The 46,745-nt window shown below is 73.0% G+C and carries 39 protein-coding genes; 22 read left to right on the top strand and 17 right to left on the bottom strand.

The features are described from left to right. Window positions 1–45 precede the first annotated feature (45 nt). The gene (locus ACWGH0_RS27285) at window positions 46–402 is read right to left on the bottom strand and encodes an iron-sulfur cluster assembly accessory protein (RefSeq protein WP_028811387.1); all 357 of its coding nucleotides are present in this window, start codon (window positions 400–402) and stop codon (window positions 46–48) included. A gap of 243 nt (window positions 403–645) precedes the next feature. Between ACWGH0_RS27285 and nadA the strand changes: the two genes are divergently transcribed. Further along, a complete protein-coding gene (gene nadA / locus ACWGH0_RS27290) occupies window positions 646–1,833 on the top strand; it encodes a quinolinate synthase NadA (protein WP_453406891.1) in 1,188 nt (395 codons plus the stop codon). A 119-nt stretch (window positions 1,834–1,952) separates the two neighbouring features. After that, the gene (locus ACWGH0_RS27295; RefSeq protein WP_453406892.1) at window positions 1,953–2,345 is read left to right on the top strand and encodes a YciI family protein; all 393 of its coding nucleotides are present in this window, start codon (window positions 1,953–1,955) and stop codon (window positions 2,343–2,345) included. Window positions 2,346–2,410: 65 nt separating this feature from the next. On the opposite strand, the gene ACWGH0_RS27300 is transcribed toward ACWGH0_RS27295, so the two are convergent. From ACWGH0_RS27300 to ACWGH0_RS27320, 5 genes are all read right to left on the bottom strand, one after another. Further along, a complete protein-coding gene (locus ACWGH0_RS27300) occupies window positions 2,411–5,563 on the bottom strand; it encodes an efflux RND transporter permease subunit (RefSeq protein WP_453406893.1) in 3,153 nt (1,050 codons plus the stop codon). Window positions 5,564–5,710: 147 nt separating this feature from the next. Then, complete coding sequence (locus ACWGH0_RS27305; protein ID WP_453406894.1) at window positions 5,711–6,412, bottom strand: response regulator; 702 nt, start codon at window positions 6,410–6,412, stop codon at window positions 5,711–5,713. Then, a complete protein-coding gene (locus ACWGH0_RS27310; RefSeq protein WP_453406895.1) occupies window positions 6,409–7,683 on the bottom strand; it encodes a sensor histidine kinase in 1,275 nt (424 codons plus the stop codon). Before ACWGH0_RS27310 ends, ACWGH0_RS27305 begins: the two co-directional genes overlap by 4 nt. Window positions 7,684–7,795: 112 nt before the next feature. Next, complete coding sequence (pspAA, locus tag ACWGH0_RS27315; protein ID WP_453406896.1) at window positions 7,796–8,080, bottom strand: PspA-associated protein PspAA; 285 nt, start codon at window positions 8,078–8,080, stop codon at window positions 7,796–7,798. Window positions 8,081–8,149: 69 nt separating this feature from the next. Continuing rightward, the gene (locus tag ACWGH0_RS27320) at window positions 8,150–8,929 is read right to left on the bottom strand and encodes a PspA/IM30 family protein (RefSeq protein ID WP_453406897.1); all 780 of its coding nucleotides are present in this window, start codon (window positions 8,927–8,929) and stop codon (window positions 8,150–8,152) included. 251 nt (window positions 8,930–9,180) lie between these two features. Between ACWGH0_RS27320 and ACWGH0_RS27325 the strand changes: the two genes are divergently transcribed. The 3 genes from ACWGH0_RS27325 to ACWGH0_RS27335 all read left to right on the top strand — a co-directional run bounded on the left by ACWGH0_RS27325 (window position 9,181) and on the right by ACWGH0_RS27335 (window position 12,116). After that, on the top strand, window positions 9,181–9,780 hold the full coding sequence (locus ACWGH0_RS27325) for a DUF3043 domain-containing protein (protein ID WP_453406898.1): 600 nt from the start codon (window positions 9,181–9,183) through the stop codon (window positions 9,778–9,780). Between the two features lie 71 nt (window positions 9,781–9,851). Then, window positions 9,852–10,595, top strand: coding sequence for a class I SAM-dependent methyltransferase (locus ACWGH0_RS27330; RefSeq protein WP_453406925.1), 744 nt, complete (start codon window positions 9,852–9,854; stop codon window positions 10,593–10,595). A 447-nt stretch (window positions 10,596–11,042) separates the two neighbouring features. Next, window positions 11,043–12,116, top strand: a complete 1,074-nt coding sequence (locus ACWGH0_RS27335; protein ID WP_453406899.1) for a S1C family serine protease — start codon at window positions 11,043–11,045, stop codon at window positions 12,114–12,116. A gap of 285 nt (window positions 12,117–12,401) precedes the next feature. Here ACWGH0_RS27335 and ACWGH0_RS27340 read toward each other — a convergent pair whose 3' ends face one another. Beyond that, window positions 12,402–12,611, bottom strand: coding sequence for a hypothetical protein (locus ACWGH0_RS27340; RefSeq protein WP_214977534.1), 210 nt, complete (start codon window positions 12,609–12,611; stop codon window positions 12,402–12,404). Between the two features lie 99 nt (window positions 12,612–12,710). On the opposite strand from ACWGH0_RS27340, the gene ACWGH0_RS27345 reads away from it, so the two are divergent. The 3 genes from ACWGH0_RS27345 to ACWGH0_RS27355 all read left to right on the top strand — a co-directional run bounded on the left by ACWGH0_RS27345 (window position 12,711) and on the right by ACWGH0_RS27355 (window position 17,411). Further along, window positions 12,711–13,910: a bifunctional adenosylcobinamide kinase/adenosylcobinamide-phosphate guanylyltransferase gene (locus tag ACWGH0_RS27345; RefSeq protein ID WP_453406900.1), complete on the top strand. Its 1,200-nt coding sequence runs from the start codon at window positions 12,711–12,713 to the stop codon at window positions 13,908–13,910. Window positions 13,911–14,326: 416 nt separating this feature from the next. After that, window positions 14,327–15,532 (top strand): nicotinate-nucleotide--dimethylbenzimidazole phosphoribosyltransferase, encoded by a 1,206-nt coding sequence (cobT, locus tag ACWGH0_RS27350; protein ID WP_453406901.1) that lies wholly within the window; start codon window positions 14,327–14,329, stop codon window positions 15,530–15,532. A 73-nt stretch (window positions 15,533–15,605) separates the two neighbouring features. After that, a complete protein-coding gene (locus ACWGH0_RS27355; protein WP_453406902.1) occupies window positions 15,606–17,411 on the top strand; it encodes a phosphatidylglycerol lysyltransferase domain-containing protein in 1,806 nt (601 codons plus the stop codon). A gap of 9 nt (window positions 17,412–17,420) precedes the next feature. On the opposite strand, the gene ACWGH0_RS27360 is transcribed toward ACWGH0_RS27355, so the two are convergent. Beyond that, window positions 17,421–18,230 (bottom strand): hypothetical protein, encoded by an 810-nt coding sequence (locus ACWGH0_RS27360; RefSeq protein WP_453406903.1) that lies wholly within the window; start codon window positions 18,228–18,230, stop codon window positions 17,421–17,423. A gap of 77 nt (window positions 18,231–18,307) precedes the next feature. On the opposite strand from ACWGH0_RS27360, the gene ACWGH0_RS27365 reads away from it, so the two are divergent. Beyond that, window positions 18,308–19,108 carry an adenosylcobinamide-GDP ribazoletransferase gene (locus ACWGH0_RS27365; protein WP_453406904.1) on the top strand — a complete coding sequence of 267 codons (801 nt, stop codon included), beginning with the start codon at window positions 18,308–18,310 and terminating at the stop codon, window positions 19,106–19,108. Window positions 19,109–19,180: 72 nt separating this feature from the next. Here the strand turns inward: ACWGH0_RS27365 and ACWGH0_RS27370 are convergent, their stop codons facing one another. From ACWGH0_RS27370 to ACWGH0_RS27390, 5 genes are all read right to left on the bottom strand, one after another. Next, on the bottom strand, window positions 19,181–19,981 hold the full coding sequence (locus ACWGH0_RS27370; RefSeq protein ID WP_453406905.1) for an endo alpha-1,4 polygalactosaminidase: 801 nt from the start codon (window positions 19,979–19,981) through the stop codon (window positions 19,181–19,183). After that, window positions 19,978–20,613 carry a spherulation-specific family 4 protein gene (locus ACWGH0_RS27375; RefSeq protein WP_453406906.1) on the bottom strand — a complete coding sequence of 212 codons (636 nt, stop codon included), beginning with the start codon at window positions 20,611–20,613 and terminating at the stop codon, window positions 19,978–19,980. The genes ACWGH0_RS27370 and ACWGH0_RS27375 overlap by 4 nt, the downstream gene beginning before the upstream one ends. A 10-nt stretch (window positions 20,614–20,623) precedes the next feature. After that, complete coding sequence (locus ACWGH0_RS27380; RefSeq protein ID WP_453406907.1) at window positions 20,624–22,123, bottom strand: hypothetical protein; 1,500 nt, start codon at window positions 22,121–22,123, stop codon at window positions 20,624–20,626. Next, entirely contained in the window at window positions 22,120–23,715 is a 1,596-nt protein-coding gene (pelF, locus tag ACWGH0_RS27385; protein WP_453406908.1) for a GT4 family glycosyltransferase PelF, read from the bottom strand. Before pelF ends, ACWGH0_RS27380 begins: the two co-directional genes overlap by 4 nt. A 146-nt stretch (window positions 23,716–23,861) precedes the next feature. After that, window positions 23,862–25,877, bottom strand: a complete 2,016-nt coding sequence (locus ACWGH0_RS27390; protein WP_453406909.1) for a hypothetical protein — start codon at window positions 25,875–25,877, stop codon at window positions 23,862–23,864. 340 nt (window positions 25,878–26,217) lie between these two features. Here ACWGH0_RS27390 and ACWGH0_RS27395 point away from each other — a divergent pair, with 340 nt between their 5' ends. From ACWGH0_RS27395 to ACWGH0_RS27420, 6 genes are all read left to right on the top strand, one after another. Continuing rightward, complete coding sequence (locus ACWGH0_RS27395; RefSeq protein ID WP_453406910.1) at window positions 26,218–27,771, top strand: leucyl aminopeptidase; 1,554 nt, start codon at window positions 26,218–26,220, stop codon at window positions 27,769–27,771. A gap of 323 nt (window positions 27,772–28,094) precedes the next feature. Then, entirely contained in the window at window positions 28,095–29,483 is a 1,389-nt protein-coding gene (gene lpdA, locus ACWGH0_RS27400; RefSeq protein WP_167519076.1) for a dihydrolipoyl dehydrogenase, read from the top strand. A 53-nt stretch (window positions 29,484–29,536) separates the two neighbouring features. Beyond that, complete coding sequence (gene sucB / locus ACWGH0_RS27405) at window positions 29,537–31,339, top strand: 2-oxoglutarate dehydrogenase, E2 component, dihydrolipoamide succinyltransferase (RefSeq protein WP_453406911.1); 1,803 nt, start codon at window positions 29,537–29,539, stop codon at window positions 31,337–31,339. A 98-nt stretch (window positions 31,340–31,437) separates the two neighbouring features. Continuing rightward, entirely contained in the window at window positions 31,438–32,061 is a 624-nt protein-coding gene (locus tag ACWGH0_RS27410; protein ID WP_453406912.1) for a GntR family transcriptional regulator, read from the top strand. Window positions 32,062–32,312: 251 nt separating this feature from the next. Then, window positions 32,313–34,982 carry a pyruvate dehydrogenase (acetyl-transferring), homodimeric type gene (gene aceE / locus ACWGH0_RS27415; RefSeq protein ID WP_453406913.1) on the top strand — a complete coding sequence of 890 codons (2,670 nt, stop codon included), beginning with the start codon at window positions 32,313–32,315 and terminating at the stop codon, window positions 34,980–34,982. A gap of 98 nt (window positions 34,983–35,080) precedes the next feature. After that, a complete protein-coding gene (locus ACWGH0_RS27420; RefSeq protein WP_453406914.1) occupies window positions 35,081–36,085 on the top strand; it encodes a helix-turn-helix transcriptional regulator in 1,005 nt (334 codons plus the stop codon). Here ACWGH0_RS27420 and ACWGH0_RS27425 read toward each other — a convergent pair. Beyond that, complete coding sequence (locus ACWGH0_RS27425) at window positions 36,082–37,008, bottom strand: SDR family oxidoreductase (RefSeq protein WP_453406915.1); 927 nt, start codon at window positions 37,006–37,008, stop codon at window positions 36,082–36,084. The genes ACWGH0_RS27420 and ACWGH0_RS27425 overlap by 4 nt on opposite strands. 187 nt (window positions 37,009–37,195) lie before the next feature. On the opposite strand from ACWGH0_RS27425, the gene ACWGH0_RS27430 reads away from it, so the two are divergent. After that, window positions 37,196–37,714: a DUF4240 domain-containing protein gene (locus ACWGH0_RS27430; protein WP_453406926.1), complete on the top strand. Its 519-nt coding sequence runs from the start codon at window positions 37,196–37,198 to the stop codon at window positions 37,712–37,714. Window positions 37,715–37,724: 10 nt separating this feature from the next. Here ACWGH0_RS27430 and ACWGH0_RS27435 read toward each other — a convergent pair whose 3' ends face one another. Together ACWGH0_RS27435 and ACWGH0_RS27440 are read right to left on the bottom strand one after the other, a co-directional pair. Beyond that, window positions 37,725–38,837 carry a PP2C family protein-serine/threonine phosphatase gene (locus tag ACWGH0_RS27435; protein ID WP_453406916.1) on the bottom strand — a complete coding sequence of 371 codons (1,113 nt, stop codon included), beginning with the start codon at window positions 38,835–38,837 and terminating at the stop codon, window positions 37,725–37,727. 75 nt (window positions 38,838–38,912) lie between these two features. Beyond that, on the bottom strand, window positions 38,913–39,440 hold the full coding sequence (locus ACWGH0_RS27440; protein ID WP_453406917.1) for an N-acetyltransferase family protein: 528 nt from the start codon (window positions 39,438–39,440) through the stop codon (window positions 38,913–38,915). 49 nt (window positions 39,441–39,489) lie between these two features. On the opposite strand from ACWGH0_RS27440, the gene ACWGH0_RS27445 reads away from it, so the two are divergent. Both ACWGH0_RS27445 and ACWGH0_RS27450 read left to right on the top strand, forming a co-directional pair. Continuing rightward, window positions 39,490–40,389, top strand: a complete 900-nt coding sequence (locus ACWGH0_RS27445) for a TIGR01777 family oxidoreductase (RefSeq protein WP_453406918.1) — start codon at window positions 39,490–39,492, stop codon at window positions 40,387–40,389. 223 nt (window positions 40,390–40,612) lie between these two features. Then, window positions 40,613–41,917, top strand: coding sequence for an NAD(P)/FAD-dependent oxidoreductase (locus ACWGH0_RS27450; RefSeq protein WP_453406919.1), 1,305 nt, complete (start codon window positions 40,613–40,615; stop codon window positions 41,915–41,917). A 79-nt stretch (window positions 41,918–41,996) separates the two neighbouring features. Here the strand turns inward: ACWGH0_RS27450 and ACWGH0_RS27455 are convergent, their stop codons facing one another. Further along, window positions 41,997–43,442 (bottom strand): regulator, encoded by a 1,446-nt coding sequence (locus ACWGH0_RS27455; RefSeq protein WP_453406920.1) that lies wholly within the window; start codon window positions 43,440–43,442, stop codon window positions 41,997–41,999. 234 nt (window positions 43,443–43,676) lie between these two features. Here ACWGH0_RS27455 and lipB point away from each other — a divergent pair, with 234 nt between their 5' ends. From lipB to ACWGH0_RS27475, 4 genes are all read left to right on the top strand, one after another. Beyond that, a complete protein-coding gene (gene lipB / locus ACWGH0_RS27460) occupies window positions 43,677–44,474 on the top strand; it encodes a lipoyl(octanoyl) transferase LipB (RefSeq protein WP_453406921.1) in 798 nt (265 codons plus the stop codon). A 109-nt stretch (window positions 44,475–44,583) separates the two neighbouring features. Continuing rightward, window positions 44,584–45,549 carry a lipoyl synthase gene (gene lipA / locus ACWGH0_RS27465; protein ID WP_453406922.1) on the top strand — a complete coding sequence of 322 codons (966 nt, stop codon included), beginning with the start codon at window positions 44,584–44,586 and terminating at the stop codon, window positions 45,547–45,549. 240 nt (window positions 45,550–45,789) lie between these two features. Then, window positions 45,790–46,002 (top strand): SCO2195 family GlnR-regulated protein, encoded by a 213-nt coding sequence (locus tag ACWGH0_RS27470; RefSeq protein ID WP_453406923.1) that lies wholly within the window; start codon window positions 45,790–45,792, stop codon window positions 46,000–46,002. Window positions 46,003–46,012: 10 nt separating this feature from the next. Beyond that, a complete protein-coding gene (locus tag ACWGH0_RS27475) occupies window positions 46,013–46,714 on the top strand; it encodes a DUF4191 domain-containing protein (RefSeq protein WP_453406924.1) in 702 nt (233 codons plus the stop codon). Window positions 46,715–46,745 lie beyond the last annotated feature (31 nt).

Below are 46,745 nucleotides of genomic sequence, written 5' to 3' on the forward strand. Positions count from 1 at the left end.
GCCGCCCCCAGTGGGGGCGGCCGCCTTCCGCGTACGGGCTGCGACTTAGCTGAACGAGTCGCCGCAGGCGCAGGAGCCCGTGGCGTTCGGGTTGTCGATCGTGAAGCCCTGCTTCTCGATGGTGTCGACGAAGTCGATGGAGGCACCGCCCAGGTACGGGGCGCTCATGCGGTCGGTGACGACCTTGACGCCGTCGAAGTCCTTCACGACGTCGCCGTCGAGCGAGCGCTCGTCGAAGAAGAGCTGGTACCGCAGGCCGGAGCAGCCACCGGGCTGGACGGCGACGCGCAGCGCGAGGTCCTCCCGGCCTTCCTGGTCGAGCAGGGCCTTGACCTTGGCCGCGGCGGCGTCGGACAGGAGAATGCCGTCGCTCACGGTGGTCTTGTCGTCCTGAACGGACATCTACATCTCTCCCGGGTTGTACGGACTGCTTGCCGACGTATGCAACCGGCGCGGCCGCGGATTCATTCCGGGCCTGAGCGCTTGTCTTCCCATTCATGCTCGCACACCCCGCGCGAGAGGGGCACGGGGCGGGCGCGGGCGGCAATTCGTCACATCGACGACATCGGCATCGTCAAAGTGACGTGAAGCGGTTATGATAGATAACGTCAAATCGACGAAAAGCATGTTCGCAGACAAGAAAGGGTGCGTGTCGTGACCACCGCCCAGCCACTGGACGTCCAGCCGTCGCCGCTCGCTCTGCTGCTGCTCGGCCGCGAGGCCGACGCCAAGAGCGAGCGGGGTGTGGACTGCCCCGGCGACCTGCCTTCGCCCTCCGACCCGGACCTGGTGGAGCGCGCCCGCGCCGCCAAGGAGAAGCTCGGGGACAAGGTCTTCATCCTCGGTCACCACTACCAGCGTGACGAGGTCATCCAGTTCGCCGACGTCACCGGGGACTCCTTCAAGCTGGCCAAGGACGCGGCCGCCCGCCCGGAGGCCGAGTACATCGTCTTCTGCGGTGTCCACTTCATGGCCGAGTCCGCGGACATCCTGACGTCCGACGACCAGAAGGTGGTCCTGCCCGACCTGGCGGCCGGCTGCTCGATGGCCGACATGGCCACCGCCGAGCAGGTCGCCGAGTGCTGGGACGTGCTGACCGAGGCCGGGGTGGCCGAGCAGGTCGTGCCCGTCTCGTACATGAACTCCTCGGCCGACATCAAGGCGTTCACCGGCAAGCACGGCGGCACGATCTGCACCTCGTCGAACGCCAAGCGGGCGCTGGACTGGGCCTTCGAGCAGGGCGAGAAGGTGCTCTTCCTGCCGGACCAGCACCTCGGGCGCAACACCGCCGTGCGGGACATGGGCATGTCGCTGGACGACTGCGTCCTCTACAACCCGCACAAGCCGAACGGCGGCCTGACCGCCGAGGAGCTGCGGAACGCGAAGATGATCCTGTGGCGCGGGCACTGCTCGGTGCACGGGCGCTTCTCGGTCGAGTCCGTCAACGACGTGCGCGAGCGCATCCCGGGCGTCAACGTCCTGGTGCACCCCGAGTGCAAGCACGAGGTCGTGGCGGCGGCGGACTACGTCGGCTCGACGGAGTACATCATCAACATGCTGGAGGCGGCCCCGGCCGGCTCCAAGTGGGCCATCGGCACCGAGCTGAACCTGGTGCAGCGGCTCGCCAACCGGTTCGCGGCGCAGGACAAGGAGGTCGTCTTCCTCGACAAGACGGTCTGCTTCTGCTCGACGATGAACCGCATCGACCTGCCCCACCTGGTGTGGGCGCTGGAGTCGCTGGCCGAGGGCAACCTGGTCAACCGCATCGAGGTAGAGCGCGAGACCGAGCAGTTCGCCAAGCTGGCGCTGGAGCGGATGCTCGCCCTGCCGTAACGGCGCGCACGCACCCGCCGCACCCCGCCGCACCCCCTGACGCCCCGCCGCGTCAGGGGGTGCGGCCGTACTCCCGTCCTGCGACGGTGGAACGAGGAAGGGTGAGGACTATGGAGTACATGATCCAGATGAACGTGCCCGCCGACGAGTGGGACGGCCTGATGTCGTCGTTCTCCAAGGACGACATGCTGGCGATGTTCGCGCACATGGACGCGCTCAACCAGGAGATCGGCGCGGCGGGCGAGCTGGTGGAGGCCCGCGGCCTCGGCGGGCCCGGCATGGTCAAGACGGTACGGGCGACCGACGACGGACGGGCGAGGGTGACCGACGGGCCGGCCGCGCCGGGGCGGATCCTGGCCGGTTACTGGGTCGTCGACGTCAAGAACGAGGAACGGGCCCTGGAGATCGCCGCGCGGGCCTCGGCCTGTCCAGGACCCGGCGGCAGGCCGGGGAACGATCCGGTCGAGGTGCACGCGATCCCCGAGGGGCCGCCCGAGGCCCCCCAGGCGTGAACGGGGCGAGCCCCGGCCCCTGGTGAGGGGCCGGGGCTCGCTGCGGACCGCGGGCGGTCGTACGGTCAGACCTTCGCCGGGGCCTGCTCGTCCGATGCGGAGTCCGCCTGGGGCGGGACGCCGGACCCGGCGGCTCGCTTGGCCGCCTTCTTCCCGGCGCGGCGCTCCTTGCGGAGCTCCACCATCGCGTACAGCGTCGGCACCAGCAGCAGCGTCAGCAGGGTCGAGGTGATCAGGCCGCCGATCACCACGATCGCCAGCGGCTTGGAGATGAAGCCGCCCTCGCCGGTGATGCCGAGCGCCATGGGCAGCAGCGCGAAGATCGTCGCCAGTGCCGTCATGAGGATCGGGCGCAGGCGGTGCCGGCCGCCCTCCAGGACCGCTTCGACGACGCCCAGGCCCTGGGCCCGGTACTGGTTGATCAGGTCGATCAGGACGATCGCGTTGGTGACCACGATGCCGATGAGCATCAGCATGCCGATCATCGCCGGGACACCCATGGGCGTACCCGTGACGACCAGCAGGCCGATCGCGCCGGTCGCCGCGAACGGGATGGAGACCAGCAGGATCAGCGGCTGCACGAGCGAGCGGAACGTCGCCACGAGCAGCATGAACACGATCGCGATGGCCGCCAGCATGGCCAGACCGAGCTGGGCGAACGCCTCGTTCTGGTCGGCGGAGACACCGCCGATCTCGACGCTCGCGCCCGCCGGGAGCTTCTTCTTCAGCTCCGTGATCTCCGTCTGGAGCGCGGCGGTCACCGCGCCCGTGTTGTCGGCGGTCGGCTTGGCCGTGATCGTCGCGGCGCGGGCGCCGTCGATCCGGGTCATGGAGACCGGGCCGGCCACCAGCTTCACCTCGGCGATGTCACCGAGCTTCACCCGCCCGAGGTCGAGCTTCTTCAGCTCGTCCATGGTGGTCGCGGGCCTGGCCGACTTCACCACGATGTCGCGCTCGGTGTCCCCGATGACCGCCTTGCCCGAGGTGGTGCCGCGCACCGCCTGGGTGACGGCCCCGCCGAGGGTCCGCTGGTCGAAGCCCGCGGCGGCCGCCCTGTCGGTGGCCGTGACGGAGATCCGGGGCACGCTCTGGGCCAGGTCGCTCTGGACGTCGGTGACGTCGTCGAGCTCGGCGACCGCGTCCCGCACCTGCTCGGACGCCTTCTTCAGCACCTCGGCGTCGCCGGCCTTGACCACGACGCTCAGGTCCTGGCTGCCGAAGCCGCCGCCCGCGCCGATCGTGGTGTCCCCGATGCCGTCGAGCTTGCCCAGCTCCTCGTCGATGCGCTTCTGGGTGGCCTCGCTGTCGGAGGCGTCGTCCAGGGTCAGCTGGTACGTCGCCTGGTTGGCGCCGGTGCCGCCGCCGAAGGCGGCCGCGAACCCGGAGGAGCCGACCGTGACCTGGTAGTCCTTGATGGTGTCGATGGAGTCGAGCGCCTTCTCGACCTTCAGAGCCGCCTTGTTCGCCGCGTCGAGGCTGGTGCCCGGCTTCAGCTCCTGGGTGACGGACAGGGTGTCCTGCTCGCCCTCGTCCAGGAAGTTGGTCTTCAGCAGCGGGGCCATGGCGAACGTGCCGATGAGGACGACGACCGCGATGGCCAGGCTGGTCAGGCGGCGCCGGGTCGCGAAGCGCAGGACCGGCACGTACGTCCGCTGGAGCGGGCTGCGTGCCTCCTTCTCCTCCGCCGCGCGGCGCAGCTCCGCCGGATCGACGCCCTCGGAACCCTTGGGCGCGCGCAGGAACCAGTACGAGAAGACGGGGACGACCGTCAGGGACACCAGCAGCGAGGCGAGCAGGGCCGCGGTGACGGTGAGGGAGAACGAGCCGAACAGCTGGCCCACCATGCCACCGACGAGACCGATCGGCAGGAAGACGGCCACCGTGGTGAGCGTCGAGGCGGTGACCGCGCCGGCCACCTCCTTGACGGCGGTGACGATGGCGGAGTGCCGCTCCTCCCCGTACGCGAGGTGCCGCTTGATGTTCTCCAGGACCACGATCGAGTCGTCGACGACGCGGCCGATCGCGATGGTCAGCGCGCCGAGCGTGAGGACGTTGAGCGACAGGTCGCGGGTCCACAGCACGATCAGCGCGAGCACGACGGAGAGCGGGATGGAGACGGCGGTGACGAGCGTCGAGCGGAGCGACGCGAGGAAGACCAGGATGACGACGACGGCGAAGACCAGGCCGAGGGCGCCCTCGGTGGTCAGGCCGGAGATGGACTTGGAGACAGCCGGCCCCTGGTCGAAGACGACCGCGATCTCACTGCCGGAGCCGAGGCTGTCGCGCAGCTCGGGCAGCTTGTCCTTGACGGCGTCCGAGATGGCGACGGCGCTGCCGTCCTGGTCCATGGTGATGGCCAGCGACAGGCTGGGTTTGCCGTTGGTGCGGGTGATGGAGACCGCGGTGGCGGGCCGCTCCTCCACGGTGGCGACGTCGCCGAGGCGTACGGGCTTCGGGGGTTTGCCCTGGCCGGTGGGGGGCGCGGTGACGCGCAGGTCCTCGATCTGCTTCAGGGACGTGTAGCCGCCGCCGACCTGGACCGTGCGGCTCGCGCCGTCCTCGGCGAAGGAACCGGCCGGTACGGTGGCGCCGCCCGCCTGGAGGGCCTGGCCGAGGGCCGCGGCGTCGAGGCCGGCCGCGGCGAGCTTCCTGTCGTCGGGGGTGACGGCGACCTGGAGGTCGCGCACACCGTCGACGGTCACCTGGCCGACGCCGTCGATGTCCTCCAGTACGGGGACGACGCTGTTCTCCAGCCGGTCGGCGAGCGCCTGCTGGTCGAGGCCGGAGGTGGCGGCGAGCAGGACGGTCGGGATGTCGTCCGTCGAACCGGCCACGACCTGCGGGTCGACGTCCTCGGGGAGCTGGGCGCGGGAGCGGTTCACGGCCTGCTGGACGTCGGCGACGAGCTGCTTCGTGTCGTTGCCGTAGTCGAACTGGGCCATGATCACGGCGTTGCCCTCGCTCGCCGTGGAGTTGACGCCGGTGATGCCGTCGACTGCCTTGAGGTTGCTTTCGAGCGGTTCGACGACCTGCTTCTCGACCACGTCGGGGGACGCGCCCTGGTAGGGCGCCAGCACGGACACCATCGGGAACTCGATGGTGGGCAGCAGTTGCTGCTTCAGCTGCGGTATCGCGATGGCGCCGAAGACGATCGCGATGATCGACATCAGACCGATCAGCGCCCGCTGAGCGAGGCTGAATCTGGACAGCCAGGACATGGGTGAGTCTCTCTTCCGTGGCGTTCGAGGCAGGCGGGCACAGTGGCCCGCTTATACGATCAGCCATACGAAGAGGGCGATCCCTCGCTCCCAGGTCCCCTTCCTTACGCGGCGCGTACCGCGTCTGGAGTACGCGCCGCTACACCTTCACTCCACCCTCGGCCGGACGAGGCCCGACTCGTACGCGAATACCACCAATTGGGCGCGGTCGCGGGCCCCGAGCTTCGCCATCGCCCGGTTGACGTGCGTCTTGACGGTGAGCGGGCTGACGGCCAGCTGCTCGGCGATCTCGTCGTTGGAGTTGCCGCCCGCGACATGGACCAGGACCTCGCGTTCGCGCACCGTCAGCGCGGAGAGCCGGTCGGCGCGCGGTCCCGCGGCCTCGCCGTCGTCCGAAGTGCCCCCCTGCGCGAGGAACTTGGCGATCAGCCCCTTGGTCGCCACGGGCGAGAGCAGCGCCTCGCCGGCCGCCGCGATGCGGATGGCGTTGAGCAGTTCGTCCGGCTCCGCGCCCTTGCCGAGGAAGCCGGACGCTCCGGCGCGCAGCGACTGGACGACGTACTCGTCCACCTCGAACGTCGTGAGCATCACGACGCGCACGCCCGCCAGGTCCGGGTCCTCGCTGATCATCCGGGTGGCGGCGAGGCCGTCCGTACCGGGCATGCGGATGTCCATCAGGACGACGTCGGCGCGCAGCGAGCGGGCGAGCGCGACGGCCTCGGCGCCGTCCGCGGCCTCGCCGACGACCTCCATGTCGGGCTCGGAGTCGACGAGGACCCGGAACGCGCTGCGCAGCAGGGCCTGGTCGTCCGCCAGGAGGACCCGGATGCCGGTCGTGGCCGTCGTCACGCGTTCTCCACCGTCCTCTCCCCCGTGCGCACCTGGAACGGCAGGATCGCATGGACGCGGAATCCGCCGCCGTAGCGGGGCCCGGCGGTCAGGGTGCCGCCGAGGGCGGTGACGCGCTCCCGCATGCCGGTCAGGCCGTGGCCGCCACCGGTACCGGGGTCGTCGCCCACGGGCCCGGGCTCGCCGCCCCCGGCCCGCACGCCCCCGCCGTTGTCGATCACGGTGATCTCCGCGGAGGAGCCGACCCGTACGACGCTGACCTCGGCCCTGGCGTGCTCGCCCGCGTGCTTCTGCACGTTGGTCAGGGCCTCCTGGATGATCCGGTACGCCGCCAGGTCGACGGCGGCCGGCAGCGGCTCGCCCGCGGCCTTGTCCGGCCTGGCCACCTCGACCGGCAGGCCCGCGTTCCGGAAGGTGTCCAGGAGCTGGTCGAGGACGCCGAGGCCGGGCGCGGGCTCGGTCGGGGCCTCGGGATCGCCCGACTGGCGGAGCAGGCCGACGGTGGCCCGCAGTTCGTTCAGCGCCGAGCGGCTGGCCTCCCGTACGTGCGCGAGGGCTTCCTTGGCCTGGTCGGGGCGCTTGTCCATGACGTGGGCCGCGACGCCCGCCTGCACGTTGACCAGCGCGATGTGGTGCGCGACGACGTCGTGCAGGTCGCGGGCGATGCGCAGCCGCTCCTCGGCGACGCGGCGGCGGGCCTCCTCCTCGCGGGTGCGCTCCGCCCGCTCGGCGCGTTCGCGGATGGCGTCGACGAAGGCGCGGCGGCTGCGCACGGCGTCCCCGGCGGTCGCCCCGATGCCGGTCCAGGCGAAGATGCCGAGGTTCTCCTGGGAGTACCAGGGGCCGTCGCCGAAGCACATGGCCGCCGCGGTCAGGCCGGTCATCGTCAGCAGGCCGACGCGCCAGGTGGTGGGGCGGTCGGTGCGGGAGGCGACCGTGTAGAGCGCGATGACGGCGCTCATCGCGACGGGGGCGGGCGGGTCGCCCGCGACGAGTTCGGCGAGCGTGACCACACCGGTGAAGGCCAGTACGGCCAGGGGCCTGCGGCGGCGCAGGACCAGGGCGGCGGAGCCCAGCAGCATCAGGACCACGCTGCCCGCTCCCGGGGTGCGCGTGCCGAAGGTCGGCCCGTTCGGCCCGCCGTGCGGATCGGCGAAGGAGCCCGTCACCATCAGCACCAGCACGGCGGAGGCCAGGGCGGCGTCCAGGGCCAGGGGGTGGTCGTGGAGCCAGCGCCGGGAGCGGACCAGTCCCGTACCGAGGGCAGTCATGTCACGCAACGGTACGGCGTACGGGGACGGCGCGATGCCCCCGTGCCCCGGGCGTCGCCGGCGTACGGGGGCATCACGTGTCTGTCGTGGCTGGAGGGGCCGGGGCCCGGGCTCAGGCCGAGTCCGGGATCAGGCCGTCGTCGGTCAGCATCTCGCGGACCTCTTCGAGCGTCGCGTCCTCGGCCGGGAGGATCAGCTCGGAGGGTTCCAGCGACTCGTCGGCCAGCGGCTTCCCGAGACGGCGTACCGCCTCGAGCAGCGCGCCGAGCGTGCGCCGGAAGCCGGCCTCGTCCCCGCTCTCCATCTCGGCGAGCAGTTCGTCGTCGAGTGTGCCGAGTTCGGCGAGGTGGCTGCCGGCCACCTCGACCTGGCCCTCCCCCATGATCCGTACGATCACGACGTGCTCCTTCGCGGAATGCGGGAATGCAAGAACGCGGGAACGCGGAGACGATGCGTGTGCGGCGGCCTACTGCTTGTCGAACCGGTGCTGGCCCTGCGGGGCCTGCGTCCCGTCCTGCGCGCCGCCTTCGAGCGCCTGCTGCTGCGCCGTCGAACCGCCCGCCAGCTCGGCCTTCATGCGCTGGAGCTCCAGCTCCACATCCGTACCACCGGAGATGCGGTCCAGCTCGGCGGCGATGTCGTCCTTCGCCATCCCGGACGGGTCGTCCAGGGCGCCGGAGGCCAGCAGCTCGTCGATCGCGCCGGCCCGCGCCTGCAACTGCGCGGTCTTGTCCTCGGCCCGCTGGATGGCCAGGCCGACGTCGCCCATCTCCTCGGAGATGCCCGAGAACGCCTCGCCGATGCGGGTCTGCGCCTGTGCGGCGGTGTACGTGGCCTTGATGGTCTCCTTCTTCGTGCGGAAGGCGTCGACCTTGGCCTGGAGGCGCTGCGCGGCGAGCGTCAGCTTCTCCTCCTCGCCCTGGAGCGTCTGGTGCTGCGTCTCCAGGTCGGTCACCTGCTGCTGCAGCGCGGCACGGCGGGACAGCGCCTCGCGGGCGAGGTCCTCCCGGCCGAGCGCGAGCGCCTTGCGGCCCTGGTCCTCCAGCTTGGAGGACTGGCCCTGCAACTGGTTCAGCTGCAGTTCGAGCCGCTTGCGCGACGTCGCCACATCGGCGACACCGCGGCGCACCTTCTGAAGCAGCTCCAGCTGCTTCTGGTACGAGTAATCGAGGGTCTCGCGCGGATCCTCGGCCCGGTCAAGGGCCTTGTTTGCCTTCGCGCGGAAGATCATCCCCATACGCTTCATGACACCGCTCATGGGCTTCGCGCGCCCCCTTCTGACGGACTACGGACTCCAGCTCCAGCACTTGAACCCACACTACGGGCCCTGCGTCCATTACCGCACTGTTCGCGGGCCGATGTGCTCCTCCTCCAGGACGACTGCCGTCGGCCGGGCTCCGGCTCAGGGAGTAGGAGGCGGTCGGGGAAACGGACCGTTGCGGGATCGTTCCCGCCCGGGCTGGGGTCCATGCGCCCCACCCCGTACCCTTGGGCTTTGTGTTCCGTAGCCGTTCCTCCAAGGAAGAGAAGGCCCCCACCGACAAGGTGCAGGTGGACCTCTCCAAGCAGCCCCGTGATCCGCAGGCCCCGAAGGGCCGCCCCACCCCGAAGCGCGCTGTCGCACAGTCGCAGCGCCGCAACGGTGCGGTGGCTCCGTCGAACCGCAAGGAGGCGATGAAGCGTCAGCGCGAGGCCCGCCGTGCGGACCTGGCCCGGCAGCGGGAGGCACTGGCGAGCGGCGACGAGCGCTACCTGCCGGCCCGCGACAAGGGCCCCGTACGCCGTTTCGTCCGCGATTTCGTCGACTCGCGCTTCTGCGTGGCCGAGTTCTTCCTGCCGCTCGCGGTGGTGATCCTCGTCCTGAGCATGATCCGCGTCAACAACATCCAGAACATCGCGCTGCTGCTGTGGCTCGGCGTGATCGTGATGATCGTCATCGACTCGATCGGGCTGGTCGTCCGGCTCAAGAAGCAGCTCAACCAGCGCTTCCCGAACGAGCCGAAGCGCGGCGCCGTCGCCTACGGCCTGATGCGCACTCTCCAGATGCGCCGCCTGCGCCTGCCGAAGCCCCAGGTCAAGCGCGGGGATCGGCCCTGAGCGCGGACGATCTCACAGGCATCTCCCGGTTCGAGGGCGCGGCGGCCGACTGGCTGAAGGGCATCGGCACCCTGCGGGACACCGTTCGCCAGGAACTGGTCGCGCGCCAGCTCGACGAGCAGATATCGGCCCGCTTCCCGGTGGGCCGGCGGCTCGCCGTGCTCGACGTGGGCATGGGGCAGGGCACCCAGGCCCTGCGCCTGGCCCGTGCCGGTCACAAGGTGACCGGTCTGGAGTCCGACCCGCAGATGCTCGTCGCGGCGCGCGAGGCGCTGGCCGGCGAGCCCGAGGGCATCCGGGAGCGGGTCCGCCTGGTCGAGGGCGACGGCCTGGAGACCGGCGTGCACTTCCTGCCCGGCAGCTTCGACGTGGTGCTGTGCCACGGGGTGCTGATGTACGTCGAGGAGCCCGACGCCATGGTGGCGGGCCTGGGCAGGATGCTGGCGCCCGGCGGGCTGCTCTCCCTGCTCGTACGGAACGCCGACGCCCTCGCGATGCGGCCGGGGCTGGCCGGGGACTGGTCCGGGGCGCTCGCCGCGTTCGACTCGGACGCGTACACCAGCCGGCTCGGCCTGCGGGTGCGGGCCGACCGCCTCGACGCCCTGACGTCGACGCTAGCCGGGATAGCCGCCCCGCTGCACGCCTGGTACGGCGTGCGGGTCTTCACCGACAACGCGGAGGGCGACGCCAACGACGCCTCGCGGCTCGCGCCCGAGGAACTCGAGCGCGTTCTGGCCCTGGAGGACCGGGCAGGGCGGACCGACCCGTACCGCGGGGTCGCGGCGCTGCTGCACCTGTGCGGCGTACGGGGCTGACCCGGCCGACCGGCGGGACCCGTCCCAGGCGCCGCTGACCCGGCGGGGCCCTTCGACGACGACCCCGCCCCTCCCCCGGCGGACGACCCCTCCGACGGACGCCCCTCGGCGCAGACCCTCGGACGGACCGGCCCCTGCGACGCCGGTGCGTGGGGCTCGGCGGCCCGCGACGCCCGTGCGGTGAACCTCCGACTTGGCCGGACGGCCTCATCGCGGACCGGCCACCCAGCGACGCCAGTCCGGCGGGCCCACCCGCCGGCGACGGCCGTGCGGCGGACCTCCGACCAGTCCGTGGGCCGGGGTGGGGCCTCCAGGCCGCTCCGGCCGGATTCCCCCACTGTCGACCGGCCACCCAGCGACGCCCGTCCGGCGGCCCACCGGCCCCGGCGCCCCTCCGATGGACCTTTCCCGCGGGCCGCGGATTCCCCCGAAAGGGAGACTCCAGGCATGGACGCATCACGTACCCCCGGCTGTGCGCGCCGCCGGATCGCGCTGCTCCCGACCGCCGCGGCCTGCGCGATCGTACTGGCCTGTCTGAGCGGGTGTTCCGGCTCCCCGGCGGCGTCCGCGCGGGCGGAGGCGGGGGCGCCGGTGGCGCGGCAGGACCTGGAGAGCGACTACCAGAAGGTGATCAGGGACGTCCTGCCGTCGGTCGTCCAGATCGACGCCTCCGAGAGCCTGGGCTCCGGTGTCGTGTACGACGACCGGGGCCATGTCGTCACCAACGCGCACGTGGTGGGCCGCGAGCGGAACTTCAAGGTCACGGCCGCCACCGGCGGCGCGGCGATCGGCGCCCGGCTCGTCGCCGCGTACCCGGAGCAGGACCTCGCCGTGATCAGGATGGACAGCGTCCCCGACGGGCTGCGGCCGGCCAGGTTCGCGGACTCCTCGCGCGTCGAGGCGGGGCAGATCGTGCTGGCGATGGGCAGCCCGCTCGGCCTGTCCAGCAGCGTCACGCAGGGCATCGTCTCGGCCGTCGGCAGGACGGTGAGCGAGGGGCGTTCGGGCGGCGGCACGGGCGCGACCCTCGCCAACCTCGTCCAGACCTCGGCGGCGATCAACCCAGGCAACAGCGGCGGGGCGCTGGTCGACCTCGACAGCGAGGTCGTCGGCATCCCGACGCTGGCGGCCACCGACCCGGAGACGGGCGGCGGCACGGCGCCGGGCATCGGCTTCGCGATCCCCGCCTCGACGGTGCGGACGATCGCCGGCCAGATCGTCCGGGACGGCAGGGTCACCGACTCGGGGCGGGCGGCGCTCGACATCACGGGCCGAACGGTGCTGAACGACGACTTCCGCCCGGCGGGCGTGGCCGTCGTGTCGGCCGAGCGGGGCGGCGCGGCGGCGGACGCCGGCATGCGGGCGGGGGACGTCATCACGGCGCTCGACGGCGAGGAGATCACGACGATCACCTCACTGGCGGAGGCCCTGGCCCCGCACAAGCCCGGCGACCGGGTCCGGGTGGACTACCTGCGCGGCGAAGAACGCCGCACGGCGCGGGTGACGCTGGGCGAGATCTGAACACTTTGCCTCGGCGGACACCGTACGGACCCCGCCTGCCTGCGGTACGCCCAAGGCCGGGGCCACAGTTGTACGCACCCGTCCGACCCCAGCGACGGCCGGGGGCCACGGTCGTAACGGCTCCCTCGCAAGCCGTGCGACGGCCAGGGCTGCGGCGTGAGCGTCCGCCGAGCCGTACGGCGGTGGGGCTGTCGGTGTTCGGGCCCGCGGGGCTGTCCGGCGGACATGCCCCCTGGCCCGTGCCCGCCCGGCCGCCGGCCGGTGAGACGGCCGGCGGCCGGTACGTCAGGCCTCTTCCGCGTGCAGGTTCATCGGGCCGTAGATCTTCGTGCCGTCGTCGAAGAGCACCACCTGGTCGGCGCCGCCCTCGACCAGGTCCTTCCAGACCTCGCCGATCCACGACTCCGCGTCGCCCTGCGTCGTGAACTCCTCCGGCACCACCGCCGGCTGGACCTCCGTACCGTCGGCCTTCTCGAACCGCCACGTCCACGCCATGTCGCCTCCCGGGTCCCACCCGTGCCTTCGTCCAGCACAGCCTGCTCCGCAGCGTAGCCGGGCGCGCACCACCGGCGGGGACGCGGGAGGATCATCCTCGTGGAACTGACTCTCCTCGGCACGGGGGCCCCGGCCGGCCTGCCCCGCCCCGACTGTCCCTGCGCCTCGTGCGCCACCGCCCGCGGCGGACTGGCCCGGGCGGCGACCGCGCTGCTCGTGGACGGCGCCCTGCTGCTCGATCTGACCCCGGGGGCCGCGCTGGCCGCCGCCCGTGCCGGGCGCTCGCTGTCCGGCGTACGGCAGGTGCTGCTGACGCACCCGCACGACGGGCCCCCGATGGAGCTGCCGCCCGGGCTGCCCGCGGCGGGGCGGGTGCCGGACGGGCGGGAGCTGACGCTCATCAGCGGACACCGGGTGCGGGCGGTGCCGATGGACTCGCCCGGCACGGGGTACGAGGTGACCTCGCCCGACGGCGAGCTGCTGCTCTACCTGCCGCCGGGCGGCGCGCCTGCCGGGGGGACGACGGACGGCCGTACGTACGACATGGTCGTCGCCGACGTCACGGGCCGGCCGGACGCGCTGGCGCGGCTCCGGGCGGCGGGGGCCGTCGGAGCGACCACGGACGTCGTCGCCGTACACCTCGACCACGACGTGCCGCCGGGCCCGGAGCTGGAACGGCGGCTCGCGGCGGCGGGTGCGCGGGTGGTGCCGGACGGGACGACGGTGATCGTCGGGGAGTACCACGCGGTGCCCGACGTACCGCGCCGGACGCTGGTGCTGGGCGGGGCGCGGTCGGGCAAGTCGGTGGAGGCGGAGCGGCGGCTGGAGACGTTTCCCGAAGTGGTGTACGTCGCCACGGGCGGGACCCGGGAGGGCGACGCCGAGTGGGCACAACGCGTGGGGCTGCACCGGGACCGGCGCCCGGGCGCGTGGCGCACCGAGGAGACGTGCGAGCTGGCTCCGCTGCTGGCGGCGGACGGGCCGCCGCTGCTGATCGACTGCCTGGCGCTGTGGCTGACCGACGCGATGGACCGGGTGGGGGCGTGGGACGACGCCACGTGGGCGGCGGAGGGCCGGCGGGCGCTGGGGGAACGGGTGACGGAACTGGTGGAGGCGGTACGGGCCACGCGGCGGACCGTGGTGGCGGTGAGCAACGAGGTCGGCTCGGGCGTCGTCCCGGCCACCGCGAGCGGCCGCCGCTTCCGCGACGAACTGGGCCGCCTGAACGCCGCGTTCGCCGGTGAGTGCGAACAGGTGCTGCTCGTGGTGGCGGGGCAGGCGGTGATGCTGCGGGGCTGAACGGGACGGCGAAGCCGCGCCCGCCCCGGCGCCGGGCCGCCGCCCGTACCTCGGGCGCGGAAGCGCAACGGTGGTGGCCGGTCGGCCGGCCACCACCCCGACGTGGGCGATGTGCCGGCACGGACGACCGACCACGACCGCCGGCGCGGGCAGGATGTGCCGGTACGTACGACCAGCCGCCGTCGTGGCCGACCGGATGTGGGTGCTCGCCGGCAACCGGTCGGCACGGGCGTACGACCACGGCCGCCACCCGCCGCCAACTGACCGAGGCACAGGCGTACGGGGCGCGGCCAGGCGTTCGTGGCCGCCGATTCGTGCGAGCTTCGGCGGGCGTTGGCCGGCGGCGACTCGTGCGGCTCAAGTGGTCGTTGGTGACCACTGACCCGCGCGGGGGGCGTGCCGGTACTGTTCGACGAATGAGCTCGCTTAACCTCGACGACTTCTCCGACCTGATCGAACGCCCCGACGGCGGCGTCCGGCGCGATGCCGAGGAACGCCGCGAGCGCCTGATCGTGCCGCCGGGCGCGCTCGGCCGGCTCGACGAGCTGGGTGAGTGGCTGTCGGCCGCGCAGGCGTCCGTGCGGGTCAAGCCCGTCGAACGGCCCCGCGTGGTCCTGTTCGCCGGCGACCACGGCGTCGCGGGGCTGGGCGTCTCCGGCCGGCCCGCGGGCGGCGCGCACCGGCTCGTACGCGCCGTGCTGGACGGCGAGAGTCCCGTCGCCGTACTGGCCCGCCGGGCCGGCGCCACCGTGCGCGTGGTCGACGCCGGGCTCGACTGCGATCCGCAGCTGCTGCCGGAGGACGTCGTGCGCCACCGGGTTCGGCGCGGCTCCGGGCGCATCGACGTCGAGGACGCGCTCACCGCGGAGGAGGCCGAGCAGGCCGTCCGCCTCGGCATGGCGATCGCCGACGAGGAGGCCGACTCCGGCACCGACCTCGTCGTACTCGGTGATCTGAGCGTCGGCGGCACCACCGCCGCCGCCACCCTGATCGCCGCCCTGTGCGGCACCGACGCGTCCGTGGTCACGGGCCGCGGCGGCATCCCCATCGACGACCTGGCGTGGATGCGCAAGTGCGCCGCCATCCGGGACGCGCTGCGCCGGGCGCGGCCCGTACTGGGCGACCAGCTGGAACTGCTGGCGACCGTGGGGGGCGCCGACATCGCCGCGGCGACCGGCTTCCTCCTCCAGTGCGCTGTGCGGCGTACGCCCGTGATCCTCGACGGCGTGGTGTCCGCCGCCTGCGCCCTGGTGGCGCAGCGCGCCGCGTTCCGGGCGCCCGACTGGTGGCTCGCGGGTCAGGTGAGCGGTGAGCCGGGCCAGGCGAAGGCACTGGACCGGATGGCGCTCAACCCGCTGCTCGACCAGGGCGTCACTGTGGGGGAGGGAACCGGGGCACTGCTCGCGCTCCCGCTCGTACAGGCTGCCGCCGCTCTCGCGGCGGAGCTGCCCGAGCGGGCGGCGGAGGCGGAGGCGACGGACGGGACGGACGGGGCCGGCGAGGACGCGGCCGACCGGGACGGAACCGCCGGCGGGGGAACGGGTGGGGAAGAGCGCCGCCCCGCCGACGGCGACGCCGTCCCCGGCGAGGCGGCCGTCGAGATCGGGAGCGCGACGGACTGACCGTGTGTGCGGTCGGCGACGACCGGCCGCACCCACGCTCCCGACGGCGTAATGCCCCATATCATCGCCTTTCATGGGAGAAGTCCGCTTGGTCACCGAAGGAACGAACCGAACGAGTCCCCCGAGCCCTCCGCACCCGGCGGACAAGAGCGGCCACCCCCGCTCGCGCCGCGCCGCGGCGTGCGCCGTCTGGTATCTGCGCGTCGTGACGTTCGTCAACTTCCTGAGCGGGGTGTGGGTTTCGCTCGGCCAGGACCTGCGGCGCCACAACACCGACGACTACTTCACCCCGTACCTGCTGACGGCGGGCTTCGCCTCCGGCGTCTTCACGCTCTTCCTGGCGATCACCATGCGGCGCCGCAAGCGTGCCGCGTGGATCCTCAACCTGGCGCTCGGCGGAAGCTTCCTGCTGCTCTTCGCCCTGGCGATGCTGTTCCCCGAGGTCCGGCAGTACTGGCAGAACTGGGTCTCCCTGATCCTCACCGCCGCCTTCGTGCTGGCCCTGCTGCTCGGCCGGCGCGAGTTCTACGCCAAGGGCGACCGCTCCAACCCCGTGCTGGCCGCCGCCGTCGCCCTCGGCGGGCTGCTCGTCACGTCCCTGATCGCCGCGTTCCTCGTGACGGTCAGCAACACCGCACCGGACGACGCCAGGTCCTCGTTCCCCGACCGCTGGCGGTACGGCGTGATGCGGCTGGTGTCGCTGGCCCCCGACGACGCCCGCTTCCAGGGCATCACCACGCCGGGCTGGGTCAACGTCACCATCAACGTCATGAGCACGCTGCTGCTTCTCGCCGTGCTGTACGCCGCCTTCCGCTCCCGCCGGACCGTAGACCCGCTCACCGAGGAGGACGAGGCCCGACTGCGCGCCCTGCTCGACCGGTTCGGCGACCGCGACTCGCTCGGCTACTTCGCGCTGCGCCGCGAGAAGAGCGCCGTCTGGTCCCCCACCGGCAAGGCCGCGGTCACGTACCGGGTCGTCGGCGGTGTGTCGCTGGCGTCGGGCGACCCGATCGGCGACCCGGAGGCGTGGCCCGGCGCGATCGAACCGTGGCTGGCCGAGGCCCGGGCCCACGGCTGGATCCCCGCCGTGATGGGCGCGAGCGAGGAGGGCGGCATCATCTACGCCCGGCACGGCCTGGACGCCCTCGAACTGGGCGACGAGGCGATCGTCGAGATCGACGAGTTCACTCTGGAGGGGCGTGCCATGCGGACCGTGCGCCAGGCGTACAACCGCGTGAAGCGGGCCGGTTACACGGTCCGCATCCGCCGGCACGCGGACATCCCCGACGCCGAGATGGCCGAGCTGCTGCGCAGGGCCGACGACTGGCGCGACGGGGAGACCGAGCGCGGCTTCTCGATGGCGCTGGGCCGGCTCGGGGATCCGGCGGACGGGCAGTGCGTGATGCTCGAATGCACCGACGGGCAGGGAGAGCTGAGGGCTGTACTGAGCTTCGTGCCGTGGGGGCCGCACGGCCTGTCCCTCGACCTGATGCGGCGTGACCGGGACTCCGAGAACGGCCTGATGGAGTTCATGGTCATCGAACTGCTCCAGTCCGCCGAGAAGATCGGCACCACACAGGTCTCGCTGAACTTCGCGATGTTCAGGTCCGTCTTCGAACGCGGCTCGAAGCTGGGCGCGGGGCCGGTGCTGCGGATGTGGCGCTCCCTGCTCAGCTTCTTCTCGCGCTGGTGGCAGATCGAGTCGCTGTACCGCGCCAACGCCAAGTACCGGCCGATCTGGGAGCCGCGGTTCATGCTCTTCGAGAAGAGTTCCGACCTGCTGCGCATCGGCCTCGCCTCGGCCCGCGCCGAGGGGTTCCTGGAGGCGCCGGGGCTGCCCGGGTGGATGCACCGCAAGCACCTGGAGACCCACCGGTGACGCGCGCGGTCACTTCCGGCCGGGCGAGGGCGCCCCGCCGTCCGCGGGTGGCGGAGTCCCGCCGCCCGTGCCGGACGACGGCGTCCGGTCGGGGGTCCCGCCGATCAGGTCCTGGAACCTGCGGCTGATCCCCGACCACCGGCGGTCGTGGTGCCACAGCCGCAGCGCCGCCCGGGCGCGGGCCTTCGGACGGCGGCGGTAGACGCGTGCGGCCCAGGGGGAGCCCGGCTTGGCCAGCCGGACGGCGCCGACCAGCGCGACGAGGGGCACGACCGCGCCGAACAGCGCGGTGAAGAGCTTGCCCTTGGTGAGCGCGACGAGCGCCAGGAGGAAGTTGACGCACACGTTGAGGACGAGCACGCCGCGCCCCTGCTCCTCGTCGGGCGTCAGTTCGTCGACGCCGAACGGCACGGACCCGATGAGGACCAGGCCGACGAGGGCGGCGGTGACCACGACGACCTCGACGCTCTGACGGCCCTGTTCGCTCCAGTAGACGTCGTCGAGGTGCAGGACCAGGGCGAACTCGTCGAGGACCAGCCCGGCGCCGATCCCGAAGATCACCGCGCACAGCGCCGAACTGACGCCGTGCGCGCCGGTGGCCACCGCCCCGAAGCCTCCGACGGTCATGAGGATCACGCCGGGGACCACGTGGTGGATGTGCAGGCCGCCCGGGGAGACGTTCCGGAAGGGGCCGCGGCCCGCGCGGATCAGCCGGGTGATGGTGCGGGTGATCAGGAACGTCAGGACGAAGGACGACAGGGCGAGCAGCAGGGGGAGTTTCCCCGGCTCCACGATGTTGCGATACCACCAGTGACCCATGCCACTCGCTTCCCTCTGGGCGCTTTTGTGCGTTATGCGCAACTTACCGGCCGCGCCGGGCGACTAGCGTGCGCGCCGTGACCTCTCTCCTCGCCGCGGCCTCCCTCCTCGGGGACGGCATACGTTTCGCCTTCGGCACGCTCACCGTGTTCCCCGTACGCCTGACACGGTGGGACCGGGAGGCGGCGCGCGCCGGGATGCTGTGCGCCCCGCTGGCCGGGCTCGCGGTGGGCCTCGGCGCGGCGGCCGCGGGCGGCGTCCTGCTGCTGCTCGGGGCGGGGCCGCTGCTCGCCGCCGTGGCGAGCGCCGCCGTACCCGCCGTCCTCAGCCGCGGCCTGCACCTCGACGGCCTCGCCGACACCGCCGACGGCCTGGGCAGCGGCAGACCGGCCGAAGAGGCGCTGCGCGTCATGAAGCAGTCGGACATCGGCCCGTTCGGCGTCATCACGCTGCTGTTCACGCTCCTCGCCCAGGTCGCCGCGCTGTACGAGCTGTACGCCGCCGGGTGGGCGCACGGCGCGGCGGGGACCGCCGTCTCGGCCGTCGCCGCCCGCCTCGCCCTGACGCTCGCCAGCCGTACGGGGGTTCCCCCGGCCCGTCCCGACGGGCTGGGCGCGGCGGTCGCGGGGACCGTACCGGCGTGGGCGGCGTACGCCCTGGCGGCCACGGTGGCGGCCGGCTGCGCGGCCGGCGCGGGCGCGGCGTACGGCCCGTACGCCGGGCTGCGGTACGCCGCCGCCGTGCTGCTCGCACTCGGTGTGGCGCACCTGCTGCTGCGGCACTGCGTGCGGCGGTTCGGCGGGGTCACGGGCGACGTCTTCGGCGGCGTGGCGGAGACGGCGGCGACGGCGGCACTGGTGGCCCTGGTGCTGGGGTGACGGGCGGGCACCGCCGCCGCGGGGCCCGTCCGCCGCTTGGCGGCGTGCGGGCGGACAGGCGCGCGGGCCGGCTCAGTCGCAGGGTTCGCGCCACACCCCGAGGTCGTACTTCTTCAGCATCGAGCTGAGCCCCAACTCGCGCGAGCGGGGGCAGAAGCGGCTGGTCGGCAGCTCGTACTCGACGTGGAAGACCGCCTTGCCGGCCCGCACGAACGGTGTCAGCTCCCCGCACTCGTCGTATTGGGCGCACTGCTCGTTGACCGCGAAGTCGAAGTCGTCGACCAGCTCCGGGATCTGGTCGAGGTCGTTCTTGAGGCCGACGGACAGGCCCCTGTCGTGTGCGAGGCGGGCGATCAGGCGGTTGTAGCGGAGCTGGTCGTCGGCGGTGAGGGGGAAGCCGGTGCGATTGCGGTAGCCGTCCATGTTGTCGGGCTCGACCGCGTCGAAACCCTTGTCGCGGCAGATGTCCATGCGGCGGGCCATCAGGGGCTCCAGGACGTCGGTACGGCGGATGTCGAGCCAGCGCTCGCCCTTCCAGCCGTTGCCCCGGCCCAGTACCGACTTCGGAAACGCGCCGGCGTCCGGCCGGAACTCCTCCCACGCGCCGGTCGACAGGTAGCAGACGACCTTGCGGCCGCGGCGGTGCAGGTCGGCGACGGCGGAGGCGGGATGGTCGAAGCCGTCGATGTCGTACACCGGTACGTCGACGGTGGGATCGAGCGCGCCGCTGAGCTGCCACTGCCAGGCGACACCGGGCTCCGGCCGCCACCGGTCGCTCCTCGCGCCGCGGTCGTCGGGCGCGGGGGAGCCCCCGCCCGTACAGCCGGCGAGCAGCAGCAGCGGAAGCAGGAGCAGGGCGGTGCGCGGTCTCACGGGGCCTCCAGGGCGTGCGGCAACGTCCCCCAGGGGTGGGGCGCCCCGCCGGGTACGACGCAGCCGACGGCGGCGGTGAACGCGGCGGCGGGCGGCGCGGCGTACACGAGGTGGCACACGCGCTCGCGGGAGCGCGGGGCAGCCGCCGGGGAGCGGGCCTCCGGGCTTTCGCGGTACGTCTCCCAGGTGCCCTCGAACGTCACGAGCAGGTCGGCGAGCCGGCGGTAGCCGGGGTCGGGGCGGACGCCGTGGTTGAGGACGACGGTGGCCGAGCCGGCCGCGCGCGCGGCGGCGGCCAGCCCGCGGTAGTGGGGCAGCGCCTCGGGGCCGGAGGCCGCCTGGTCGAGGAACGCGCCGTCCGCGCCGTACCAGTCGCGGTGCCGGAGCAGGTCGCGGACGACGGCGGTGTGCGGGCGGCGCGCGTAGTCGGTGTCGGTGTACCCGAGGACGCGTACGCCCGCCGCGCGCAGGCGCGCGGACACGGCGGCGAACGCGGGGTCGGGTGCTTCGCCGGGGCCGTCGGCCGGGTTGAGCACGACGCCGTACAGGCGGGAGGCCGCGCGGAGCAGGCTCTCCCAGGCGTCCGGGCGTTCGGCGGGGTGCTCGTAGAAGGGCACGAGCAGATTCTTCACCCGCTCATTCTCAGGGACGGTGGGACGTGGCACGACCCAGGCGTACGCAGACCAGGGCGGTCAGCAGCGCCGCCGAGGCCAAGGGGACGCCGAGCGCGGCGATCGCGGGCACGGGCGGGTCCGCGAAGACCGCGGCCGTCTGGAGGAGCGCGGCCGCGCCGCAGACGGTCGCCGCGGCGCTCACCGCCCCGAACGCCTGGAGCAGGAGGCCCGTCCACAGCGTGACGCCGGTGAGCAGCAGCCCGGTCGCGCGGCCCGTGTCCGGCACCGGCGCGCCGATCCACACCAGGGTCGTCGCGGCGAGCAGGGCGAACAGGACGGCGAGGTAGGTCCCCAGGCACCGGCCGAGGACCAGGGTGGCGGCGCGCCGGAAGGACCGCGCGGTGGCGCTCCCCCGCAGCGCCGCGTCGCACCCGCGCCGGAACCGGTACAGGAGCCACTCGGCCGGCCCCATGCTGAGCGTGAGCGCGACGGCTCCGGGGGCGGCGACGACACCGGTGCCGGCGTCCCCGGCGAGCGTGTTGCGGAGCACCGCGTGCAGGACGAGCGTTCCGGTGGCGAGGCCGAAGACGGCGTACGGCACGGAGCGGAGCAGCGACGGCCCCGGCACGCGGTCGGGCGCGGCGGCGGCCGGGCCCCCGGACACCGGGGACGGGGACCCGGCGCGCCGCACCTCCCGGAACGCGGCCGTCAGCACCGCCGCCCCCGAGACCGCCAGCAGCGCCGCCCTGGCCGCGCCCGGGACGTCCAGCACCGGCGTCAGTGCGGCGCCCGCCGTCATCGGGGCCAGCGCGTACAGCAGCAGGCGCTCGCGGCCCAGCACGAGCAGCGCCGTCGCCGCGCCCTGGTACAGCGCCTGGGCGGTGGCGAACGCCGCCGCCCCGCCGTCCCCCGGCCCCGCGACGGCGAGCGCGGCCACCGTCCCCAGCAGGGCGCCCGCCGGGGCGCCGGCCGCCAGGGTGCGGGCCGCCGGCCGGCGCCCGCCGGTGCCGAGCCGGGTGTACGCGCGGTGGGCCAGCGCCTGGTTCCACGCCCAGCCGGCGAGCGTTCCCACCAGCAGCACGCCCGTCCCGGCGGGCAGGCCGCCCCCGGCGCCCGGCGGGGCCGCCAGGAAGGGCGCCCCCAGCACGTACGCGAGCCCCGGCAGCGCGAACACCAGCCCGCGCAGCAGGCATCCGGCGAGGCCCATGTCCCAGGGCCCCGCCGCGGCCGGCGCCGCCGCCGGCTCGGGGTAGGCGCGGGGCACCCGGGCGAACAGGGCCTCGGCCAGCGCGAAGGAGCTGTCGCGGCCGTAGGTGCGGCGGATGTGGTCGTCCGTCATCCCGTCGGCCTCCAGGACCGCCGCGATCTCGTCGGGGTGGACGGCGGCCGCCGCCGACTCCCCCAGGCGGTCGGCCAGTTCGTCCAGGGGGTCGGCCGCCCACCTCGGCCGCTGTCCCGGCACGTGCGGCGGCGCCTCGGGGCGGGTGCCGACGCCGCCCGCCTCCGGTCCGGCGGGGCCGCCCGTCACGCCGCCCCGTTCTTCGTGAGGTCGGTCCTCCAGGCGTTGCCGAGTGCGGCCGCCCAGTCGGCGTGCGAGACGGCGGCAGAGGCGGCGGCAGGTGCGAGCGGGGGTTCGGCGGGGGCGACGGCCGCGGCGGGAGCTACGGCGAGCAGGCCCGACGCGTCGGGCAGGCCGTCCAGTTCGTGGTAGATCCGGCGGAAGCCCTCCACCGACCGGCGCAGGGTGAACAGGTCGACCACGCGCTGCCGCGCGAGCCGCCCGAGTCCGGTCCGCCGGGCGTCGTCGGCCATCAGGTCGAGCACCGCCCGCGCCATAGCCGCGGGTTCGCGCGGCGGCACCACGATCCCGGTGTCGCCCACGGCCTCCCGTACGCCGCCGACGTCCGTCGACACCGTCGTCCGGCCGCACGACATCGCTTCGAGGATGCTGAAGGGGAAGCCCTCGCTGATGCTGGAAAGCATCACGATGTGCCCGGCCCCGTAGGCGCGGGCCACGTCGGACACGCGGCCCTCGAAGGTGATGCCGTCGGTGACCCCGAGCTCCGCCGCCAGCTCGTCCAGCCGGGCGCGGTACGCCTCCCCGCCCTCCGGCACCCCGCCGAACAGCCGCAGCCGCAGCCTCGGGAGCCGGGCGCGGGCGAGCGCGTAGGCCCGTACGAGCGTCTCCAGGTCCTTGATGGGGTCGACGCGGCCGGCCCAGGTGAGGGTGGGTACGTCCGGCTCGGGCCCGGCGTACGGGAAGAGGTGCGGGTCGACGCCGTTGTAGACGGTGCGGATGCGGTCGGCGGGCGCGCCGCCGCGCTCCTCCCACCGGCGGTTGTACTGGTTGCAGGGCGTGATCAGGTCGGCCTCCCGGTAGCCGAGCGAGTTCAGCTCGCGGTAGAAGCCGAGGAGCAGCGCCTTGACCGGCCAGCGCTCGCCGGCCGTGCGCTGCCCGAGGTAGCGCTCGCGCAGGTAGATGCCGTGTTCGGTGAGGAGGAACGGCGCGCCGTCGAAGTGCTTGGCGGTGAGCGCGGGGAGGGTGGCGAGGCCGCTGCTGACGGCGTGCGCGACGCTGCCCGCGGGGATGCGGGTGGCCAGCGGGCGCAGCAGGTGCTCCAGCAGGTCGCTCGCGGTGAGCGCGTCGTGCAGCGTCGGTCCGGCGCGGGCCGTCGCCAGGTGCCGCATGGTCCAGACCCTGGTGAGGGTCCGCAGGGCCGCCTCCGAGCGCAGGGCGCGGGTCAGCCGGCCGTGGCGGGCGAGTGCGGCGAGCACGTACAGCTCGTGGCCGAAGTCGCAGCCGGCCTCCGGGTCGAGCACGGCGAGCAGGAAGCGTTCGTACGCGCCGAGGAAGCGGTGGCGTTCGCGGCCGATGAGGGGTCGCGGGGTGCGTCCCCCGGCCCGCGTCTCGGCTCCCCAGAGCGGAACGGCCGTGTGCCGCCGGACGTTGGGCGGCAGCTCCCAGGTGACGGGTTCGCGCCCGCTGCCGGTGAGCGAGACGAGGTGGAAATCCACGTCGGGCATCCCCCGTACGAGCTGGTCGCACCAGGTGCTGACGCCGCCCTGGACGTGCGGGTAGGTGCCTTCGGTGAGCATGCTGACGTGGAGCCCGCGGCTCATGTTCGTGTCCCCCCAGGACGGTGTGCGGGGCCGGGTGCTGGTGGTCGGTCAGCTCGGCGGGCCGGGCAGGCGGACGGGGCCGCCCGGGTGGCGGGCAGGCGGACGGGCCGCCCGGTGGTCGGCCGGGCGGCCGGGTGGCGGACCGGTCAGGCCGGGAGCCGGAGCGTGACCGCCTGCTGGAGCGATTCGGGCGCCGTCCAGGCCGAGCGCGTTCCCGCGTACGACGTCCCGAACACGTTGGTCCCGACGAGGAGTTGCTTGCGGGTGCCCTCCGGCGCGGTGACCGGCGCCACGACCCCCGCGGGCGCCTTGACCGTGACGGTCGTGCCGATGCGGTACGCCGTGACCCTGCCGTCCGCGAGCGCCTTGTCCCACGCGGCGCGGCGGGAGAGCTCAAGACCGGCGTCCCGGTGGCGCGGGTTGACCACCGGGGTGTTGTCCGCGAAGAGGGCGCGGTAGTCGCCGAGCACGCGGTCCAGGACGGGGTAGAGGATCCGCTCCTCGGCCAGGTTGGACTGGTGGACGTAGTGCGGGCGCGGGTCGTTGGCGATGACGTGGCCGAGCGCCGTGCGTGCCTCCTGGGGCGCGATGTGCGCCGCGTAGCCGGTCGCCGGGTCGAGCGGCCGGTCCAGGCACGTGGAGCCGGGGTTGGTCTCGCAGACGCCGCTGCCGCCGTCGGCCCTGCTCGTGTAGACCCAGTTGTACTCGTCGGTCATCTCGGCGGCGGTGCCGACGTTGTAGTAGACGTTCATCGGGTGGCGCGGCACGGTGAGCGCGTTGCCCACGGCCCGCTGGCCCGGCTCGCGCGAGTTGTCGCTCGCCACCCACTTCACGCCGCTGTCGGCGAACGCGCCGGCCAGGTTGGGGTTGTCCACCGGCTGCTGCGGCAGCGTCTTCAGCCCCGAGTGCTCCCCGGTGACCAGCTCGGCCCGGTCGACGGCGATGCCCTTGTTCACCGCCCAGGCGTGGTTGTTCCTGATCTGGGCGGTGATCGCGGAGCGGCTCATCCACAGCGTGCTTCCCGCGGCGTTCTTCGCGCACTGCCAGGGCACGGTCGAGGTGTCCTGCACACAGCCGAGGAACGGGTGGGTGTACGTGTGGTTCACCCAGCGGTACTTCGCCCGGTCGGCCAGCAGCTGGGCGGTGAGCGGGTCGGCGCCGCCGTTCGCGGTCTTCCACGCCTCGCCGGAACCCGCGTTGTAGACCATGTCGAGGGTGAAGCCGGCGTTCTGCTGCCACTCTGCGGCGTACCGGGCGTCCGCCGCGGTCATCCGGATCGGCGTGGTGCCCTCGCCCTCGCCGTTCCCGCAGTCGAAGTCGCCGGGGGTGCAGTTGAGCTCGGTGTCCCAGCGGCTGTCGGGCGCGAAGACGTCGTCGACGTGCACCGAGAAGTAGTTGCGGCTCTGCCCGAGGTGGACGCCCTGGGTGAGCCATTCGACGATGCCCCGGGCGAGCAGCCGGAACTGCCGCTGGTGCCGGTTGTAGGCGAAGGTGACGACCAGCTCGCGGCGTCCGTCGTGCGCGTACTCGCCGATGAGGCTGGCGCGCCCGCCGTCCCCGGCCACCGGCATGTCGAGGTAGCTGGTGTAGCCCTCGCGGGGCCGGCCCGCGTACCCGTAGCTCTCGCCGACGGACGGCGAGTTGTCCTCGAACTCGACGGCGCCGTCGAGGTAGCCGAAGGGGCCGGCCTTCCCCGCCGGGGTCACCGCGGCCTTCACCCCGTCGAGCGGCCCGGCGTACCCGCCGTCGCTCGTGTAGTCGAGGCCGACGCCCGGATGCGCCCAGCTGTACGCGTCGACCTGCGGGACGCCGTAGGTCCGCTCGTAGGCCGCGAGGGCCTCGGACTCGGCGGAGCCCGCGCCGAACGGGTCAGCGGCGGGCAGCACGACCCCCTGGTACTTGGCGCGCGGCCGGCCGTCCACCGTGTCCGCGAGGAAGGCCGCGTCGATGACCGGCCGCCCCGGCTGGTCGAGCCGTACGACGGTGTACGGGACACCGGTGCCGCGCAGCTCCGACTCGACCGCGTCCACCGCGTCGCCCCCGTCGTCGACGACGAGCACCCGCAGGTCGACGCGCGGCACGGTGGCCGCTCCCGCGCCGGTCGGCGGCGCCGTCACGGCGAGCAGTCCGCCCACCAGCAGGGCCGCTCCGGTTCTGCCCATACGCCTCTTGTACGCCATGGCGCACCCTCCCCAGACCGGTCGCCGCACGAAAGAATCGGCGGACGATGTGTGCACATCACGCCCAGCGAGGAACGGTCACTTGCCGGATCGCCACGAGTGTGACGGAGACCTCATCGCCCGTATCGCAAACCTGGGAAGGACACCTCTGATGAGTGAACTGCTCGCTGCTGTGATCGAACGGCGCAACCGCGCGTAGGCTCGGCCCTGGCGCTCGTCCGGCCGTGCTGCCCGGCCACCGGGCCACCAGGACACCGGCGCCGGGCACGGCCGACCCCACCCCATCGGCCGAAGAACTCAACGGAAGCGAGATTTCACCACCGTGACTGCTCTCACTCTCAGCACTTCGGGCGCGGCCGCGCTGCGCGCCGACGCCATCGTCGTCGGTGTGGCGAAGGGCGCCGGATCGAAGTCCGGTGACCTGGTCGTGGCACCCGGCGCCGAGGCCGTGGACAAGGCGTTCGACGGAAAGCTCGCCTCCGTCCTGCAGACCCTGGGCGCCACAGGCGGCGAGGGCGAGGTCACCAAGCTGCCCGCGCCCTCCGGCTTCAAGTCGCCGGTCGTTCTGGCCGTCGGCCTGGGCGCGGCCCTGGAGAAGGACGACGCGTACGGCGCCGAGGCCCTGCGCCGCGCGGCCGGCGCCGCAGCCCGCGCGCTGAGCGGCACCAAGAAGGCCGGCTTCGCACTGCCCGTCGAGGCCGTCGAGGACGCCGCCGCCGTCGCGGAGGGCGCCCTGCTCGGTGCGTACGCCTTCACCGCTTACCAGGGCGGCGAGAAGGACGGCAAGGGCGAGAAGGGCGCGGGCAAGGGCGCGAAGCAGCCGCTCGCCGAGGTCGTCGTGCTCGGCGGCAAGCCGCGCGACAAGGCGTTCAAGGCGGCCGTGGAGCGCGCCCTCGCGCTGACCGAGGAGATCAACCGCGCCCGCGACCTGGTCAACACCCCGCCGAACGACCTGTACCCCGAGTCCTTCGCCGCCGTGGCCGCCGCCGCGGGCAAGGAGCACGGCCTCAAGGTCCAGGTGCTCGACGAGAAGTCGCTCGCCAAGGGCGGCTACGGCGGCATCCTGGGCGTCGGCCAGGGCTCCGAGCACGGCCCGCGCCTGGTGAAGCTCGCGTACACGCACCCCAAGGCGGAGAAGACCCTGGCCTTCGTCGGCAAGGGCATCACCTACGACTCGGGCGGCATCTCGCTCAAGCCGGCCGGCCACAACGAGACGATGAAGTGCGACATGGCGGGCGCCGCCGCCGTGTTCGCCGCCGTCGTCACCGCCGCCCGCCTCGGCCTGCGGGTGAACGTCACCGGCTGGCTGGCGCTCGCCGAGAACATGCCGTCCGGCACGGCCACCCGCCCCGGCGACGTGCTGCGCATGTACAGCGGCAAGACCGTCGAGGTGCTCAACACGGACGCCGAGGGCCGCCTGGTCCTGGCCGACGCGCTGACCCGCGCCTCGGAGGAGCGCCCGGACGCGATCGTCGACGTGGCGACCCTGACCGGCGCGATGGTGCTGGCGCTGGGCAACCGCACCTTCGGGATCATGGGCAACGACGAGTCGTTCCGTACGGCCGTCCACGAGATCGCGGAGGAGGCCGGCGAGCAGTCGTGGCCGATGCCGATGCCGGCCGAGCTGCGCAAGGGCATGGACTCCGCGACGGCCGACATCGCCAACATGGGTGAGCGGATGGGCGGCGGCCTGGTCGCCGGTCTGTTCCTCCAGGAGTTCGTCGGCGACGACATCGCCTGGGCGCACCTGGACATCGCCGGTCCGGCCTACAACGACGGCGGCCCGTTCGGCTACACCCCCAAGGGCGGCACCGGCTCGGCGGTCCGCACCCTGGTGTCGCTCGCGGAGCGCACCGCCGCCGGGGACCTCGGCTGATCCGCGCGCTTGCGCCGTAGGTACGGTCGTACGGTCCCGGGCTCGCGTCCGGGGCCGTACGCGCGACCGGACGCACGCAGGAATACGTACGTCCGATTTCGCCTTCAACGAAATCCGCACAGCCGTACACCCCAGTAACCCGAGACGGGCGGTCCCGCGTCCGTCTCGGACCCTGGCCCCACGTCCCGCCGTCCGTCAACAAGTGCGAAGATGGGTTCTCGGCAGGACAGGGCCCCCACCACAGGGCCGAATAAAAGCGGCCGAACACCAGCCGCCGCCCGGTCGACGACCGGCGACCGGCGCACATGCATGGAGGACGTGACGTGGCGAACGACGCCAGCACCGTTTTCGACCTAGTGATCCTCGGCGGTGGCAGCGGCGGGTACGCCGCGGCGCTGCGCGGAGCGCAGCTGGGCCTGGACGTCGCCCTGATCGAGAAGAACAAGCTCGGCGGCACCTGCCTGCACAACGGCTGCATCCCGACGAAGGCGCTGCTGCACGCGGGCGAGATCGCCGACCAGGCGCGCGAGTCCGAGCAGTTCGGCGTCAAGGCCACCTTCGACGGCGTCGACATGGCGGGCGTCCACAAGTACAAGGACGACGTGATCGCCGGCCTGTACAAGGGGCTGCAGGGCCTGGTCGCCTCGCGCAAGGTGACGTACATCGAGGGCGAGGGCAAGCTCTCCTCCCCCACCTCCGTCGACGTCAACGGTCAGCGCATCCAGGGCCGCCACGTCCTGCTGGCGACCGGCTCCGTGCCGAAGTCGCTGCCGGGCCTGGAGATCGACGGCAACCGCATCATCTCCTCGGACCACGCGCTGACGCTGGACCGCGTCCCGAAGTCCGCGATCGTGCTCGGCGGCGGCGTCATCGGCGTCGAGTTCGCCTCCGCGTGGAAGTCCTTCGGCACCGACGTCACCATCGTCGAGGGCCTGAAGCACCTCGTGCCGGTCGAGGACGAGAACAGCTCGAAGCTGCTGGAGCGCGCTTTCCGCAAGCGCGGCATCAACTTCTCGCTCGGCGCCTTCTTCGAGAAGGCGGAGTACACCGCCGACGGCGTCAAGGTGACCCTGGCCAACGGCAAGGAGTTCGAGGCCGAGCTGCTGCTCGTCGCGATCGGCCGCGGCCCGGTGTCGCAGGGGCTCGGCTACGAGGAGCAGGGCGTCGCGATGGACCGCGGCTACGTCCTCGTCGACGAGTACATGCAGACCAACGTGCCCACCATCTCGGCCGTCGGCGACCTCGTCCCCACCCTCCAGCTCGCGCACGTCGGCTTCGCCGAGGGCATGCTGGTCGCGGAGCGCCTGGCCGGTCTGAAGACCGTTCCGGTCGACTACGACGGTGTGCCGCGCGTCACGTACTGCCACCCCGAGGTCGCTTCCGTCGGCATCACCGAGGCCAAGGCCAAGGAGATCTACGGTGCGGACAAGGTCGTCGCTCTGAAGTACAACCTCGCGGGCAACGGCAAGAGCAAGATCCTGAAGACCGCGGGCGAGATCAAGCTCGTCCAGGTCAAGGACGGTGCCGTGGTCGGCGTCCACATGGTCGGTGACCGTATGGGCGAGCAGGTCGGCGAGGCTCAGCTGATCTACAACTGGGAGGCGCTGCCGGCCGAGGTCGCGCAGCTCATCCACGCCCACCCGACGCAGAACGAGGCGATGGGCGAGGCCCACCTGGCCCTCGCGGGCAAGCCTCTCCACTCCCACGACTGATTCAGTCCGGGCGCGACGACCACTTCCGCAATTCGTAAGGAGCAACAGAAACCATGCCGGTTTCCGTAACCCTTCCGGCGCTCGGCGAGAGCGTCACCGAGGGCACCGTCACCCGTTGGCTCAAGGCCGAGGGTGAGCGCGTCGAGGCCGACGAGCCGCTGCTCGAGGTCTCGACCGACAAGGTCGACACCGAGATCCCGGCCCCCGCCGCCGGCATCCTCGCGTCCATCAAGGTCGCCGAGGACGAGACGGTGGAGGTCGGCGCCGAGCTGGCCGTCATCGACGACGGCACGGGGGCGCCCGCCGAGGCCCCCGCCCCGGCCGCCGCCGAGGCGCCCGCCGAGGCTCCGGCCCCGGCCGCCGCCGAGCCCCAGCCCGAGGCCGCTCCGGCCCCGGCCCCCGCCGCTGAGGCCCCCGCCGCCGCCCCGGCCGGCGGCGCCTCCGGTACCGACGTGGTGCTGCCCGCACTGGGCGAGTCGGTCACCGAGGGCACCGTCACCCGCTGGCTCAAGGAGGTCGGCGAGGAGGTCGCGGAGGACGAGCCGCTGCTCGAGGTCTCGACCGACAAGGTCGACACCGAGATCCCCTCCCCGGCCGCCGGCACGCTGCTGGAGATCCTGGTCGGCGAGGACGAGACCGCCGAGGTCGGCGCGAAGCTCGCCGTCATCGGCGCCGCGGGCGCGGCCCCGGCCGCCGCCCCGGCACAGGAGGCCCCGGCCCCCGCCGCCGCTCCGGCTCCCGAGCCCGCCGCCGCTCCGGCTCCCGCTCCGGCTCCGGCCGAGGCCGCCGTTCAGGCTCCGGCTCCGGCCCAGCCCGCTCCGGCCGCCCCCGCGCCGGCTCCCGCGGCCCCGGCTCCCGCGGCCCCGGCTCCGGCCGCCGCCGCTCCGGCCGCCCCCGCCCCCGCCGCCCCCTCCACGGGCGACGCGGACGGTGCGTACGTGACCCCGCTGGTCCGTAAGCTCGCCGCCGAGAACAGCGTCGACCTGGGTTCGGTCAAGGGCACCGGCGTCGGTGGCCGTATCCGCAAGCAGGACGTCGTGGCCGCCGCGGAGGCCGCCAGGGCCGCTGCCGCCGCCCCGGCTCCGGCCGCCCCGGCCGCCGCCTCGAAGGCTCCGTCGCTCGAGGCGTCCCCGCTGCGCGGTCAGACGGTCAAGATGACGCGCATGCGCAAGGTCATCGGCGACAACATGATGAAGGCCCTGCACACGCAGGCCCAGCTGACCTCGGTCGTCGAGGTCGACATCACGAAGCTGATGAAGCTGCGCAACAGGGCGAAGGACGCGTTCGCCGCCCGCGAGGGCGTCAAGCTGTCCCCGATGCCGTTCTTCGTCAAGGCCGCGGCCCAGGCGCTGAAGGCGTACCCGGTCGTCAACGCCCGGATCAACGAGGACGAGGGCACGATCACCTACTTCGACACCGAGAACATCGGTATCGCGGTGGACGCCGAGAAGGGTCTGATGACCCCGGTCATCAAGGGAGCGGGCGACCTCAACCTCGCCGGCATCTCCAAGAAGACCGCCGAGCTGGCCGGCAAGGCCCGCTCCGGCAAGATCAGCCCGGACGAGATGTCCGGCGCGACCTTCACGATCAGCAACACCGGTTCGCGCGGTGCGCTGTTCGACACGGTCATCGTGCCGCCGAACCAGGTCGCCATCCTGGGCATCGGCGCCACCGTCAAGCGCCCGGTGGTCATCAACCGCCCGGACCTCGGCGAGACCATCGCGATCCGTGACATGACGTACCTGGCTCTCTCCTACGACCACCGCCTGGTCGACGGCGCCGACGCGGCCCGTTACCTGACGGCCGTCAAGGCGATCCTGGAGGCCGGCGAGTTCGAGGTCGAGCTCGGCCTGTAACGCTCGTCTCACCAGCGTCGGCGCCCCCGTCCGGAGTCCTCCGGGCGGGGGCGCCGCCGTATGGTCTAGAGACCGAACACGGCTTGAAGGAGCGCTTCATGACCCCGCCCGTCGTCCACTCGCTGCGCGAGCAGATCCGCGAGCACATCGTGGAGGGGATCGTCAGCGGGCGCTGGAAGCCGGGTGAGCGGATCGTGGAGCGCCGGATCGCGACCGAGCTGGAGGTCAGCCAGACGCCCGTACGGGAGGCCCTGCGCGAGCTGGAGTCGCTGCGGCTGATCGAGTCCGCCCCCAACAAGGGCGTACGGGTGCGGAACCTCACGGCGGCCGACCTGGAGGAGAGCTATCCGGTACGGGCCGGCCTGGAGCAGATCGCCGCCGAGCTGGCGGCGTCCACGCTGGCGCAGGACTGCTCGGCGCTGGAGCCCCATGTGACGGCCCTGTACGAGGCGGACCGCACGGCGGACGGAACGGCGCAGGTGCGCCACACGGTGGCCTTCCACCGCGAGCTGGTGCGCGCGGCCGACAACAGCGTCCTGCTGCACACCTGGGAGGGCCTGGGCATCGAGGTGTTCACCGCGCTGTCGATCCGCTGGCTCGGCACGGTCCAGAAGTCGTACGCCGAGGAGCACGAGGCCCTGGTGCAGGCGTTCCGCCGCCGTGATCCGGACATCGGCACCCTGGTGAAGGCGCACGTCCTGGGCTGCGCGCCGCGCGCGTGACGCCCTGCGGTGCGGGGCGGCCACGGCCGCCCGTACCACCCGGAATGCCGCGAAAGGGTGCGGCACCCGGTGCCCTATTTCGCGGCACGGAATGCCAATTTCGGTGTACGGAGAAGTTTTTCGCCTCCAGGCTTTGATCGATCATCGATCAGGGACTTACAGTCGTCGGCGGGTCCACCGACCCGCCGCCCTGTCCTGCCAGACAAGGCACCCCTTTTCTCCACCCCCCTCCTGTCCGGAAGGCGGCCATCATGACCGACCCCGTAGGCATCTCTCCGAGCGAGCTCGACCAGCTCCCGGACCGTGACACCGAGGAGACCGCCGAATGGGCGGCCTCCCTCGACGCCGTCACCAAGGCCGCCGGCCCCCAGCGGGCCGCCTACCTGATGCGCCGCACGCTCCAGCACGCCGAAGGCGCCGGCATCGCGCTGCCCAAGCTGCTGGAGACGGACTACGTCAACACCATCCCGACCCACGCCGAGCCCGCCTTCGACGGCGACGAGGCGATGGAAGCCCGGATCACCGCCTGGAACCGCTGGAACGCAGCCGCCATGGTCACGCGCGGCTCCCGCTTCGGCGTCGGCGGCCACATCGCCACCTTCGCGTCCGCCGCCTGGCTGTACGAGACCGGCTTCAACCACTTCTTCCGCGGCAAGGAGGGCGACGGCTCGGGCGACCAGCTCTACATCCAGGGCCACGCCTCCCCCGGCATATACGCCCGCGCCTTCCTCGACGGCCGCCTGAACGAGGCGCAGCTCGACCGCTTCCGCCAGGAGTCCGGCGGCGACGGCCTGCCCTCGTACCCGCACCCGCGCCGCCTGCCCTGGCTGTGGGAGTTCCCGACCGTGTCGATGGGCCTCGGCCCGCTCTCCGCGATCTACCAGGCGCGCTTCAACCGCTACCTCACCAACCGCAACATCAAGGACACCTCGAACTCCCACGTCTGGGCGTTCCTCGGTGACGGCGAGATGGACGAGCCCGAGGCCACCGCGGCCCTCGCGCTCGCCGCCCGCGAGCAGCTGGACAACCTGACGTTCGTCATCAACTGCAACCTCCAGCGCCTCGACGGCCCGGTCCGCGCCAACTTCCGTGTGGTGCAGGAGCTGGAGGGCCAGTTCCGTGGCGCCGGCTGGAACGTCGTCAAGTCGCTCTGGGGCTCCGCCTGGGACGAGCTGTTCCAGCTCGACACCAGGGGCGCGCTGCTGCGCCGCCTGCGCGAGGTGCCGGACGCCCAGTTCCAGACGTACGCGACCCGCGACGCCGCCTACATCCGCCAGCACTTCTTCGGCTCCGAGCCGGCGCTCGTCGAGCTGGGGAAGCTGCTGACCGACGCCAAGATCGCCGAGTGCTTCCACACCTCGCGCGGCGGCCACGAGGCCCGCAAGGTGTACGCGGCGTACAAGGCGGCCGTGGAGTTCAAGGGCGCGCCGACGGTGATCCTCGCGCAGACCGTGAAGGGCTACACGCTCGGCCCGGGCTTCGAGTCGAAGAACGCCAACCACCAGATGAAGAAGCTCTCCGGCAAGGAGTTCCGCGCCATGCGGGACCTGCTGGAGCTGCCGATCCCCGACGCGAAGCTCGACGAGGACCTCGTCCCGTACGGCCACCCCGGAGCCGACTCCCCCGAGGTGCGCTACCTCCAGGAGCGCCGTGCGGCGCTCGGCGGCCCGGCCCCGGCCCGCCGGGTGCACGCCGTCTCGCTGCCCGAGCCCTCCGAGCGGGCGTTCAGCGCCCTGCTGAAGGGGTCGGGCAAGCAGGAGATGGCCACCACCATGGCCTTCGTGCGCCTGGCGAAGGAGCTGATGCGGGACAAGGAGACCGGCAGGCGCTGGGTGCCGATCGTCCCCGACGAGGCGCGCACGTTCGGCATGGAGTCGCTGTTCCCGTCGGCCGGCATCTACTCGCCGCTGGGTCAGACGTACGAGCCGGTCGACCGCGACCAGCTCATGTACTACAAGGAAGCCAAGGACGGCCAGATCCTCAACGAGGGGATCACCGAGGCCGGCGCCATGGCCGACTTCATCGCCGCCGCCTCGTCGTACGCGACGCACGGCGAGCCGATGATCCCGTTCTACATCTTCTACTCGATGTTCGGCTGGCAGCGCACCGCCGACCAGATGTGGCAGCTCGCCGACCAGCTCGGCAAGGGCTTCATCGTCGGCGCGACCGCCGGCCGTACGACCCTGACGGGCGAGGGCCTCCAGCACGCGGACGGCCACTCGCACCTGATCGCGTCCACCAACCCGGCGTCGCTCAACTACGACCCGGCGTTCGCGTACGAGGTCGCGGTCATCGTCAAGGACGGCCTGCGCAGGATGTACGGCCCCCAGGCCGAGGACGTCTTCTACTACCTGACCGTCTACAACGAGCCGAAGCCGCAGCCCGCCATGCCCCCGGGCGTGGAGGAGGGCATCGTCAAGGGCCTCTACCGCTTCAAGGAAGCGGCGAACGCCACCGCCGACACCCCGCGCGTCCAGCTGCTCGGCTCCGGCACGGCGATCCACTGGGCCCTGGAGGCGCAGGAGCTGCTCGCCGCCGACTGGGGCGTCGCGGCCGACGTCTGGTCCGCCACCTCGTGGGGCGAGCTGCGCCGGGACGCGCTGGAGTGCGACGAGGCGCTGCTGCGCGGCGAGGTGCGCACGCCGTACGTCACGCAGGCGCTGGAGGGCGCGCCCGGCCCGGTCCTCGCGGTGAGCGACTGGATGCGCCAGGTCCCGGACCAGATCAGCCAGTGGGTCGAGCAGGACTACTCCTCGCTCGGCACGGACGGCTTCGGCCTCTCGGACACCCGCGAGGCGGCCCGCCGCCACTTCGGCGTCGACGCCCAGTCGATCGTGGTCGCCGCCCTGGCCCAGCTCACCCGCCGCGGCGAGGTGCCGGCCTCGGCGGTCAAGGAAGCACGGGAGCGGTACGGGCTGTAACCCGTACGACGACGGCCGCGGGCGGGACCGGGCAGGGGTGGGCAAGAGACCCCGGTCGGCGCCCCCACACGCGCCCGCCACCCGGCACAATGGCCGCCATGCGCGCAGCCCGCCTCATCAAAATGGTGCTTCTGCTCCAGTCCCGCCCCTCCATGACCGCCGGCGAACTGGCCCGTGAGCTGGAGGTCTCGGAGCGCACCATCACGCGGGACGCGCAAGCCCTTTCCGAGGCGGGCGTGCCGGTGTACGCGGACCGGGGACGGACCGGCGGGTACCGGCTCATCGGCGGCTACCGCACCCGGCTGACCGGGCTCGCCCGCAGTGAGGCCGAGGCGCTGTTCCTGTCGGGCCTGCCGCACGCGCTGCGCGAGATGGGGCTCGACGACGCGGCGTCGGCGGCCAGGCTGAAGGTTTCGGCGGCGCTGCTGCCGTCGCTGCGGGACGCCTCCGACACGGCCGCCCAGCGGTTCCACCTCGACGCCCCGGGCTGGTACCAGGAGCCCAGGACGCCCGAGCTGCTGCCGACGATCGCGGAAGCCGTCTGGGACGACCGGATGATCACCGGCCGCTACCGGCGCGGCCACGACCGCGAGGTCGAGCGGGAACTCGCCCCGTACGGTCTCGTACTCAAGGCCGGCGTCTGGTACCTGTGCGCCCGCTCGGGCGAGGAGTTCCGGGTGTACCGGATCGACCGGTTCGCCGCCGTGGCCGTCTCCGAGGAGCGCTTCGTACGGGACGAGAGTTTCGTGCTGCCGGAGTTCTGGGAGGAGCGGGCGGCGGACTTCGCCCGCTCGATCCTGCGCTCCGAGGTGCGGGTCCGGCTGTCGGAGGCGGGCGCGCGCCAGCTGCCGTACGCCGTGGACCGGGCGGCGTCGACCGAGGCGCTGGCGTCCGCCGGGCCACCGGACGAGCTGGGGCGCGTCACGGTGACCCTGCCGGTCGAGTCGTACGAGGTCGCCTTCGGCCAGTTGTTCTCGCTGGGGCCGGAGCTGGAGGTGCTGGACCCGCCCGGCCTCCGCGAACGCTTCGCGGAGGCCGCGGCCCGTACGGCGCGGCTCTACGACCTGCGGGCGGCGCGGGACCGGCCGGCGGCGCGGGACTAGCGGTAGTCGCTCACCGGGGCGTCCTTGCCGCCCAGCACGACCTCCGTGTAGTACGGCCAGCCGTCCGGCCGGCTGCCGTCCGTGTCCGTGAAGCCGTACTCCCTGGCGAGCTGCCCGCTGGACAGCGACCGCCCGTTCCAGCGCGCCCGGTCCGGGTCGGCGGCGATTGCCGCGACCGCCCGGCCGACGTACACCGGCGACTCGGCGACCTCGAAGCCGGCGACCTGGGCGATCGCGTCGCGCCAGTTCTCCTCGGTGACGCCGAAGGCGTCCAGCATCTCCTCCGAGCGGAGGAAGCCGGGGGTGACGGCGACGGCCGTGCAGCCCACGTCCTTCAGGTCGTGGGCGAGGTTGAACGCCATGCGGATCGGCGCGTTCTTGGCCAGGTCGTAGTAGAAGTTCTCCCGGAAGCGGGTGCGGTTGAACTCGTCCGTACCGTCGGTCATCTCCACCACGAGACCGCCGGGGTGGCGCACCAGCAGGGGCACCGCGACGCCGAGGGTGACGGCGTGTGTCTTCACGCCGAGTTCGAGCATCCGCAGCCCGACCGCGAGGTCCGTGTCCCACATCTTCTTGCCGAACTCGAGCAGGTGGTCGCCGCCCCAGAGACTGTTGACCAGGACGTCGAGGCGTCCGTGCTCCCGGTCGATCCGCTCGACGAGCGCCCTGACCTGGTCGACCTCCAGGTGATCGGTGGGTACGGCGATGCCTTCGCCGCCCGCCTCGGTCACGAGTTCGGCCGTCTGCTCGATGGTCTCGCCGGGCCGCCCGACCTCGCTGACGTGCTCGCGGGTGGTGCGCCCGGTGACGTACACCGTCGCTCCGGCGGCCCCCAGCTGGACGGCGATCGCCCGGCCGCCGCCCCTGGTCGCCCCGGCCACCAGCGCGATCCTGCCCCTGAGGGGCGTGTCCTGCTCAGCCATGCCTGCTCCTCACCCTCTGATGCCGTTGTTCCGCTCCTTACGGCACCACACTGGCACTGAAAGCAGACATCTTCTGTCGGGTATACCGCGCCACGCCGCACGCCCGGACGCGGCACGGTAACGACACAGCCGCATCCGGGGTACTGCGCGTGCGCGGGCCTGCGGCAACCCCGATGCTTGTCCCGTGATGGACGAGACGGAATTCTGGGAGATCATCGACCACACCCGCGAGGCCGCCGAGGGTGACCCCGACGACCACGCCGACCTGCTGGTCGACGCGCTGCTCCAGCTCGACCCCGACTCCGTGCTCGACTTCGCCAGACACTTCGAGGCCCGCTACAACCGCGCGTACCGCTGGGACCTGTGGGGCGCGGCGGCCGTGCTGCTCGGCGGCGCGAGCGACGACGCGTTCGACTACTTCCGCTGCTGGCTGATCGGCCAGGGCAGGGAGGTCTTCGAGGGCGCCCTGCACGATCCGGACAACCTGGCCGACCTCCTGGACGACTTCGACGACGAGATCGACGGCGACGGCGAGGAGCTGGGGTACGCGGCGGACGAGGCGTACGAGCAGCTCACCGGCGTGGAAGCGCCCGACCTGGGGGTCGCGTCGCAGGCTGCGGAGCCGGAGGGCCCGGCGTTCGACCTGGAGGACGCCGGGGCCCTGGCCGACCGCTTCCCGCGTCTGTGGGAGCGCTTCGGCAAGTAGCGGGGGCCTCTCAGCCGAGGCGGGCCAGCGCCAGCAGGGCGACGTCGTCCTGCACGTTCTCCGCCTTGCCCGCGAAGCGCACGAGGTCCTGGCGCACCGCCTCGTTGAGGGCCATCAGGTCGTCCTGCGGAACGTCGGCGGCCAGCGCGGGCAGCCGCCGGGCCAGCGGGTAGAAGGTGCCCGAGGCGTCCCGCGCCTCCGTCACCCCGTCCGTGTGGGCCAGGACGCGGTCGCCGGGCTCCAGCGGCAGGGAGGCCACCGCGACCGGGACCGTTCCGGCCAGCCCGATGCCCAGCGGCGGCGCGGGGTCCACGGCGATCTCGCGCGCCGTACCGCCCCGCAGCAGCAGGGGCGGCGGGTGTCCGCAGCTGACCACGCGCAGGACGGCCTCGTCGGGCGGGAACTCCAGCACCACGGCCGTCGCGAAGAGTTCCGCGTGTTCGACGGCGGCGGAGTCGACGACCAGGCGCCGGTCCAGCCGGGCGGCGACCCGCGCCAGGTCCTCCTCGTCCAGCACCGCCTCGCGGAAGGCCCCGAGCAGCGCGGCGACCGTCGCGACGGCTTCCAGACCGTGCCCCTGCACGTCGGCCACCAGGGCCCGTACGCCGAAGGGGCCCTGGCGCACGTCGTACAGGTCGCCGCCCACCAGCAGGCCGCGCTGCGCGGACCGGTAGAGCCCCGCGCACCGCACCCGCCCGACGGCGGAGGGAAGCGGCGGCAGTACGGCGAGCTGGGCGGCCTCCGCCACCGTGCGTACGGTCACCAGCTGCTGCTCGCGCCGGGTGCGCACGGTGGCGATGACCACGCTGAGGACGACGACCACCACCACCGCCAGCAGGTCGGGCGTCTCCACGTCCCAGATGCGCCGGCCGTACGGAAGGCTCAGCGTCAGGAGGGTGAGGCCGCCGAGCACCGCGACGCTCAGCGGCCCGTAGGCGAGGGCGGCGACGGGGGTCACGGCCACGACGAAGTAGCCGAGCTGGAGGGTCTGCGGCGTGATGATCTGGGCGAAGGTGAGGGCCGCGAGGATGACCGCGGGCAGCGCCCTGAGCCAGCGCGGCTGCGGCGTCCCGCGCAGCCAGCCCGGCACCTCCTCCGCGCCCCTGGCGCGCGCGGAACTCATGGCGCCGAGGACCCGCGGCTCATCGCGCGGGTCGCCGGGGCGGGCGGCGTCCGGAGGCTGTCCATACCCCTCCCACTATGGCCCAGCGGGCCCGGGCACGCCCGTCAGCGACCTCCCCATGAGCACGTCGTCGACGTACCGTCCGTCGAGATGGAACTCGCCCGGCAGCACGCCCTCGACGACGAAGCCCTCGCTCGCGTACAGGGCCCGCGCCGGCGCGTTGTGACCGAGGACCCGCAGCGTCATCCGCAGGGCGCCCCGGCGCCGGGCCGCCGCGCACGAGGCGCGCAGCAGCGCCCGCCCGATCCCGCGCCCGCGCGCGCTGTCCGCCACGGCCAGGCCCTGGATCTGCCGTACGTGCGCGTTGCACGGCAGCGGCGTGGGGGCGACCGTCCGGATGTAACCCGCGACCCTTCGGTCCACCTCGGCCACCAGGTAGTCCTCGGGCAGGTGCCCCGCGTCGAAGAAGGGGCCGTACGGCGGCAGCGGTCTGGGCTGCACCGAATGCAGCGGCGACCAGGTCTCCCGGTCGAGCGCGGCCAGTTCCTTCTCGTCGGCCGCCGTGGCGGGACGTATCACGAGTGCGGCAGTGGGTTCCGGCATGGCCGCCACTGTGCCATCCGGTGCCCGGGCGGCGGGAATCCGGGGCAGGATGGACGGCATGCTGATCGCGGTCACCGGCTCGACCGGTCTTATCGGTACGGCGCTCGTGCGCTCGCTGCGCGCGGACGGACACGAGGTGCGCCGGCTGGTGAGGCGCCCGGCCACCGGCCCCCATGAGGTGACGTGGGATCCCGGGCGCGCCTACGTCGACGCCGACGGGCTCGCCGGGTGCGAGGCCGTCGTCCACCTCGCGGGTGCGGGCGTCGGCGACCACCGCTGGACCGAGTCGTACAAGAAGGAGATCCGCGACAGCAGGGTCCTCGGCACAGCCGCGATCGCGGAGGCCGTCGCCTCGCTGGACACGCCGCCGAGGGTGCTGGTCTGCGGTTCTGCGATCGGGTTCTACGGCGACACGGGCGACCGGGCGGTGGACGAGGGGGCGCCGCCGGGCGAGGGCTTCCTGCCGTCGGTGTGCGTGGACTGGGAGGAGGCCGCCGCGCCGGCCGAGGAGGCGGGCGTACGGACGGTGTTCGCCCGTACGGGACTCGTGGTCGCCCGCGAGGGCGGGGCGTGGGGAAGGCTGTTCCCGCTCTTCAAGGCGGGGCTCGGCGGGCGGCTGGGGTCCGGCCGCCAGTACCAGAGCTACATCGCGCTGCACGACCAGGTCGCGGCGCTGCGCCACCTGATCGACACCGAGTCGCTCGCGGGCCCGGTGAACCTGACGGCCCCGGCACCGGTGACGAACCGTGAGATCACCGCGGCGATGGGGCGGGTGCTGAAGCGGCCCACGCTCTTCACCGTCCCCGAGGCCGCGCTGCGGCTGGCGCTGGGCGAGTTCTCCACGGACGTACTGGTCAGTCAGCGGGTGCTGCCGCGGCAGTTGGAGGAGTCGGGCTTCTCGTTCGCGTTCCCGCGGATCGACGACGCGCTGCGGGCGGCGCTGAACTGAAGCCGGTCGCACCACGTGCACAACTGAACGCTTCCGGCCACTTCCTGTCCGTCGCGTGACCACTTTTCTCCGGGTGTGCTCCGGTTGTGCTCCGATGCCCCGGTCGATGCGCGACTGCGCCCGCCCCGCGTCCGCTTCTACGCTGCAACCCGAACTCGGGCATTCCGTGGACCTGTCGGGGGCATGAGACCCCCACAGTCACGCCGACCTCGGGGAGGGACACGTGCTCACCACCGCACACCACGCGGACGTCGTCATAGTGGGGGCCGGTGTCGCCGGCCTCGCCGCGGCGCATCGGCTGACCGGCGCCGGAGTGACGGTCGGCATCCTGGAGGCGGCCCCCCGGGTCGGCGGCAGAATGGCGACCGAGGAGATCGACGGGTTCCGGCTCGACCGCATCGGCCAGGTGCTCAGCACCGCCTACCCCGAACTGCTCCGCACCCCGGGCCTCGAAGGGCTCGCACTGCGGACCTTCTCCCCCGGCGTCCTCGTGCACAGCGAGGGCCGCCACTACCGCGCGGGCGAGGCGGGGAGCGCGCGCGGCGCGCTCAGCGCCGCACGGGCCCTGGCCGGCGCGCCCCGCCCGCCGTTCGGCGGCGCGCTCGACCAGGCACGGCTCGGCTCGGCCCTCGGGCGGCTCGCGGCCACACCGGTGAACCGGCTGACGGCCCGGCCCGAACGGACCGCCGCCGAAGCCCTGTCCGGGCGCGGACTGCCGTCCCGTACGGTCAACGGCTTCCTGCGCCCGCTGCTCTCCGCGCTCCTCAGCGACCCCGGACTGACCACCTCCAGCCGGTGCGCCGACCTCGCGCTGCGCGGCTTCGCGCGCGGCAGGCTGTGCGTGCCGGCGGGCGGGGCGTCGGCGCTGCCCGAACTGCTGGCGGCCACGCTGCCGCCGGGGACCGTCCGGACCGGGGTACGGGTGACCGGGGCCTCGACCACCTCGGTGACCACCGAGGAGCACGGCGAGTTCGGCTGCCGCGCCCTGCTGCTGGCCACCGGCGCCCGCGCCGCCGCCGGGCTGCTGCCGGGACTCCGGGTGCCGGGCTTCCACCAGGTGACGGTGGTGCACCACGCCGCGCCCGCGTCCCCGCTCGCGGACCCGGCTCTCCTGCTGGACGCCGACCGGAGCGGTCCCGTCTCGCACACGGCGGTGCTCAGCGAGGTGGACCCGTCGCGCGCGCCGCGCGGCCGGTCGCTGATCTCCTCCACCGTCCTCGGCACGCCGCCGCCGCACCCCGACCGCGCGGTCCGCGCGCACCTGGCCCGGCTGTACGGCGTGTCCACCGACGACTGGGAACTCCTCGCGGTCCACCACGACAGGGAAGCGGTCCCGGCCATGCCCGCGCCGCACGACCTGCGCCGCCCCGTGCGGCTGCTGTCGGGCCTGTACGTGTGCGGTGACCACCGGGAGACGAGCACGGTGCAGGGCGCGCTGCACTCGGGCCGCCGGGCGGCGCACGAGATCCTCCGCGACTTCGGGATCCAGCCGGGGTACGCGGCGGAGCCCCTGCGCGAGGCGGCGTAGAGCCCGCGGGCGCCCTCGCCGCCCCGCGCGGACGACCCGCCTCCGTCCGGCAACCCGCTGGGAACCGGGACCGGGCGGGTCACCCCAGCGCCGCCACCCGGTCCCGGTAGGTGCGGACCGCCGCCGCGTCGCGGTACGGCTCCAGCCGCTTCTCGAAGTCCCGTACGTACTCCAGCGCCCGCGCCGACCGCATCTCCGTGGCCTGCTGGGCGGCCTCCGCCCCCAGCGAGCACGCCTGGTCCAGCTCCCCGAGGCCCAGCCGCGCGGTCGCCAGCACCACACGGCAGAACAGCCGGCTGCGGGCGTAGCCGGGCGAGCGGAGCTGGAGCGAGCGCTCCGCGTGCTGGGCCGCCGCGCGGTACTGCTGGAGGTCCCGGTGGCAGTGCGCGAACTCGTCCGCCAGCTGGGCCTCGTCGAAGAAGCGCGCCCAGTGCGGCAGTTCGTCCCCCGGCCGCGCCGCCTCCATCGCGCGTTCCGCCCGTACCAGCGAGGCCGTGCAGGCACGGACCTCGCCCAGCACGCCGTGCCCGCGCGCCTCCACCGAGTGCAGCAGCGCCTGCACGACGGCCGGCGCCGCGCTGCCCACGCCCTGCTGCGCGACCCGCGCCAGTTGCACGGCCTCCCGCCCGTGGCCGAGGTGGACCGCCTGCCGGCTCATGGTGACCAGGACGTACGACCCGTACGGCCGGTCGCCCGCCGCCTGGGCGAGCCGCAGGGCCTGGACGAAGTACCGCTGGGCGAGGCCGTGCGCGGCGATGTCGAACGACGTCCAGCCCGCCAGCCGGGTCAGGTCCGCGGCGGCCGCGAAGAGCCGCCGCCCGGTCGCCTCCCCGTACGTGCCCCTCAGCATCGGTTCCGTCTCGTGCTCCAGGTAGCGCACCAGGGCCTGGCGGGCGTGCCCTCCGCCGTAGGCCTGGTCGAGCGTCCGGAACAGCTCGCCCACCGAGCGCAGCGCCGCGATGTCCCCCGTGGTCACGCGCTGCCCGGGTCCGCGGTCGGTCTGGCGCTGGCGGGGCACGGCGGCGCGGCCCTGGGCGGGCACCCGGGCGCCGTTGACCGGCGGCGGGTCGCCGCGGGCGACCCGGTCGTCCGCGCGTCCGATCAGCCAGTCCCGGCTCGGCACGACGAGCCCCGCCGGGGTGAAGGCGATCTTGCGCAGCTCGGCGTGGCTGCCGGAGTCCTTGCGCCAGAGCCCGCTGACGATGTCGACGGCCTCCTCGGGTCCGGCCGCGAACTCCAGCCCGGCGTAGACCGGCGCGCACGCGTCGAGTCCCAGGTCCTGGGCGGTCAGCCGGCGGCCGAGACGCCGGGTGAAGACCTCGGCGATCAGCGCGGGCGTGGTGCCTCTGGGCTGCTGGCCGCGCAGCCAGCGGGTCACCGACGTCTTGTCGTACCGCAGGTCGAGGCCGTGCTCCAGGCCGAGCTGGTCCACCCGTCGGGCGAGGCCCGCGTTGGAGAATCCCGCTTCCGCGATGAGCGCGGCGAGCTGGCGGTTGGGCGTGCGCTGCGGGGGTCGTTCCGTCATCAGCTGTGCGGTCTCCTGCCTTCTGGGCGCCCGGGCAGCAGCCCTCATGGAACGGCGCGAATTTAGCGGCCCCCGCCGTCCGGTCCGGCCCCTTCGACCCGCATTCATCCGATCGTGTGAGGATTTGTGGCGACGCTGACGAAAACGACCTGCCCGGTGACCCTGCCCGGAGCGGTCGTACAGTGGCTGAGGCGCGCACAACGCGCTGGTTGTCGGTTCGAGGGAGGCGTTGCCGTGAGTGAGCTGCGGTTTGTCCGACTGGGGTTCGGCGAGCATGCGGTCGAATACCAGGAGGCGTGGCAGAAGCAGCGCGAGGTGCACGCGGCGCGCTTCCTGGACGACGTTCCGGACACCTGCCTGCTCCTGGAGCACCCGCCGGTCTACACGGCCGGACGGCGTACGCAGGAAAGCGAGCGCCCGCTGGACGGGACGCCCGTGGTGGACGTGGACCGGGGCGGCAAGATCACCTGGCACGGCCCCGGCCAGCTCGTGGGGTACCCGATCATGAAGCTGCCGCGTCCGGTCGACGTGGTCGCGCACGTCCGCCGCCTGGAGGACGCCCTGATCCGCACCTGCGCCGACTTCGGCGTGGAGACGAGCCGGGTCGAGGGCCGCAGCGGCGTGTGGGTGCTGGGCGACCCGGTGGAGCAGCGGCCGGCGATCGGCGGGCTCTCCCTGGACTTCGACCCGCGTCTCCAGGACGAGGAGTTCGACCCGAGGCTGAACGGCCCCGAGTACGCCCCGTCCAACGCCGGCCAGCGCCGCGAGGACCGCAAGCTCGCGGCCATCGGCATCCGCGTCGCCAAGGGCGTCACGATGCACGGCTTCGCGCTGAACGTGAACCCGGACAACACCTGGTTCGACCGGATCGTCCCCTGCGGCATCCGGGACGCCGGCGTCGCCTCGCTCGCGGGCGAGATCGGCCGCGACGTGACGATCGAGGAGGTCCTGCCGGTCATAGAGAAGCACCTGCGGGACGTCCTGGAGAACGCGGATCTCGCCCCGCGCCCCGTCGAGAAGGCCACCGCCTAGCTCCCCGGGAATGCCGACCGATGGCCATGGGTTGGCGAGACGTAATCCCGTACAAATATCGGGCGTACCCTGGTGGACGCCGAAGAATCGAAGTCGTAGGGAGCCGGACGTGTCCGCAGTCGCACCCGACGGACGCAAGATGCTGCGCCTGGAGGTCCGGAACAGCCAGACCCCCATCGAGCGCAAGCCCGAGTGGATCAAGACCCGGGCGAAGATGGGCCCCGAGTACACCAAGATGCAGGCGCTCGTGAAGGGCGAAGGGCTGCACACGGTGTGCCAGGAGGCCGGCTGTCCGAACATCTACGAATGCTGGGAGGACCGCGAGGCCACCTTCCTCATCGGCGGCGACCAGTGCACCCGGCGCTGCGACTTCTGCCAGATCGACACCGGCAAGCCCGCCGCGCTCGATCTGGACGAGCCGCGCCGTGTGGGCGAGTCCGTCGTCACGATGGACCTGAACTACGCCACCATCACCGGCGTCGCGCGCGACGACCTGGAGGACGGCGGCGCCTGGCTGTACGCGGAGACCGTGCGCCAGATCCACGCGATGACCTCGGAGCGCGAGGCCGGCCGCACCAAGGTCGAGCTGCTGATCCCCGACTTCAACGCGGTCCCCGAGCAGCTGGCCGAGGTCTTCTCGTCCCGCCCGGAGGTCCTCGCCCACAACGTGGAGACGGTGCCGCGCATCTTCAAGCGCATCCGCCCCGGCTTCCGCTACGAGCGCTCCCTCGAAGTGATCACCCGCGCCCGCGAGGCCGGCCTCGTCACCAAGTCGAACCTCATCCTCGGCATGGGCGAGGAGCGCGAAGAGGTCAGCCAGGCGCTCCAGGACCTGTACGACGCGGGATGCGAGCTCATCACGATCACGCAGTACCTGCGCCCCTCGCCGCGTCACCACCCCGTCGAGCGCTGGGTGAAGCCGCACGAGTTCGTGGAGCTCCAGAAGGAGGCCGAGGAGATCGGCTACTCCGGTGTGATGTCCGGGCCGCTGGTCCGTTCGTCGTACCGCGCGGGCCGTCTGTTCGGCCAGGCGATGGAGCGGCGCGCGGCGCTGTCCACCACGCCGTCCGTGTGAATCCCGGCACAAGTGATTACTGGCCAGTAATGGCCGATACGGCGCGGCCCGCACCGTCCCCGCAGGTAGGGGGGACGTGCGGGCCGCGCCGTCGTTTCACCCGTACGTGTCATGGGTTCATGGGTGTTTGACCGCCCGGTCATGCGCTGGTAACACCAATCAGTGACCCTAGGTTTACACACAGCTCCACTTCCGCACCTTCCCGTTCCCGAGTCACCACTCCGAGGGGGGACCCACACCATGCAGGCCGCGACACCCGTCCGCGCTACCGCCGTCCCGTCCGTCACCGACGCCCTGCGCGCCGTCGAGTCCCTGCTCATGGGCGGCGGGCAGCGCACCGCACGCCGAAACGCCTGGACATCGGTGCTCGAGGACCGGCGCAGGGCGAAGGACCGGGTCGAGGCCCAGCACGTACTGGAGGCCGTGGCGGGCCGGACTTCCCAGGCAACGTAAACTTCACAGCATGGCGAGGAAGGAACGCGCAGACAACGCGGACACTGCGAACCCCGGGCGACTCAAGCAGATTGCCCTGACCTACAAGATGACCCGGCGGGCCGATTCCAAGATCGGTCTCGTACTCGCGGGTGTGGGCATCGTCACGTTCGGTGTCTTCCTCGCGATCGGCTTCTTGATCGATCACCCGGTCTATCTGGGCATTCTGGGCTTCCTGCTGGCCTTCCTCGCGATGGCGATCGTCTTCGGACGCCGTGCCGAGCGAGCGGCCTTCGGGCAGATGGAGGGACAGCCGGGCGCTGCGGCCTCCGTCCTGCAGAACGTCGGGCGCGGCTGGTCGACGACTCCGGCCGTGGCGATGAACCGCAACCAGGACGTCGTGCACCGGGCCGTCGGCAAGGCAGGCATCGTCCTGGTGGCCGAGGGCGACCCGAACCGGCTGAAGACCCTGCTGGCGGCCGAGAAGAAGAAGATGGCGCGGATCGTGGTGGACGTACCGGTCCACGACATCATCGTCGGCAACGACGAGGGTCAGGTGCCGCTGAAGAAGCTGCGCACCACGATGCTCAAGCTGCCGCGCGTCCTCACCGGCCCCCAGGTCACCACGGCCAACGACCGGCTGCGCGCGATGGGCGACCTGATGTCCAACATGCCACTGCCGAAGGGGCCCATGCCCAAGGGTGGTCGCATGCCGCGCGGAAAGATGCGCTGACCCCTCCTGCCCCGTACGACATACGGGAAAG

The organism is Streptomyces sp. NPDC054887 (assembly GCF_053610585.1).

Excerpts from the sequence above, each read along its gene's own strand:
- ACWGH0_RS27310 (WP_453406895.1), bottom strand. The coding sequence starts at position 7,683 with ATGACTGCCCTCGGTACGGGACTGGTCCGCTCCCGGCGCTGGCTCCAC.
- ACWGH0_RS27420 (WP_453406914.1), top strand. The coding sequence starts at position 35,081 with ATGCGCGCAGCCCGCCTCATCAAAATGGTGCTTCTGCTCCAGTCCCGC.
- ACWGH0_RS27335 (WP_453406899.1), top strand. The coding sequence starts at position 11,043 with ATGGACGCATCACGTACCCCCGGCTGTGCGCGCCGCCGGATCGCGCTG.
- ACWGH0_RS27425 (WP_453406915.1), bottom strand. The coding sequence starts at position 37,008 with ATGGCTGAGCAGGACACGCCCCTCAGGGGCAGGATCGCGCTGGTGGCC.
- aceE (WP_453406913.1), top strand. The coding sequence starts at position 32,313 with ATGACCGACCCCGTAGGCATCTCTCCGAGCGAGCTCGACCAGCTCCCG.
- ACWGH0_RS27435 (WP_453406916.1), bottom strand. The coding sequence starts at position 38,837 with ATGAGTTCCGCGCGCGCCAGGGGCGCGGAGGAGGTGCCGGGCTGGCTG.
- ACWGH0_RS27475 (WP_453406924.1), top strand. The coding sequence starts at position 46,013 with ATGGCGAGGAAGGAACGCGCAGACAACGCGGACACTGCGAACCCCGGG.
- ACWGH0_RS27445 (WP_453406918.1), top strand. The coding sequence starts at position 39,490 with ATGGACGGCATGCTGATCGCGGTCACCGGCTCGACCGGTCTTATCGGT.
- pelF (WP_453406908.1), bottom strand. The coding sequence starts at position 23,715 with ATGAGCCGCGGGCTCCACGTCAGCATGCTCACCGAAGGCACCTACCCG.
- cobT (WP_453406901.1), top strand. The coding sequence starts at position 14,327 with ATGAGCTCGCTTAACCTCGACGACTTCTCCGACCTGATCGAACGCCCC.
- ACWGH0_RS27340 (WP_214977534.1), bottom strand. The coding sequence starts at position 12,611 with ATGGCGTGGACGTGGCGGTTCGAGAAGGCCGACGGTACGGAGGTCCAG.
- ACWGH0_RS27430 (WP_453406926.1), top strand. The coding sequence starts at position 37,196 with ATGGACGAGACGGAATTCTGGGAGATCATCGACCACACCCGCGAGGCC.
- ACWGH0_RS27455 (WP_453406920.1), bottom strand. The coding sequence starts at position 43,442 with ATGACGGAACGACCCCCGCAGCGCACGCCCAACCGCCAGCTCGCCGCG.
- ACWGH0_RS27285 (WP_028811387.1), bottom strand. The coding sequence starts at position 402 with ATGTCCGTTCAGGACGACAAGACCACCGTGAGCGACGGCATTCTCCTG.
- ACWGH0_RS27410 (WP_453406912.1), top strand. The coding sequence starts at position 31,438 with ATGACCCCGCCCGTCGTCCACTCGCTGCGCGAGCAGATCCGCGAGCAC.
- sucB (WP_453406911.1), top strand. The coding sequence starts at position 29,537 with ATGCCGGTTTCCGTAACCCTTCCGGCGCTCGGCGAGAGCGTCACCGAG.
- ACWGH0_RS27295 (WP_453406892.1), top strand. The coding sequence starts at position 1,953 with ATGATCCAGATGAACGTGCCCGCCGACGAGTGGGACGGCCTGATGTCG.
- ACWGH0_RS27360 (WP_453406903.1), bottom strand. The coding sequence starts at position 18,230 with ATGGGTCACTGGTGGTATCGCAACATCGTGGAGCCGGGGAAACTCCCC.
- ACWGH0_RS27390 (WP_453406909.1), bottom strand. The coding sequence starts at position 25,877 with ATGGGCAGAACCGGAGCGGCCCTGCTGGTGGGCGGACTGCTCGCCGTG.
- ACWGH0_RS27440 (WP_453406917.1), bottom strand. The coding sequence starts at position 39,440 with ATGCCGGAACCCACTGCCGCACTCGTGATACGTCCCGCCACGGCGGCC.
- ACWGH0_RS27470 (WP_453406923.1), top strand. The coding sequence starts at position 45,790 with ATGCAGGCCGCGACACCCGTCCGCGCTACCGCCGTCCCGTCCGTCACC.
- ACWGH0_RS27300 (WP_453406893.1), bottom strand. The coding sequence starts at position 5,563 with ATGTCCTGGCTGTCCAGATTCAGCCTCGCTCAGCGGGCGCTGATCGGT.
- ACWGH0_RS27320 (WP_453406897.1), bottom strand. The coding sequence starts at position 8,929 with ATGAAGCGTATGGGGATGATCTTCCGCGCGAAGGCAAACAAGGCCCTT.
- ACWGH0_RS27355 (WP_453406902.1), top strand. The coding sequence starts at position 15,606 with ATGGGAGAAGTCCGCTTGGTCACCGAAGGAACGAACCGAACGAGTCCC.